The sequence below is a fragment of the Pararhizobium sp. A13 genome (genome assembly GCF_040126305.1).
In the GTDB taxonomy this organism is placed as follows: Bacteria; Pseudomonadota; Alphaproteobacteria; order Rhizobiales; family Rhizobiaceae; genus Pararhizobium.
Genome location: NZ_CP149510.1, coordinates 2540611 through 2598281 on the forward strand (window position 1 = coordinate 2540611; position 57671 = coordinate 2598281).

At 61.2% G+C, this 57671-nt stretch carries 52 protein-coding genes (2 of these 52 only partly in view); 18 read left to right on the top strand and 34 right to left on the bottom strand.

Annotation, left to right across the window (positions count from 1 at the left end):
- The 7 genes from WI754_RS12465 to lptF all read right to left on the bottom strand — a co-directional run.
- Window positions 1–380 carry the 5' portion of an isoprenylcysteine carboxylmethyltransferase family protein gene (locus WI754_RS12465; protein ID WP_349433735.1) on the bottom strand. It extends 244 nt beyond the left edge of the window, so only the first 380 of its 624 coding nucleotides appear in the window; the start codon lies at window positions 378–380; its stop codon lies beyond the left edge, outside the window.
- A 108-nt stretch (window positions 381–488) separates the two neighbouring features.
- On the bottom strand, window positions 489–1316 hold the full coding sequence (gene rsmA / locus WI754_RS12470) for a 16S rRNA (adenine(1518)-N(6)/adenine(1519)-N(6))-dimethyltransferase RsmA (protein WP_349433736.1): 828 nt from the start codon (window positions 1314–1316) through the stop codon (window positions 489–491).
- Window positions 1316–2347: a 4-hydroxythreonine-4-phosphate dehydrogenase PdxA gene (gene pdxA / locus WI754_RS12475; protein ID WP_349433737.1), complete on the bottom strand. Its 1032-nt coding sequence runs from the start codon at window positions 2345–2347 to the stop codon at window positions 1316–1318. Before pdxA ends, rsmA begins: the two co-directional genes overlap by 1 nt.
- 10 nt (window positions 2348–2357) lie before the next feature.
- Window positions 2358–3302, bottom strand: a complete 945-nt coding sequence (locus tag WI754_RS12480) for a peptidylprolyl isomerase (RefSeq protein ID WP_349433738.1) — start codon at window positions 3300–3302, stop codon at window positions 2358–2360.
- A 183-nt stretch (window positions 3303–3485) separates the two neighbouring features.
- Window positions 3486–5819 (bottom strand): LPS-assembly protein LptD, encoded by a 2334-nt coding sequence (locus WI754_RS12485; protein ID WP_349433739.1) that lies wholly within the window; start codon window positions 5817–5819, stop codon window positions 3486–3488.
- Window positions 5819–6904 carry an LPS export ABC transporter permease LptG gene (gene lptG, locus WI754_RS12490; RefSeq protein WP_349433740.1) on the bottom strand — a complete coding sequence of 362 codons (1086 nt, stop codon included), beginning with the start codon at window positions 6902–6904 and terminating at the stop codon, window positions 5819–5821. Before lptG ends, WI754_RS12485 begins: the two co-directional genes overlap by 1 nt.
- Complete coding sequence (lptF, locus tag WI754_RS12495) at window positions 6901–8076, bottom strand: LPS export ABC transporter permease LptF (protein ID WP_349433741.1); 1176 nt, start codon at window positions 8074–8076, stop codon at window positions 6901–6903. Before lptF ends, lptG begins: the two co-directional genes overlap by 4 nt.
- 317 nt (window positions 8077–8393) lie before the next feature.
- On the opposite strand from lptF, the gene WI754_RS12500 reads away from it, so the two are divergent.
- Both WI754_RS12500 and WI754_RS12505 read left to right on the top strand, forming a co-directional pair.
- Entirely contained in the window at window positions 8394–9890 is a 1497-nt protein-coding gene (locus tag WI754_RS12500; RefSeq protein WP_349433742.1) for a leucyl aminopeptidase, read from the top strand.
- A gap of 8 nt (window positions 9891–9898) precedes the next feature.
- Window positions 9899–10348, top strand: a complete 450-nt coding sequence (locus WI754_RS12505; protein WP_349433744.1) for a DNA polymerase III subunit chi — start codon at window positions 9899–9901, stop codon at window positions 10346–10348.
- A gap of 105 nt (window positions 10349–10453) precedes the next feature.
- On the opposite strand, the gene WI754_RS12510 is transcribed toward WI754_RS12505, so the two are convergent.
- The gene (locus tag WI754_RS12510; protein ID WP_349433745.1) at window positions 10454–10981 is read right to left on the bottom strand and encodes a hypothetical protein; all 528 of its coding nucleotides are present in this window, start codon (window positions 10979–10981) and stop codon (window positions 10454–10456) included.
- A 101-nt stretch (window positions 10982–11082) separates the two neighbouring features.
- On the bottom strand, window positions 11083–12009 hold the full coding sequence (locus WI754_RS12515; RefSeq protein WP_349433746.1) for a Gfo/Idh/MocA family oxidoreductase: 927 nt from the start codon (window positions 12007–12009) through the stop codon (window positions 11083–11085).
- A gap of 159 nt (window positions 12010–12168) precedes the next feature.
- Here WI754_RS12515 and WI754_RS12520 point away from each other — a divergent pair, with 159 nt between their 5' ends.
- The gene (locus WI754_RS12520) at window positions 12169–13011 is read left to right on the top strand and encodes a GNAT family N-acetyltransferase (RefSeq protein ID WP_349433747.1); all 843 of its coding nucleotides are present in this window, start codon (window positions 12169–12171) and stop codon (window positions 13009–13011) included.
- 12 nt (window positions 13012–13023) lie between these two features.
- Here the strand turns inward: WI754_RS12520 and WI754_RS12525 are convergent, their stop codons facing one another.
- The 5 genes from WI754_RS12525 to WI754_RS12545 all read right to left on the bottom strand — a co-directional run bounded on the left by WI754_RS12525 (window position 13024) and on the right by WI754_RS12545 (window position 17530).
- Window positions 13024–13176: a hypothetical protein gene (locus WI754_RS12525; protein ID WP_349433748.1), complete on the bottom strand. Its 153-nt coding sequence runs from the start codon at window positions 13174–13176 to the stop codon at window positions 13024–13026.
- 172 nt (window positions 13177–13348) lie between these two features.
- Window positions 13349–15238: an ABC-F family ATP-binding cassette domain-containing protein gene (locus WI754_RS12530; RefSeq protein WP_349433749.1), complete on the bottom strand. Its 1890-nt coding sequence runs from the start codon at window positions 15236–15238 to the stop codon at window positions 13349–13351.
- A gap of 58 nt (window positions 15239–15296) precedes the next feature.
- A complete protein-coding gene (locus WI754_RS12535; protein WP_349433750.1) occupies window positions 15297–16376 on the bottom strand; it encodes a GGDEF domain-containing protein in 1080 nt (359 codons plus the stop codon).
- A gap of 113 nt (window positions 16377–16489) precedes the next feature.
- The gene (locus tag WI754_RS12540; protein ID WP_349433751.1) at window positions 16490–16885 is read right to left on the bottom strand and encodes a Rap1a/Tai family immunity protein; all 396 of its coding nucleotides are present in this window, start codon (window positions 16883–16885) and stop codon (window positions 16490–16492) included.
- Window positions 16886–17014: 129 nt separating this feature from the next.
- Window positions 17015–17530 (bottom strand): DinB family protein, encoded by a 516-nt coding sequence (locus WI754_RS12545; protein ID WP_349433752.1) that lies wholly within the window; start codon window positions 17528–17530, stop codon window positions 17015–17017.
- 265 nt (window positions 17531–17795) lie between these two features.
- Here WI754_RS12545 and ndk point away from each other — a divergent pair, with 265 nt between their 5' ends.
- Entirely contained in the window at window positions 17796–18218 is a 423-nt protein-coding gene (ndk, locus tag WI754_RS12550; protein ID WP_037160520.1) for a nucleoside-diphosphate kinase, read from the top strand.
- 103 nt (window positions 18219–18321) lie between these two features.
- On the opposite strand, the gene WI754_RS12555 is transcribed toward ndk, so the two are convergent.
- A complete protein-coding gene (locus WI754_RS12555; protein ID WP_349437804.1) occupies window positions 18322–18885 on the bottom strand; it encodes a hypothetical protein in 564 nt (187 codons plus the stop codon).
- A 131-nt stretch (window positions 18886–19016) separates the two neighbouring features.
- On the bottom strand, window positions 19017–19577 hold the full coding sequence (locus tag WI754_RS12560) for a CGNR zinc finger domain-containing protein (protein ID WP_349433753.1): 561 nt from the start codon (window positions 19575–19577) through the stop codon (window positions 19017–19019).
- A gap of 76 nt (window positions 19578–19653) precedes the next feature.
- Here WI754_RS12560 and WI754_RS12565 point away from each other — a divergent pair, with 76 nt between their 5' ends.
- Entirely contained in the window at window positions 19654–20550 is an 897-nt protein-coding gene (locus tag WI754_RS12565) for a branched-chain amino acid ABC transporter permease (protein ID WP_349433754.1), read from the top strand.
- On the opposite strand, the gene WI754_RS12570 is transcribed toward WI754_RS12565, so the two are convergent.
- The 5 genes from WI754_RS12570 to WI754_RS12590 form a co-directional block, all read right to left on the bottom strand.
- A complete protein-coding gene (locus WI754_RS12570) occupies window positions 20551–21021 on the bottom strand; it encodes a molybdenum cofactor biosynthesis protein MoaE (RefSeq protein WP_349433755.1) in 471 nt (156 codons plus the stop codon). It abuts the gene before it with no gap.
- Between the two features lie 4 nt (window positions 21022–21025).
- Window positions 21026–21286: a molybdopterin converting factor subunit 1 gene (gene moaD / locus WI754_RS12575; protein WP_349433757.1), complete on the bottom strand. Its 261-nt coding sequence runs from the start codon at window positions 21284–21286 to the stop codon at window positions 21026–21028.
- Complete coding sequence (gene pgsA / locus WI754_RS12580; RefSeq protein ID WP_349433758.1) at window positions 21286–21879, bottom strand: CDP-diacylglycerol--glycerol-3-phosphate 3-phosphatidyltransferase; 594 nt, start codon at window positions 21877–21879, stop codon at window positions 21286–21288. Before pgsA ends, moaD begins: the two co-directional genes overlap by 1 nt.
- A gap of 212 nt (window positions 21880–22091) precedes the next feature.
- Entirely contained in the window at window positions 22092–24113 is a 2022-nt protein-coding gene (gene uvrC / locus WI754_RS12585) for an excinuclease ABC subunit UvrC (protein WP_349433759.1), read from the bottom strand.
- Window positions 24110–24874, bottom strand: a complete 765-nt coding sequence (locus tag WI754_RS12590) for an SDR family oxidoreductase (RefSeq protein WP_349433760.1) — start codon at window positions 24872–24874, stop codon at window positions 24110–24112. Before WI754_RS12590 ends, uvrC begins: the two co-directional genes overlap by 4 nt.
- Window positions 24875–25241: 367 nt before the next feature.
- Here WI754_RS12590 and WI754_RS12595 point away from each other — a divergent pair, with 367 nt between their 5' ends.
- Entirely contained in the window at window positions 25242–25880 is a 639-nt protein-coding gene (locus WI754_RS12595) for an outer membrane protein (RefSeq protein ID WP_349433761.1), read from the top strand.
- A gap of 80 nt (window positions 25881–25960) precedes the next feature.
- Here WI754_RS12595 and WI754_RS12600 read toward each other — a convergent pair whose 3' ends face one another.
- The 4 genes from WI754_RS12600 to WI754_RS12615 all read right to left on the bottom strand — a co-directional run bounded on the left by WI754_RS12600 (window position 25961) and on the right by WI754_RS12615 (window position 28665).
- Window positions 25961–26551: a glutathione S-transferase gene (locus WI754_RS12600; protein ID WP_018327393.1), complete on the bottom strand. Its 591-nt coding sequence runs from the start codon at window positions 26549–26551 to the stop codon at window positions 25961–25963.
- Between the two features lie 17 nt (window positions 26552–26568).
- Window positions 26569–27300: a ribonuclease gene (locus WI754_RS12605; protein WP_349433763.1), complete on the bottom strand. Its 732-nt coding sequence runs from the start codon at window positions 27298–27300 to the stop codon at window positions 26569–26571.
- A gap of 5 nt (window positions 27301–27305) precedes the next feature.
- Window positions 27306–27737, bottom strand: coding sequence for a hypothetical protein (locus tag WI754_RS12610; RefSeq protein WP_349433764.1), 432 nt, complete (start codon window positions 27735–27737; stop codon window positions 27306–27308).
- 61 nt (window positions 27738–27798) lie between these two features.
- A complete protein-coding gene (locus WI754_RS12615; protein ID WP_349433765.1) occupies window positions 27799–28665 on the bottom strand; it encodes a 23S rRNA (adenine(2030)-N(6))-methyltransferase RlmJ in 867 nt (288 codons plus the stop codon).
- 68 nt (window positions 28666–28733) lie between these two features.
- Between WI754_RS12615 and WI754_RS12620 the strand changes: the two genes are divergently transcribed.
- Together WI754_RS12620 and WI754_RS12625 are read left to right on the top strand one after the other, a co-directional pair.
- Window positions 28734–30866, top strand: a complete 2133-nt coding sequence (locus WI754_RS12620; protein WP_349433766.1) for a molybdopterin oxidoreductase family protein — start codon at window positions 28734–28736, stop codon at window positions 30864–30866.
- A gap of 6 nt (window positions 30867–30872) precedes the next feature.
- Window positions 30873–31472: an NUDIX domain-containing protein gene (locus WI754_RS12625; RefSeq protein WP_349433767.1), complete on the top strand. Its 600-nt coding sequence runs from the start codon at window positions 30873–30875 to the stop codon at window positions 31470–31472.
- 115 nt (window positions 31473–31587) lie between these two features.
- Here the strand turns inward: WI754_RS12625 and purN are convergent, their stop codons facing one another.
- Window positions 31588–32250: a phosphoribosylglycinamide formyltransferase gene (gene purN, locus WI754_RS12630; protein ID WP_349433768.1), complete on the bottom strand. Its 663-nt coding sequence runs from the start codon at window positions 32248–32250 to the stop codon at window positions 31588–31590.
- Entirely contained in the window at window positions 32247–33317 is a 1071-nt protein-coding gene (purM, locus tag WI754_RS12635) for a phosphoribosylformylglycinamidine cyclo-ligase (RefSeq protein ID WP_349433769.1), read from the bottom strand. The genes purN and purM overlap by 4 nt, the downstream gene beginning before the upstream one ends.
- A gap of 217 nt (window positions 33318–33534) precedes the next feature.
- Between purM and WI754_RS12640 the strand changes: the two genes are divergently transcribed.
- From WI754_RS12640 to WI754_RS12665, 6 genes are all read left to right on the top strand, one after another.
- On the top strand, window positions 33535–34671 hold the full coding sequence (locus WI754_RS12640; protein WP_349433770.1) for an AI-2E family transporter: 1137 nt from the start codon (window positions 33535–33537) through the stop codon (window positions 34669–34671).
- Between the two features lie 7 nt (window positions 34672–34678).
- Window positions 34679–35365 (top strand): DnaA regulatory inactivator HdaA, encoded by a 687-nt coding sequence (gene hdaA, locus WI754_RS12645; protein WP_349433771.1) that lies wholly within the window; start codon window positions 34679–34681, stop codon window positions 35363–35365.
- A gap of 65 nt (window positions 35366–35430) precedes the next feature.
- A complete protein-coding gene (locus tag WI754_RS12650) occupies window positions 35431–37617 on the top strand; it encodes an RNA degradosome polyphosphate kinase (protein ID WP_349433772.1) in 2187 nt (728 codons plus the stop codon).
- Window positions 37618–37629: 12 nt separating this feature from the next.
- Window positions 37630–39153, top strand: coding sequence for an exopolyphosphatase (gene ppx, locus WI754_RS12655; protein ID WP_349433773.1), 1524 nt, complete (start codon window positions 37630–37632; stop codon window positions 39151–39153).
- Between the two features lie 116 nt (window positions 39154–39269).
- Window positions 39270–40592, top strand: coding sequence for a protease (locus tag WI754_RS12660; RefSeq protein WP_349433774.1), 1323 nt, complete (start codon window positions 39270–39272; stop codon window positions 40590–40592).
- Window positions 40593–40750: 158 nt separating this feature from the next.
- On the top strand, window positions 40751–41812 hold the full coding sequence (locus WI754_RS12665; RefSeq protein WP_349433776.1) for a hypothetical protein: 1062 nt from the start codon (window positions 40751–40753) through the stop codon (window positions 41810–41812).
- 69 nt (window positions 41813–41881) lie between these two features.
- Here WI754_RS12665 and WI754_RS12670 read toward each other — a convergent pair whose 3' ends face one another.
- From WI754_RS12670 to WI754_RS12690, 5 genes are all read right to left on the bottom strand, one after another.
- Window positions 41882–43237 carry an esterase-like activity of phytase family protein gene (locus tag WI754_RS12670; protein WP_349433777.1) on the bottom strand — a complete coding sequence of 452 codons (1356 nt, stop codon included), beginning with the start codon at window positions 43235–43237 and terminating at the stop codon, window positions 41882–41884.
- Window positions 43238–43346: 109 nt separating this feature from the next.
- The gene (locus tag WI754_RS12675) at window positions 43347–44417 is read right to left on the bottom strand and encodes an adenylate/guanylate cyclase domain-containing protein (RefSeq protein ID WP_349433778.1); all 1071 of its coding nucleotides are present in this window, start codon (window positions 44415–44417) and stop codon (window positions 43347–43349) included.
- Between the two features lie 208 nt (window positions 44418–44625).
- Entirely contained in the window at window positions 44626–45771 is a 1146-nt protein-coding gene (rnd, locus tag WI754_RS12680) for a ribonuclease D (RefSeq protein WP_349433779.1), read from the bottom strand.
- A gap of 83 nt (window positions 45772–45854) precedes the next feature.
- Window positions 45855–47258 (bottom strand): multicopper oxidase family protein, encoded by a 1404-nt coding sequence (locus tag WI754_RS12685; protein WP_349433781.1) that lies wholly within the window; start codon window positions 47256–47258, stop codon window positions 45855–45857.
- A gap of 88 nt (window positions 47259–47346) precedes the next feature.
- Entirely contained in the window at window positions 47347–48585 is a 1239-nt protein-coding gene (locus tag WI754_RS12690) for an MFS transporter (RefSeq protein WP_349433783.1), read from the bottom strand.
- A 368-nt stretch (window positions 48586–48953) separates the two neighbouring features.
- Between WI754_RS12690 and aspS the strand changes: the two genes are divergently transcribed.
- From aspS to WI754_RS12705, 3 genes are all read left to right on the top strand, one after another.
- Complete coding sequence (aspS, locus tag WI754_RS12695) at window positions 48954–50744, top strand: aspartate--tRNA ligase (protein ID WP_349433784.1); 1791 nt, start codon at window positions 48954–48956, stop codon at window positions 50742–50744.
- A 161-nt stretch (window positions 50745–50905) separates the two neighbouring features.
- Window positions 50906–53107: a calcium-binding protein gene (locus tag WI754_RS12700; RefSeq protein WP_349433786.1), complete on the top strand. Its 2202-nt coding sequence runs from the start codon at window positions 50906–50908 to the stop codon at window positions 53105–53107.
- A gap of 118 nt (window positions 53108–53225) precedes the next feature.
- On the top strand, window positions 53226–53543 hold the full coding sequence (locus tag WI754_RS12705) for a DUF1236 domain-containing protein (protein WP_349433788.1): 318 nt from the start codon (window positions 53226–53228) through the stop codon (window positions 53541–53543).
- Between the two features lie 71 nt (window positions 53544–53614).
- On the opposite strand, the gene WI754_RS12710 is transcribed toward WI754_RS12705, so the two are convergent.
- Complete coding sequence (locus WI754_RS12710; protein WP_349433789.1) at window positions 53615–54808, bottom strand: hypothetical protein; 1194 nt, start codon at window positions 54806–54808, stop codon at window positions 53615–53617.
- Between the two features lie 400 nt (window positions 54809–55208).
- Between WI754_RS12710 and parC the strand changes: the two genes are divergently transcribed.
- Complete coding sequence (parC, locus tag WI754_RS12715) at window positions 55209–57485, top strand: DNA topoisomerase IV subunit A (RefSeq protein ID WP_349433791.1); 2277 nt, start codon at window positions 55209–55211, stop codon at window positions 57483–57485.
- A 15-nt stretch (window positions 57486–57500) separates the two neighbouring features.
- On the opposite strand, the gene WI754_RS12720 is transcribed toward parC, so the two are convergent.
- Window positions 57501–57671, bottom strand: the 3' portion of a protein-coding gene (locus WI754_RS12720) for an AbrB/MazE/SpoVT family DNA-binding domain-containing protein (RefSeq protein ID WP_349433792.1). 54 nt of this gene lie beyond the right edge of the window; the window shows 171 of its 225 coding nt (coding positions 55–225); its start codon lies off the right edge, out of view — the gene reads right to left on this strand; its stop codon occupies window positions 57501–57503.

A 57671-nucleotide genomic window follows, 5' to 3' on the forward strand; every position in this document is an offset into this window, starting at 1 on the left:
CGGGCGGTACCGTGAAAGATCAGGAATGCCACGCCCACGAGCGCCGTGGTGATCAGCAGAGAACCGAACATGAGGCCGATGCCGGTCACTCCGATGAGCGAGAACAAGTAGAGTGGATTGCGGCTGATGGAATAGGGACCATCGGTGATCAGTCGGCTGTTCTTGTGAGACCCGATATAGAGGATGCTCCAGAGCCGCCCGAGGATGGCGGTGAAGAGAAGAACAAGGCCGGTCACTTCCATCGGCTCGTGAATGCTGCTGCCTTCACCCCAGAGCGGCATGCTGACGAGGAAGGCCGAAAGAAAGGCCGCAGCGAGAAGCCAGAGCGCGTAGAGGCGTATTTTCTGGTTGAACGGAGCGGGTTGCGATGCCGAATACATACCGAAATTCCCTTTGGATACATCCCGTGCCTTCGACCTTGCGCGATCGACGTTGTGCGAATGATGTTGAGGGATTTTTGCGACAGATATGCGAAGCAGCGCCCGCGATTACAGGCAATTGGCGATCCGGCAGAATTCTTCCACTGACAGCGTTTCGGCGCGTCGCTGCGGATCGATGCAGGCCTTGGCGAGCAGGGCTTCGCCGCCGATCGATTTGACGCTCTGGCGCAGCATCTTCCGGCGCTGGCCGAAGGCGGCCATTGTCACCTTTTCGAGATTGGCGGCCGAGCAGGGGATAGGGTTGCCGATCGGTTCCAGATGGACCACCGACGAGGTTACCTTCGGTGGCGGCGAAAACGCCTGCGCCGGCACGTCGAAGGCCATGCGTGCATTCGTCCGCCAGCCGCAGAGAACGCCGAGTCGTCCATAGTGATTGTCGTCCGCCTCCGCCACGATCCTGAGGCCAACCTCGCGCTGGAACATTAGCGTCATCGACTGGTAGAAGGGCGGCCATGCCTTCGGCAGCAGCCAGTTGACCAGCAGTTGCGTTCCGACGTTGTAAGGCAGGTTGGAGATGATCCTGACCGGGCCATCGCCTGCGAGATCTTCGAAATCGATCTTCAGCGCGTCGCCCTCGATCACGTCCAGGCGGCCGGGATAGTGATCGGCGATCTCGGCGAGCGCGGGCAGGCAGCGGGAATCCCGTTCGACTGCAATCACCTTCTTGGCGCCGAGCGACAGGATGGCGCGGGTGAGACCGCCGGGGCCGGGGCCGACCTCGATCACCGTCACGCCGTCGAGCGACCCGGCGGTGCGGGCGATCTTCTGGGTGAGGTTGAGATCGAACAGAAAGTTCTGGCCCAATGCCTTTTTGGCATCGAGACCATGGCGTTGGATGACATCGCGTAGCGGCGGCAGGCCGTCGATCGCCGCCATCAGCCGTTCGCCCTTGCGGCGGTGTCAGCCAGTTCCTTAGCCATCTTCAGTGCGGCCAGCAGGCTGTCGGCGCGAGCGATACCCTTGCCAGCGAGGCTGAACGCCGTGCCGTGATCCGGCGAGGTGCGGATGAAGGGAAGGCCGAGCGTGACGTTGACACTGTCGTCGAAGCCGAGCGCCTTGGCCGGGATCAGCGCTTGATCGTGATACATGCAGATCGCCACGTCATAAGTTGCCCGGGCGCGATCATGGAACATGGTATCGGCGGGCAGGGGGCCGATGATATCGAGCCCCTCGGCCTTCAGCCGATCGATAACGGGGCGAATGATCGCTTCGTCCTCGAGACCCAATGCGCCGTTCTCGCCGGCATGCGGGTTGAGGCCCGCCACGGCGATGCGCGGCGAGGCAAGACCGAAACGCCGCTTCAGGTCATTCGCGGTGATCGTACATGTCCGGTAGATCAGGTCGGAAGTCAGCTGCGCCGGCACGTCCTTCAGCGGGATATGGATCGTCACCGGCACGGCCTTCAGCTTCGGCCCGGCCAGCAGCATGATCGGCAGCAGTTTTTCGCCGGTGGCGCGTTCGCCGATATCGGCAAGAAATTCGGTGTGTCCGGGGAACTTGAAGCCGGCCTCGTAGAGAACCGATTTGGCGATCGGATTGGTGACGACGGCGGACGTGGCCCCCTCCATCGTCAGCCGGACGGCGGCTTCGATGGCGCCGGTGATGGCGCTGGCATTGGCGGAATCCGGTTGGCCCGGCGTGACGAGGGTCGCACAGGCGACCGGCAGAACCGGCAGCGCGGTCTCGAAAACCGCAATTGCTCCGGTGCAATCCGTTTCGTGGATGGCGATGTCATGGCCAAGGATACGGGCGCGCTCGGCAAGTGCGGCGGGATCGCCGATCAGGATGAAGGGCGGCGTCTGCCAGCTCCGCCTGTTCGTCCAGGCGGCAAGGCTGATGTCGAGGCCGATGCCGGCCGGATCGCCCATGGTCAGGGCGAGCGGCCTGTCGCTTGCTGGTGGTGTCATGACAGAGCGATTACTTTTCGATGATCTGCGCCCGCTTGCGCAGTTCCTCGATGTACTTCTTGCTGTTGGCGTCTTCGCCCTCGGTCTTCTTGCCAATGTCCTCGGCGCGGAAGACGACTTCGGCAGCAAGATCGTCGGAAACCTGGCGCTTCTTGCAGATGCCGAGATACTCGACGCCCTTTTCCGTCACGCGCGTTCCCGTCGTGTTCCCGTCGCCGGCCTTTTCAACCAGCGGTTTCCAGGCCTCGGGGATCTCCTGCACCATCATGCGGCCGAGATTGCGGATCGACACGTCCCGCATCGTTGCAGCAAAGACCTTGGCCTGTTCGCAACCGGGATATTTCGAGCGCGACGCGTTGGCTTCCGCCTGGCGCTTGCCGATGATGGCGTTGCGCTTGGAGGTGGGTACCACGAAAATCACCTGCTGTAGGAAGTATTCCGTCGTCACCGGCTTGTTGCCGCCGTTTTCCTGCATGCGCCGGACCAGTTCCTCGTTGGAAAGACGGCCGCCGCCGCTGCCGCCATAGCGGGCGTTGACGACGCGCGGCCAGCTCATGGCGACCGCGACGTAGCTCTTGAAGTGGTCGAGGCCCACGCCGGCCTTGTCGAGAACCTGCGACAATTGCTGAATGGTCAGCTTGTTGCCGGAGGCAAAGCGGCCGACTGCCGCATCGACGTCACTCGTGCTGACGGAGGCGCCGACCCTGATGACTTCTTCGCGCTTGAGGACTTCGTCGATCAACTGCTCGCGCGCAGCGGCCTGGCCACCGCCCTGCCGCTGCAGGCGCAGGAACGCGGCACGCTTGGCGATGTCACCGGATGTGATGGGCGAACCGTTGACGACGGCGACGACCTTGCTCGCTGCCTGGACCGGCGCCGGTGCGGCGGCCAATGCCAGGCCGCAGGCGAGGATCATTGCTGAAACCGCGCGCGTGATCGAGTGTTTCCCGCCCATTTCTTATCCTTTTCGTCTTCCCCGAAGACAAAGCCTCGGAGGTGATGATCTTGTGCCGAGCGCAATCGTCCTGCGCGTTTTGTCGCAAGATGCATAATACATGCGGCCGAACAATGACAAGACCTGCCGGTCACGGCAAATCACGGTTCTGGCTGCCGCGCAACGTAAGCAGTGCTGCGCGGCTCAGTTCAGGTCGTCGAAGTCCGCGTCGCCGACGTTGATGTCGCCCAATGTGCGGAAGCTGATGCGGGCGCCGATCGACCAGTCGTTGGCGACCGTCTGATCGGTATCGCGCTCTTCCTTGTAGACCAGGGAGAAGATCGTGTCGCGGTCGTCATAGGTGATGCCGATGCCGTTGCGGGTCACGACGTTGCTGTTCAGGTCGTAGGTGACCGAGCCGAAGACCGACCAGTAGTCATGGAACTTGTATGCCGCCGCCGTCTGGATCTCGTCCTGGTCGCTGGTCGAACCGTAAAGCGGTTGCGCCTGGATGCTGGTGTAGGTCAGCGCGGTCTGCCAGAAGATGCCCTGGTAGCCGACCGTTGCATCGGCGCGTCGCAGATCGAAATTGCTCTCGTCGAAGCGGCCGCTCAGGCTTGTCGTGATGCCGGAGGGGGCATCGATGCCGACCATCGCGACATAATCGGACCGGTCTGTTTCCAGGCCGGAATCCGAACCGGCCTTGACCAGGTCGTCCGTCGCGAACGAGTTCAGGCCGCCCAGATGGAAGGACTGGCCGGCGATGGCGCGCAGCGCATAGCCATTGCCGAGCGCGCCCGTGTAACGGAAACCGAGATTGGCCCGTGTGCCGCCCTCGATGCGATCGTAGCCGGAGAACTTGTCGCGGTCGAACAACGTGGTCGCATCGAAGACGAAGCTCTGTGCGTCTTCGTTCGGCAGACCGCCGGCATATTCCTCGTCGGGGCGGACAAAGACCTGAGCGATCGGCTCGATGATGTGGCTGCTGTAGTCGGTCGTCAAAAGAAAGGGGTAGCGAACGTCGATACCGGCCGTCAGCATGCGGCGGGTGGCTGCGTCGTCATCATAAAAATTGCCCGTATAATCGGGGCCTGGATCGGTCATGTTCAATCCGAGGACGTCGCCGCGCGCCGCCAGGATCGGCGACAGCGACAGGCCGCCCGGAACGATGAAGTTGCGCTTCCATTCCACTTCCGCGGAGAGCCGGTGAGACGTGCCTTCAAGACCGCGGAACCGATTGACCACGCCGGGTACTTCAAGTTCATCCTCGCGGTTGCGCTTGACGTTGGTCAGGTTGAAATCGGCGGTCAGTTCGCCGCCAAGCACCGGCTGAGGTGCAGTGTAGGAATAGTCCAGCACCTGCGCGACGGCCTGCTTGTTTTCGGCAAGGCTGTCCGTGTCGGCATCCTGAATGTCGAAGTAGAAGGCGCGCGCGTCGAAGTAATTGCGCTTGCCGAGACCGGTCAGATAGACCTGGTTCGTATAGGTCGTTCCGTCGAAGGTCGAAAGCTCATAGGTCTTGGCGAAGTTGTTGTCGCTCTGCACCAGCACGTTCCAGCCGAACGTCCAACGCGGATTGATCTCGAATTTGGCCTTTGAGGCGACCATGCCGCGGGCTGTTTCCTGCGCATCGACGGTGCCGTCGGTGAAACTGTCGCGGTCCATCTGGCTGATGCCGGCCATGCTGAGGATATGTTCGCCGTTTTCGAAGCGCTGACGGAACTCGCCTTCGAGCAGGAAACCCTGGCGCGTCAAGCCGGTCGCAGTGACGGTCGCGTCCATGTAGGGCGAAATCGCCCAATAATAGGGAATGCCGACGCCGGCGCCGAGTTTCTGCGTGTATCTGAATTTCGGAAACAGGAAGCCGCTTTTGCGCTTCACCGTATGGTCCGGAACCTCAAGGACGGGCAGGTAAAGAATCGGCTTGCCGAACAGTTCGAACTTGGCATTCTCCATGCGAACGGTATGGGTCTTGCCGTTCTGGACGATGCGCTGCGCCTTGACGTGCCAGAGCGAGCGATGGTCCGGATTGGTCGCGCAAGGCGTGCAGGCGGTATAGACGGCATTGTTGAGGATCATCTCCTCGCCGTTGCGCCGCTCGCCGGTGACCGCGGCCAGCTTCGTGAGGTCTGTCGTCTCAAGCCGCATCGTTTCGATGAAGCCATCGGCGAAATTGTCGGTCACATCCATCTTGTCGGCGTAGATCTTGTTGCCGCCGGGTTCGATGAGTTCGATCTCGCCGGTCGCAATGATGCGCCCGGTCTTCTGGCTGTATTCGACCTGCTGGGCGACCATCTGGTAGCCGCCATAATTGATCTGCACGGCACCGCGCACGATCACGCGCTCCGCATCCTGATTGTAGACGAGCTCGTTCGCCGACAGAAGCATCTTGGCGTCTTCGGGGAGCTTCGGCTGAAGCTGATCGATATTGGTTTCTTGCGCCCAAGCGGGCGCGATCGGGGTAAACGCCTGGAACGCAACGCCGGAAAGCAGAATGGCCGTGAGCAGCCTTGTATATTTGCGGTTGCTTGCCGCCACTAGCCATCCTCCTCATGCAATAGAATCGTCGAGCCCAGCGCCATCGCTACAACAACTGGCAACCAGGCTGCAACGAACGGAGGCACAATGCCGCTGCTCCCGAATGCTTTGACAAGCACGGTGACGACATAAAGCACGAAGCCCGACAGGATTCCACCGAGAATTACCGGCCTCGATTGGTTAAACCGGCTAAATTTCAGGGAGACGCTTGCAGCGATCAAAGTCATTGCGACCAGAAGCAGCGGAAGCGAAAGCATGGAATGGAATTGGGTTTCCATGCCGTTGGTCGGCAAGCCGAAGGATTTCGCCACCTCGATCTTGCGCCGCAAGTCAAAAAACTGAATGGAATCAGCCTTTGTCAGCGTTTCCTGGACGAATTCCGGCTTCAGGTGCGTCGGCAGCTGTGCCGTCGCGACACGGCGCGGCAGTTGCCCGTTGCGCGTTTCCGTCACACCGTTAAGAAGCCAGTAACCATCTTCCAGTTTTGCCGTTGCGGCATCCTGTCTCGAAACGATCGTGCCGAGCGGATCGAAATGGAGCACCGTGACGTTGACCAGCGTCTTGCCCTCGTCCTGAACGGAGCGGGCGCCGATGATCGTATCGTCATTTCCGTAGATCTGTCGCAGCCACGGGATGGAGATCGCCGATCGGGCCGCGGATGAGCTTCCCCATTCCGCTTCCAGCGCTTCCGCCTGTTTCGTACCCCAGGCGGCGATCGGATTGAGTGTGACGACCGCCAGTATGCCGAACAGGAATGCGCCAATGACGAAGGGTTGCAAGAATTGCCAGACGGAAATGCCGGCAGCGCGTGTCACCACCAGCTCATAGCGGCGGTTGAGCGAGATCAGTGCCGCCATGCCGGAAAACAGCGCGACGAAGGGAACGGTCTGCTGCAGGATCATCGGAATACGGAACGTCGTCATCAACAGGGCGCCTGTCACCGAGTATCGCGGCAATTGTGACATCCGGTTCGAAAGCTCGCTGAAATCGATGATGAAGATCAGCGCGAAAATGCCGGCGAGGAACCAGAAGGTCGTCACCGCATAGCGCCTGAAGAAATAACGTCCGAGTGTGGTGAATATCATGCGGACTGGTTCCCGTCGGATGCGCGCGCGACCTTGGCGAGGCGCAGGCGAACCAGGATCTCGTTGAGTTTCTGCTCCCAGGTCAGCGGGATTTCAAGCCGCTTGTTGCCCACCAACTGACGGATCGACAGGTAGCCGGTCGCGAGCGGGATCAGATACATGATCGGAACGAAGGCGCGCGATTCTTCCGCGCTGTTGGCAGCGTAGAAGGTTGCCCAGCGGATGAAAAGACAGGTTAAGAGAGCGGTAATCATCGGATGCACGCGGGCTTCGCGGTGCGTCCGGGCATCACTGCTGACGACCAGCGCGATCAGGGCGAACAGCAGCGGAAACGTCCACTCGGTGAAGCGACGGTGCAGTTCCGCCGAGAACGACATCGGATTCCTCTCATAGACCGGGTCCTTCGGATCCGGATTGAGGAGGAAAAGCAGATCCCGGTCCTTCGCGCGGATTGTCGCTTCGCCCGCCATCTTGCTCAGATCCGTGAGGTCGAAGGCATAGGAATCGAACTTGATGATCGAGACATTGCTGTCCGGAAGCTTGCGATGCACCTCGCCATCCTTCATCACCAGCGCCGAGCCGTTTTCGTCCACCGCACCTTCGCGGGCGTAATAGACCAGCTCATAGGCCGGATTGCGCGAATCGGCGACGAAAATCCCGTGCAGAACGCCGCCGCTGCGGCGCGAGGCGACCTGGACATAAAGGCCGTCGGCAATCTTGCGGAAGGTGTTTTCCTGGACCACGGATGACAGCAGATCGGCATGCGCGGTGGCGATCATCTTGCGCACCGCCATGCGCGAATAGGGTTCGACGAAATTATCGACCGCAAAGGACAGGACGCTGAGCGCAATGCCGAGGTAGAGGACCGGCCGGATGATCGTCATGCGCGAGCTTCCGGCGGCATTCAGGACGGTGAGCTCCGAATCGGCGTTCATCGCCGTCAGCGTCTGTGCCACGCCGATGACCAGGGCGAAGGGCAGGATGAGCGGAATGATTGATGGCAGGATGAGCGTTGCGAGCCGCAGGAAGGCGAGGATAGACTGGCCGCTGTCCGTCACCAGGTTGACGCTGGCGAGCGCCTGCGTCGTCCAGACGATCGCCATCAGCGGCAGGAGCGTGGCAAGGAACATGCCCGTTGCCCGCCTCAGGATATAGCGCTCGATCAATTTCATGCCCGGTCCTGGCTTATCTTCCTGCCGCTCAACCGGTCTTGCGCCGGTATGCACTGGGCGGGACCCCGTGTCCCTGTTGCGCTGATCGAGCTGGTTTGCAAGTTTTTCACGACAATCAAATTGTAAAAGGGCAGGGCTAATGCACGGCAAAGAATGACAGTTAACAGCATGTAAACATACACTCGCGTCTTGCCAAGGCCATCAAAACGAAGAACGGTGTACGGACCTGTTTCCGGGCTTGCGGTTGATGGCGAATGTTTGCCACTGTAACCGCGATGTAACAATTGCGGCTGCCTGCGACCTTCTGGAGTGTCTTCATGTCGATGAAATTTGAAATCGGTTTCAGCAAATCAGCACGTTTGTCCGGTGGTCTGGCTATCCTGCTCAAGACTGTTGACGGAAAAGAGGCGGCTGGCGCTGCAGAAACCGATCCCGAGGCAATTATTGCCAAGGCTGCGCGGATCGCGAAGTTCAAGGCCAAGTCGTTGAGCACGCTCGATATCGTTGCACCGCAGGGATCGCCGGTCGATCGCATCGTGGTTCTCGGGCTCGGCGACGGCACCGGTCTTTCCGCGCATGATTGGCTGAAGGCGGGCGGTGCCGCGGCCTCGAAAATCCGCGGCGCAGAGAAAGTGACAGTTTTCCTCGATGCGCCGGGCGTGGAGGTTTCCGGCAAGGCAGGTGCCGATTTTGCGCTCGGCATGGAGATGAACGCCTACAGCTTCGATACCTACAAGACGACGAAGAAGGACGATGACGAGCAGAAAGGACCGCCAAAGCCTGTGAAAGTGACCATTGTCACCGGCGCGGTCATTGCAGCCAAGAAGGCGGCGGCCAATTCCCAGGCGATCGCCGAAGGCGTTTTCATCGCCCGCAACCTCGTCAACGAACCGGCGAACGTGCTTGGGCCGGTCGAGTTCGCGGCCAAGGCAAAGGAACTCGAAAAGCTTGGCGTCGAGGTCGAGATCCTCACCGAGCGCGAAATGAAGAAGCTCGGCATGGGCGCGCTGCTTGGCGTGGCACAAGGCTCCGTGCGTCCGCCGCGGCTTGCGGTCATGCAGTGGAAAGGTGGAAAACCGAAAGACCGACCGGTCGCCTTCGTCGGCAAGGGGGTCGTCTTCGATTCGGGCGGCATTTCGATCAAGCCCGGCGCCGGCATGGAGGACATGAAGGGCGACATGGGCGGCGCTGCCGCCGTCACCGGCGTGATGCACGTGCTGGCGACGCGCAAGGCCAAGGCGAATGTCGTCGGCATCATCGGCCTTGTGGAAAACATGCCCGATGGCAATGCCCAGCGCCCGGGCGACATCGTCACCTCGATGTCCGGCCAGACGATCGAGATCATCAACACCGATGCCGAAGGCCGGCTCGTTCTGTGCGACGCGCTGTGGTACTGCAACGACCGCTTCAAGCCGCAGTTCATGATCAATCTGGCGACGCTGACCGGCGCCGTCATGGTGGCGCTCGGCAGCCATCATGCCGGCCTGTTCACCAATGACGACAAGCTTGCAGGACAACTGACGGCCGCGGGGCTGACCACGCAGGAACGGCTGTGGCGCCTGCCGCTCGGCAAGGAATACGACAAGATGATCGACAGCAAGTTCGCCGACATGAAGAACACCGGCGGCCGCTATGCCGGCTCGATCACCGCCGCGCAGTTCCTGAAGCGTTTCGTCAAGGATACGCCCTGGGCCCATCTCGACATCGCCGGCACCGCCATGGGCTCGCCAACCGACGAGGTCAACCAATCCTGGGCCTCGGGCTTCGGCGTACGCCTGCTGGATGAGCTTGTCCGCGCGAATTACGAGGGCTGATCTCACCCGTGACGGATATCCTGTTCTACCACCTGACCGAATCCAAGCTCGAAGATGCGCTTCCGCCGCTACTCGACAAGAGCGTCGAGCGCGGCTGGCGAGTCGTCGTGCAGACGGCGGACGAGGAGCGGCGCGACATGCTCGACACACATCTGTGGACCTATCGCGACGACAGTTTTCTGCCGCATGGAACCGATGCGGCGGACTTCGCAGCGGATCAGCCGATCCTTTTGACGGCGGGTGAGGGCAATGAGAACGGCGCCACCGTCCGCTTCCTCGTCGACGGCGCCGAACCGCCGCCGGTCAGCGGCTACGAGCGCGTGGTTTTCATGTTCGACGGTTACGACCAGGCGCAGCTGGAAGGCGCGCGGGCGCACTGGAAGGCGCTGAAGGGCGAGGGGCATGCGCTGACCTACTGGCAGCAGAACCAGGACGGGCGGTGGGTGAAGAAGGCGTGAAGTATTTTACGGAATCTTTTTGCCGGAAAACAGAAGTGGAAAACAGCGCCTGCCATACTGTCATGCACGAGTTTGCCATCGATCGACAGCTTGGCGCCGCCCCATCTATAGCTCTAAATTATTGTCGGAGACTGTGACGAGTGTCCCGACAAAGGCATTTGCTCGATAGGAATCGACATTAAGATAATAATAGTCGTCGCCCGTGCGTGGAAAACCGAATTTCATAGTATGACTTGGGTATTCTGAGGCAGGATCATCGGCGTCAGTGGAGTAGCAGAGCAGCAGCGGCTTTTTTATATTATTGCTTATTAGGTAACGGCCGAAATAGTCGCATGCCGAAAAATATATCTGGATGTAATAGATCATCTCAAAGCCAAGGTCTGGAGCGTCATCTTCGAGATGAACCTTGTTCAGGAAGGTCTCAATTGAAAACGGGTCCTTGTAGGTTTCGAGAGCTAGGCCAATTTGCTTATCCGTTGCTTCTTGGGGGCCTAAAAAATATTCACCGTGGAATGTCGCGTTGCAAATCCAATCGTTCAGAGACTTGGGGATGACAGCGCTTGCGCAGCCCGGCCCTGCGCTGAGAATCGCTTTGGCCCTTTCATTCAGAACGTGTTTGATTTGCACATGCAATATACGCATCCCTTTGCGTTGCGCTCGCCCTTAGTCACAATCATCAGTTCTACGACCGGCAAAGTATGACACTTCGCTGGCCGTAGAACCCCAACTTCAAATCAATCGAAAAACGCGTCCACGAACTTCCTCCGTCCCAGCATAAACGCATCGGCCACATGCCGCAGTGGCGAGAGATCAACATCCGATTTGCCGGCCGTGATGATCTCGGCGAAGCGGGCGTAGAGCGCCGGATATTCCTGCTCCGGCTCGTCGTGAACGAGTTTGCCGTCGATCGACAGCTTGGCGCCGCCTTCGGCGAGCGTCATGGTGCCAGCGTCGGTTTCGGCAATGATGTCCCAGCTCTGGTGGCCGGTCTGGCGCCAGTCGAATTCGGCGGAGACGGGCAGGTTGTTGGCGTCGGTAAAGGCGATCGAGGCGGCGATCGGAGCATCGCGGTTTTCCGGGAATTCGAGCGTCGCTGCGGTGATGAACAGCGGGTTCGGCAGGATGTGCGTGACGATCGACAGCGCATTGATGCCCGGATCGAAGACGCCGAGGCCGCCGGCCTGCCAGATCCAGTCCTGGTTCGGATGCCAGTGGCGCACGTCTTCCTTCCAGATCACCTGGACGCTGTTGATCTTCGTCGAGGCGAGGAAGGACTTGGCGGCTTCGACGCCCGGCGCATAGCGCGAATGCCAGCTCGCAAACAGCGACAGGCCCTTGGCGGCGGCCAACGCTTCGAGATCGGCCACCTCGCTCAGCGTCGCGCCCGGTGGCTTTTCGAGAAACACGTGTTTTCCAGCTTCGAGCGCCACGCGCGCCGCCTGATAGCGGAACTGCGGCGGCATGCAGAGCGAAACCGCGTCGATTGCCGGCACGGCGTCGAGCATCGCCTCGATCGACTTGAAATTGTCGATGCCGTCGACGACGCCATGGCGGCTGGCGGCGGCGATCAGCTTGTAGTCTGCATTCTTGGCGATGGCGGGGAGATGCTGGTCGCGGACGATCTTGCCGACGCCGACGATCGAGATGTTGATGGGGCTCATGGTGTTTCGCTCGATTTGTATGACTTTATGGACGGCTTTGTAGCAGAAAGCGAAAAGCGGGCAAGCGTTGCCGTGGCGTAGATATTCGTTGCTGCCGGTGGTGGACAATAGCAAAGCCGCCCTATTTGGATAAGGCTGCAATTCCAAACAGGAGCCGCCATGCCCCCGATCATTCGAAAAGCCAGCCGCGCCGATCTGGATATTCTCATCGACTGGGCCGCACGGGAAGGGTGGAATCCCGGTCTCGACGATGCAGCCGCTTTCTGGGCGGCGGACCCGGAAGGCTTTTGGATCGCCGAGGAAGACGGCGTCGTCGCAGCAGCGCTTTCCTTGGTCCGCTATGATGCGGCCTATGCCTTTCTCGGTTTCTACATGGCGCACCCGGACTATCGCGGCCAGGGCATCGGCTTTGCCCTCTGGCAGAGGGCGATATCGGAAGCGGGAAACCGCACGATCGGGCTCGATGGCGTGGTGGCGCAGCAGGACAACTACCGCAAATCCGGTTTCGTCTATGCGCATGCCAATTTCCGCTACGGCGGCGAGGTTCAATGCGTCGAGCCTCCGGGCACGGAACTGGTTTCCGTCTCCCCGGTGCATGTGCCGATGCTGGTTGACTATGATGCACGGTTCTGCCCGGCCCGGCGGGATGCCTTCCTGCGCGAATGGCTGAAGCCGCTTTCGACGCGCGAGAGCTTTGCGCTGATCAGAAACGCCGAGGTTCTGGGCTACGGTACCATTCGCGCCTGCCGTGAGGGCCACAAGATCGGGCCGCTGTTTGCCGACGCGGAAACCGGCGCGGACCTCATCTTCCGTAAACTGGTGACGAGCGTCGGCGGTGGCCAGATCTATCTCGATATCCCCGAGCCGAACGCCGCTGCACGAGCGCTGTGCGATCGCTACAATCTGAAACCGGTGTTCGAGACGGCGCGGATGTATCGCGGCCCAGTGCCGGACCTGCCGCTCGGACAGATCTACGGCATCACCACGTTCGAGCTTGGATAACGACAGCGGGTATCAGGCCCAGGGGAACAGATTGTGCTGTCCGCCGATGATCAGGACGCTGGCAAAGACGCTGATCACCAGCAGCACGACGAGCACCCAGAACAGCCGGCCGGACGCCGGAGCGTCATCTACGAAAACCGGCTCCTTGTTGCGCAACGCGTTCATCGCGTGCCGGGGATTTCCCCATTTGACGCGCCGGAACCGGAAGGCATTTTGGGTTTCGTGTTTCATGAAGAGCGAATATAAGGCCCGATTTTAAACGAGACTTTAAACGCTCTGTTAAAAGTTTAGGCTTTGCTTGTGGATGGGCGCGTTTCCCGAATGAGAGACGGCGGGATCACCCCGCCATCGCCTCTTCGTACTCGGTCGACAGGTCCATCCATTGTTCTTCCGCCTTGGCGAGCTTGGCCATGATCTCGGCGCGCTCCTTCACCTTGGCCGCAGCCTTGGCAGGGAATTTTTCGTAGATCTCCTGGTCTTCAAGTTCCTTGTCGAGGGCGTGAATCTGTTTGTGCAGTTTGCCGGTGAAGGATTCGATATCGTTGATCTTTTTCTTGAGCGGCGCGAAGGCTGCCCGTTTGTCGGCATTGGCCTTGCGCTGCTCTGCCTTGGAGCGGTTGTCATCTGAGCCGTTGCCCTTGTCCTTGTTCCCCTTGCCGCGCGAACTCTGGACGATGGTGTTGCGGTAGTCCTCGAGGTCGCCATCGTAATTGGTGACGGTGCCGTCCTTGACCAGCCAGAGGCGGTCAACGGTCGCCTCGATCAGGTGGCGATCGTGCGAGATCAGGATGACCGCGCCCTCATACTCGTTCAGAGCCTCGATCAGCGCGTTGCGGCTGTCGATGTCGAGATGGTTGGTCGGCTCGTCGAGGATGAGCAGGTTCGGCGCCTCGAAGGCGGCAAGGCCCATCAGAAGGCGGGCCTTCTCGCCGCCGGAAAGATCCTTGGCGGCGGTTTCCATCTTTTCGGTCGCAAGCCCCATCTGGGCGACGCGGGCGCGCACCTTGGCTTCGGGCGCGTCCAGCATCAGCGGCCGAACGTGCTGGACGGCCGTCTCGGCCGGCCTGAGGTCGTCGAGTTGATGCTGGGCGAAGAAGCCGATCTTCAGATTGGGTGCCACGCGGATATCGCCGCTTTCGGCGGAAAGCCGGCCGGAGATGAATTTCGCGAAGGTCGACTTGCCGTTGCCGTTCGAGCCGAGCAGTGCGATGCGGTCGTCATTGTCGATGCGCAGGTTGAGGCCCTTGAGGATCGGTTTGCCCGGCGTATAGCCGACGGCGCCGCCGGTGATCGCGACGATCGGCGAGGCCGGCTGCTTCTCGGGCTTGGGAAAGCGGATCGGCTGGACGTGGTCCTCGATGACGGCCGAAACCGTGCCCATGCGTTCCAGCGCCTTGACGCGGCTCTGCGCCTGGCGGGCCTTCGAGGCCTTGGCCTTGAAGCGATCGATGAAGGACTGCAGATGTTTGCGCGCCGCGTCGTTCTTGGCCTTTGCCTTGGTCTGCAGTTCGATCGCTTCGGCGCGCTGGCGCTCGAACTGATCGTAGGTGCCGCGATAGAAGGTCAGTTTCTTCTGATCGAGATGGACGATCGAATTGACCGCCATGTTCAGCATGTCACGGTCATGGCTGATGATGATGACCGTGTGCGGATAGCGGCGGACATAATCCTCGAGCCAGAGCGTGCCCTCGAGATCGAGATAGTTGGTCGGCTCGTCGAGGAGCAGCAGGTCGGGCTCGGAGAACAGGACTGCCGCGAGCGCGACGCGCATGCGCCAGCCGCCGGAAAAGCTCGATGCCGGCCGCAACTGTGCTTCCGCGTCGAAACCGAGGCCGGACAGGATGCTGGCGGCCCGTGCCTCGGCCGAATGGGAATCGATGTCCGTCAGGCGCGTGTGGATTTCGGCGATCCGGTGCGGATCGGACGCGGTTTCGGCCTCCGTGAGCAGCGCCTCGCGTTCCTTGTCGGCCTTGAGCACGATCTCGATCAGCGGCTCTTCGGTGCCCGGCGCTTCCTGCGCCACCTGGCCGATGCGGGTGTTCTTCGGTATCGAAACGAAGCCGCTCTCGCTTTCCATGTCGCCGGTGATGATCCGAAACAGCGTCGACTTGCCGGCGCCATTCTTGCCGACGAGGCCAGCCTTCGTGCCCGCCGGAAGCGCCACGCTCGTATGATCGATGAGGAGACGCCCGGCGATGCGGGCGGAGAGGTCGTTGATCGTAATCATGGCGGCGTTTTGGCCGAAGTCTTGGCCGAAGGCAAGAGTTCGCCGCAGCGCAATAGGCTCAAGCGGCGTGCGGCGAGTAGGTTTTCTTCCCGCGGCCGCCGATCGCGGCCGAAAAGACGAGAACGCCGGGCTTGCCACAGGCACGCACGGCGCCAAGCGCAAGCTCGGCCTGGGTGAACAGATCAGCGCCGCTGGATGCGGTCAACGCCATGGCGATGCCGGTGGAGAGGGACAGCGTTTCCGACGTGAACGTGCGGTTCGGCAGCGCGATCTGCACGACCTCGACGGAGGCGCGGATGCGCTGCGCGATCGCCTCGGCATTGTCGGCGCTGACGTCATGGAACACGAAGGCGAATTCGTCCGCGCCGATGCGGGCGACAAAGTCGTTCTTCTTGACCGATTTGCGGAACACCGGCGCCAGTTTCTTCAAGGCCTTCTCGGCAGTGGCCGCACCGTGGCTCTCACCGAGGTCGCGCAGCCCCTCGACAGTCACCAGCGCCAGAGCCGCGGGGCCGCTGGCGTTGCCGTCGTCATACAACGCCGCGAGCTTGGCGGAAAAGGCGACCCTGTTGGCAAGGCCGGTCACCGGGTCGCGGGTCGAAGCCTTGCGCATGGCCTCGATATCGCTGCCGATGCCGCCGAGTTGGGCGACCGTTTCGCCCATCGAGATGGCGAAAGCCCGCTCCTCCCGCTCGAAGGTGGTGACGGCATCGCGCAATCTGCCGGCGTCATTGGCGAAATCCGACATTCCGGCGACGGGATCGGTTTCGAGGCGGCCGATGAAATGGCGCAGCAGCGCGGCAAAGGCTTCCTTCTTGGCGATGCTGTTTTTCAGCCCGTGATTGAGGGCCGAAATGGCCCGGGCGGTGTCGGCGCGGATCGTATCCGTGGCGACCGCGGCAAAGCCGGGGAGGTGATATTTGACGCCGATCTCTTCGATCCGGCTCTGGGACGGGTGAGAACCAAGTGCAGCGACATCCCGTGTGAGCGCTTGATTCTGGCCGGACAGGGCTTCGAAAAACAGCTCGTAATTGCGCGGAAACGGGGCAACGCCGAGCTTCGACATGGTCTGCGCGACCTTCAGCAGCACGGCGGCATTTTGCGCAAGATGGCCGTCCTGCCGGGATTTGTCCGCCATTTCCTCAATCCTCACCGTCGTTTGTGCCGGTTGCACCGCACGCTCATAACACGTTGAGATTAAAAGACCGTCAAAGCAGACGTGAACGAGCCAACTGATGCCGGCATCCGGGGCTACCGCAGGGTACAGGGCCATTTCGCCTGCATGGCGAGTTGCACCAGCATGTCGGCGCTGCGGCCGCGTTCTTTCGGATTGGCGGCGACAAAGGCGCAGACGATCTTCACCTGCTCTTCAAGCGTGATCGTATCGGGGTCGCAGACATTGGCGCGGATCTTTTCGGTGACGGGGACCTTGCTTTTCGGCCGGTTGTTTTCGGCGTCGACCACATCGGACATTTCCGCGTGATGGAGGTCGCGCGACCAGCGGTCGAGCACGCCGGCGATATAGCCGAAGGCGACCGGGTGCTTCTGCTGGCAGAAGGTGTGCAGATCATCCGCATCCATGAACTGGGCCTGCGCAGCAGAATGAAGCATCAAACAGGCCGCAAATCCGAGCATCGGTGTTTTCATGTCGCCTTCTCCCCGACAGCAGAATAGGGTATTTCACAATGCCGAACAAACGGGGCCTGGCGATAGGATGGGAAGCAGCCCAAGTGGGCATTTCCGGTGGCTGGCGCGTGACGGTTGCGTGCGACAGCCTCACTTTGCGTAGTCTTCCCCCTCCGGTGTTCTCAGAAAATAAACCAGATCCAGCACAAGGCTCGGCTGCCCCAGTGCGGTCAGCGTCATGTGGCAATGGCCGCGATGGTGGGTCTGGTGGTTGAAGAAATGGGCGAGCACCGGCGCGAGGCGCTGAGTGACCGGCTCGGGGATGGTGATCGGCGTGTAGGTGAAGCGGCTGGTGAGGTCTGCTTCAGCAAGGCCATTGATCCAGGCGACGATGCGCTCGTCTTCCACCGCGCGGGCTGCTGACAGGGAGCCGAGATCGTCGAACAGGATGGCGTCGAGGGAGGTCGGCGCTTCGCCCGTGCCGGTGAAGCGCTTCATCCAGATGCGGTCGGCGGCGAGGACGTGGTTGAGCGTCCTGTGCAGCGAACCGAAGAAGGCGCCCTTGTCCTCGCGGTATTGCGCATCCGTCAGCGCGCCCGCCGCCTGGTAGAGCAGGCGGTTTGCCCACCGGTTGTATTTGGCGAACATACGGTAGTGATCGAGCATTGCGGTCTCCTTCAAGGTGCCGGGAGCTTAATCCAGAACGGCATTGTGGTGGGTGATGCGACCCATGAAATTTACTGATTTGACTGTTCACCGTTTCCGCGTTCGATGTCGACCCGACAATGGCTGGTTCGTGTGCTGTCTTGATCTCCATGACGGTCTCGGGCGCTCGTGACAGGGCCATGAAACTTCGCCGCTCCCCCTTGTTTTGCGCGGGATTGGCGGTTATTGAACCGCCGACTCACGGAAAACCAAGGGAATTGAGACAATGGCGATTGAACGCACCTTTTCGATGATCAAGCCGGACGCCACCAAGCGCAACCTGACGGGCGCCATCACCAAGATGTTTGAAGACGCAGGCCTGCGTATCGTCGCCTCCAAGCGCGTGTGGATGAGCAAGCGCGAAGCCGAAGGCTTCTACGCCGTTCACAAGGAACGCCCCTTCTTCGGCGAACTGGTTGAAACCATGACCTCCGGCCCAACCATCGTTCAGGTTCTCGAAGGCGAGAACGCCATCCTCAAGAACCGCGAAATCATGGGCGCCACCAACCCGGCCAATGCCGACGAGGGCACCATCCGCAAGGTCCACGCTTTGTCGATCGGCGAGAACTCGGTTCATGGCTCGGACGCTCCGGAAACTGCTGCTGAGGAAATCAAGTACTGGTTCTCCGACACCGAAATCGTCGGCTGATTCAATCTCTGAGGGTCTCGGCCCGAACGATTTGAAAAGACTCATTTAAAGTCGGGGCGGCAACGCTCCGGCTTTTTTATTTTGGGGTCGTGGGCCGGCCAGCCTATGATCGGCACTTCGCCGTTTCGAAGTGTTCAGGCGTCTTGCCGTCCTTGAAAACCTCCGGGTTCTTGTCATAGGCGGGGCCGACGACCAGCGCCTTGGCGGGCAGTATGTCCTGATCGAGGTTCGAAATCACTTCCGTCTTCAATGTTTGCAGAATGGTGCCGTCCGGCCCCTTGACCTCGATGGTCACGGCATAGGGCCGCTGCTTTTTCACGCAGGTCACATCCGGGCTTTCAAGAACCACCTTGTCGAGCTTGGCAAAGAGCTTGCGGTCGAGCGTCAGCGGCGCGCCACCGGCAGGGTTTTCGAATGTAGCTACAACCGTACTCCCCTCCGGAACGGGTTCCGTCTTGGTCAGCGTGATCATGTAGGTGGCGTAGGCGAGGCGGTAGTTGAAGATGAACATCTTGCCGGTGAGTTCGAGCGGATCTGGCCCTGTCTCGCGCTGGCAGCCGGCAAGGGCAGCCGCGCCAGCCAGAAGAAGAGCGGCAAGCGTCAGGCGCTTAGTGTGCCGCAGTACTCGCGCGCTTTGAGAATACCCCCCTCTGTCACTTCGTGACATCTCCCCCTCAAGGGGGGAGATCGGGAGCGAGAGGCCGGCCGCGCGGCAATCTCCCCCCTTGAGGGCGAGATGCCCGGCAGGGCAGAGGGGGGTGAGAGGGCCACTGTCGTGGACTGTGTCGGCCTGCAGGCTCATGGGGTCAACTCCTTCTTCTGGCGCTGATAGTGCCGGCTCGCCTTCACGCGGTTGCCGCAAACGGTCATGTCGCACCAGGTGCGGCTGCGGTTGCGGCTGCGGTCGAGGAACAGCCATTGGCAATTGGGGCAGATTTTCAGGCGCTGCGGCTCTGCGAAGGTGGCAAGCATCAGCGCCGAGCGCGCCGCGGCGGCGTCGAGCGGGGTGCGGGCTGCCTTGATCGGATGGCGCCGGATGAGGGTGGATGCCGCGTCGAGCAGATCGGCCAGGTGCCCGGAGGAGGAATGCCCCAGCGCTTCGGCGCGAAAATGCCGGTCAGTTGCTTCCCTGAGATTGAGAAACGCCGGCCGGTTTTCCGGCGCGACCGGCTGCAACGGCCCGAACAGGTCCTTGTCGGCGCAGAAACGCGTCGCGGCCGTGGCAAAGCCGTCAAGAGCCACGGGGTCGGCATAGCGGTCGATGCGGCGCTCGGCATCGAAGCGCAGCACGACCGAATTGGCGACATCGAAAGCAAGTGCGCCGCCGGAAAAACGATGCGGGGTCCAGGTAAACGTCACGCAACATCCTAACTGGTAAAACGGATTTTACTAGTTATAATGATTTCCACTGATGTTGTCATCAACCGGATTTCCCATGGCCTATTTTCTGCAGCAGCTTGCCAGTGCCCTGCCGATCGCCGCCCTCTATGCGCTGCTTGCCTTCGGCTATTCGATCTCCTTCTCGGTCACCAAAAGGGCCGATCTGACCTATGGCGCGCTGTTCGGCTTTGCCGGCCAGATCTTCCTGTTGTTTTCCGATTTCGCCTGGAACCGTCTCTGGCTGGTCCTTCCGGCTGCGCTTGCGATTGGCGCGATCGCGGCGCTGGTCTATGCCTTGGGCGCAGGCTTCGTCGTCGGCCGCTCGGTCATGCGCGGGCTGGCGATGACGTCGGCCAACACCGTGGTCGTTGCCTCTCTGGGCGTGGCTTTGGTGCTGATGGAGCTGTCGCGGATCGCGGCGGAGACGCGCAGCCTGTGGCTGCCGCCGTTTCTCAACACGCCGCTCACGCTGTGGGCCGATCCGCAATTCCCGGTGACCCTGACGATGATCCAGCTGCTGAACACGGCGCTGATGCTGGCCATGGTCGGGGCGGGGCATGCGTTTCTGGCACGGTCCGCCTGGGGCCGCTCCTGGCGGGCGGTGTCCGACGATGCAGGCGCAGCGGCACTCTGCGGCGTCGATGGGAAGCGTATCTTCGTCGCTGCCTACGGATTGTCGGCGCTGCTGGCGGCGATCGCCGGCATTCTCGCCACGTCCTATTATGGCAACATGGATTTTGGCGCGGGCCTGGTTTTCGGCGTCAAGGTGCTGTTCATCGCCGCGATCGGCGGCCAGACGGCGCCGCTATTGGCGGCGGCCGGCGCCGCCGCGATGGGCCTGAGCGAAACGCTGTGGAGCGCCTACGGCCCGATGCTCTGGCGGGATTTTGCGATCTTCTCGTTTCTGGTGCTGCTTCTGGTGCTGACGAGAAAGGAGCAGTTCCAGCCGTAGTCAGTCCTTCGACCAGCGGTCCCGTGCGCTGTCGTCCTCGTCCTTGGCGCTGACCCAGCCGCGCTCAATGCCATCGCCTGCGTGCTCCTTCTTCCAGAAGGGCGCGGACGTCTTCAGATAATCCATGATGAAATTGGCGCCGTCGAAAGCCGCCTGCCGGTGCGGCGAGGCGGTGACGACGAGCACGATGTTTTCGCCGGGCAGGATCTTTCCGTAGCGGTGGATGGCGCTGACGGCTTGCAGCCCGAACCGGCTGACCGCTTCCGTGCAGATGCGGGTGATCTGCGCTTCCGCCATGCCCGGATAGTGCTCCAGTTCAAGGGCGCTGAGCGTGCCGGCGTCGTCACGGCAGAGGCCGGAGAAGGTGACGATGGCGCCGATATCGCGGCGGCCTTGCGAAAGCGCCCGGACCTCGGCGGCAAGGTCGAAATCCTGCCGCTGGACGCGGACGGTGACAGGCACGCCGCGCACGGCCTCAGCCTCCGGTCATCGGCGGAAACAGCGCGATTTCCCGCGCGCCGGCGATCGGCTCGTTATGGTCGACATGTTCCTGGTTGATGGCGACGCGGATGACATTCTCGTGCTCCAGCGCCGTCTCGTATTCCTCGCCCAGCGTCTTCAAGTGTGCCAGCAGGTCGCCGGCCGTGACGACGCTTTCGGGAAGCTCCAGCGTCTCCTCGGCTTTGCCGATCCGCTCACGCACCCAGGCGAAATAGACGAGATCAACGCTTGCCATCAGTCGACCATATGCTTGAGGCCGGCGCGGAAATAGTCATAGCCGGTATAGATGGTAAGAATCGCTGCGACCCAGAGCAGGCCGATGCCCATCTCCGTCGTATAGGGAAGCACCTTGTCGCCCGCCGGGCCTGCAAGCAGGAAGGCAATGGCGAACATCTGTACGGTGGTTTTCCACTTGGCGATGCGCGTGACCGGCACGCTGACTTTGAGTGCGGCCAGGTATTCTCGCAGACCAGACACCAGGATTTCACGGCACAGGATAATGATCGCGGCCCAGAGCGACCAGCCGGCGATGGTTTTTTCGGTGTCCGCCGCCATCAGCAGCAGCGCCGTCGAAATGAGAAGCTTGTCGGCGATCGGATCCAGCATGCGGCCGATATTTGAGGTCTGGTTCCAGATCCGCGCCAAATAACCGTCGAGAAAATCGGTGATCGACGCGACGACGAAAATGCCAAGCGCCGCCCAGCGGGCAAAGTCGGAACTCTGCAGTTTGCCTTCGATGAAAAAGCACAGAACGATCAGCGGAACAGCCAGAATGCGTCCATAGGTCAGGAGATTGGGGATGCTGTAGGTGGTCGGCGTGGAGGACATGGATTCGGGTTCTCTGCGAGTTCTTGGGCGACAGATGAACGGCTTTGTGACAGCCGCGTCAACCGTTCTTTGATAGATCATCCGCAATTGTGGCGGAATTCATCTGAACGGGCGGTGAACCGGATTGAGCGCAGGACACCTCCGGCGCGATGGGGTGTCCTGATGCGAATAACTGCGCTGATCGACCCGACCTGAGCCGCGTCCCAGAGACGCTATTTCGCCCCATCCTCATGGAAGTGGTCATAGACGAGCCGCGCCACCGCTTCGGAAATACCTTCCACAGCCACGAGATCGTTGATGCCGGCGCGGGAAACCGCCTTGGCGGTGCCGAAATGCTGGAGGAGCGCGCGCTTGCGCGTCGGCCCGATGCCGGCGATCTCGTCCAGCGGGTTCTTGACCATTTCCTTCTTCCGCCGCGCCCGGTGCGAGCCGATGGCGAAGCGGTGCGCCTCGTCGCGCATGCGCTGGATGAAATAAAGCACCGGGTCGCGCGGCGGCAGCGTGAAGCCGTCGCGGCCGGGCGGAAAGAAGCGCTCGCGTCCGGCATCGCGATCGACGCCCTTGGCGACGCCGATGGCGGTGAGACAATCCTCGATGTCGAGTTCCTTCAGGATCGCCCGCACAGCCGTCATCTGTCCCTGACCACCATCGATCAGGATGACATCGGGCCAGGCAGGGAAACCGGCGTCCTCGACGGGTTCAGCGCTGCGATCGGGCTTTCCCTCTTCCTTCAGCAGGCGCGAGAACCGCCGGGTCATCACTTCCTTCATCATGCCGAAGTCGTCGCCGGGCGTGATGTCGGTCGATTTGATGTTGAACTTGCGGTACTGGCCTTTGACGAAACCTTCCGGCCCCGCCACCACCATGCCGCCAACGGCATTGGTGCCCATGATGTGGGAGTTGTCGTAGATCTCGATGCGGCGCGGCGCACGCTCCAGCTTGAAGGTCTCGGCAAAGCCTTCGAGCAGACGCGACTGCGACGATGTTTCGGCGAGCTTGCGGCCATGCGCCTCGCGGGCGTTGGCGACCGCGTGCTCGACCAGATCCTTCTTCTCGCCGCGCTGCGGCACGAGGATTAAAACCTTGTAGCCGGATTTCTCCGTCAGCGCTTCGCCCAGCAGTTCCTGTTCCGCCACCGGCTCGCAGAGGAGGATCTGCCGCGGACAGGGCTTGTCGTCGTAGAACTGGGCGAGGAAGGCGCTCAGCACCTCGGCTGCGGGCAGGGTCGGATCGGCCTTCGGAAAATAGGCGCGGTTGCCCCAGTTCTGGCCGGTGCGGAAGAAGAACACCTGGATGCAGGAAATGCCACCCTCGTGGTGGATGGCAAAGACATCCGCTTCCTCGACGCCGGAAGGGTTGATGCCCTGATGGCTCTGGACATGCGACAGCGCTGCCAGCCGGTCCCGATAAAGGGCGGCCCGCTCGAAATCGAGATTTTCCGAGGCCTCGTTCATGGCAGCGGCAATGGTCGACTTGACGGCCTGGCTCTTGCCGGAGAGGAAGTCCTTCGCTTCGCTCACCAGTTCGCCGTAGTCGGCATCGCTGATCTCGCGGGTGCAGGGGGCGGCGCAGCGCTTGATCTGGTGCAGCAGGCAGGGCCGGGTGCGGGTCTCGAAAACGCTGTCGGTACAGGTGCGCAGCAGGAAGGCGCGCTGCAGCGAATTGATCGTGCGGCCGACGGCGCCGGCCGAGGCGAAGGGACCGAAATAATCGCCCTTGCGGCTGCGGGCACCGCGATGCTTGTAGAGCGCCGGGGCTCGGCTATCGCCGGTCACCAGAATATAGGGAAAGGACTTGTCGTCGCGCAAAAGCACATTGAAGCGCGGCCGCAAACGCTTGATAAGGTTGGCTTCCAGCAGCAGCGCCTCGATCTCGGTGCGCGTCGTCACGAATTCCATATGCGCGGTCTCGCGCACCATCTTGGCGAGGCGGTTGGAATGGACGCGGCCCTGCGCGTAGTTGCTGACGCGCTTCTTCAGGCTGCGCGCCTTGCCGACATAGAGCACGTCGCCCGCCTCGTTGAACATGCGGTAGACGCCGGGGCTGTTGGGCAGGCGCTTGACGAAGGCCTGGATCAGCTCGGCGCCGCGCAGTCCGTCGGGGATCGCGCTGGTTTCCGCCCAATCCAGGATCGGCGCCGGCGCGGGACTGTCCGCTGCGTCGATGAGGTCGTCTTCGTCGCCGGCATTTTCATCGTAGAGAATGCCGCCATCGGTGGGCACGCGCCCGGTCATTCCACAATCTCCAAAATATCCGGCGTCTGCCAGGCCAGATGCTGGCCGCCGTCCAGCGCGATCATCTGTCCCGTCATCGAGGGCGTGTCGAACAGAAAGCGGATCGTCCTGCCGAATTCCCCCAGTTGCGGCCCGGTCTTGAGGATCACGGCGTCCACCTGCGTCTGGAAGTCCGCCTGGTTCTGCCGCTCGTTCGGCAGGGTCGGGCCGGGGCCGATGGCGTTGACCCGGATGTTGGGCGCCAGGGCCTGCGCCATCGTCTTGGTTGCCGTCAGCAGCGCCGATTTCGATAACATATAGGAATAAAATCGCGGATTTGGAGACCAGACCCGCTGGTCGACGATGTTGACGATCAGGCCCGAATTGGTCGCCGGCAGTTGCGCCGCGAAATCGCGCGCAAGCAGGGACGGAGCCTTCACATGCAGGGCGAAATGCCGGTCCCAGATCGTCTCGTTGAATTCCTCGAGACTGTCCTTCTTGAACAGCGAGGCATTGTTGATGAGCAGCCCGATCGGACCGAGCGCGCCGACGGCTTTTGCCATGACGGTGGCGACGGAAGCGGTATCGGTAAGGTCCGCGGCAATTGCCGCCGCATTGCCGCCTTGGGCGCGAAGGTGGGCTGCGAGCTTTTCGGCCTCCGCCAACGATGTGTTGGCATGAATGGCGACGGCAAAGCCGTGGGCTGCCAGATCCTCGACGATCGCCTTGCCGATGCGCTTGGCGCCGCCGGTGACCAGCGCTGTTTTCAAAGGCGTCCTCAAGGGCGGATCCTGCCGTACGATTCGTGTCTATGCATTTCGCAAGGATATAGGAGCAGGATGCAGATTGCGAAACCGGCCCACTCATTCGTTTCGGAAAAATTAACGCGAAAGCGCTAAATTGAATTGTTTTCAACAGGTATAGTATATATTCAATTAATATTATTGTGTGGTTAATAATTTCCCTGTGGCTACAAAGCAACATCGAATTTTGGCCATGCTCGCGCCACTAAAATTTCACAATTTGGCTCTTGTGAATCCGCATTTCGTCGTCAATTTCTCCGTCAACCGGGCGGGTTAATTGCAATTTTTCCGATGTATCAGTTTAGGACCGCGAGGGTCCGGAGCATCGGTTCGAAAGGAGACTTTAATGCGTACTCTCATCACCACCCTCATGGCATCTGCCGTGTCCCTCATCGCCTTCTCCGCCGTTCAGGCGGCAGATGCGATCGACGAAGTTCCGGCCGCCCCGGCTGCCGAATACACCGAGCCGGCTGTGAAGAACTGGTCCGGCGCCTATGTCGGTGGTACGGCCAACTGGGCCCGCGGCGAATATGACGCGACGGGCGGCCGCGGTGCCTCCGGCTTCGGCGGTGGTCTCTATGGCGGCTACAACATGCAGAGCGGCCAGGTCGTTTACGGCGGTGAAGCCGATATCAACTACGGCGACAACGACACCCGCAGCCCCACCCGCAAGATGGAACAGGGCGTCAACGGCTCGGTCCGTGCCCGCGTCGGTTACGACCTGAACCCGGTTCTCGTCTACGGTACGGCCGGTGTCGCCGCATCCAACGTCAAGGCGACGCAGGACGGCGGTTCCGACAAGAAGACGCTGCTCGGCTGGACGGCTGGTGCCGGTGCGGAAGCCTTGGTGACCGACAACGTCACGGCGCGCGTCGAATATCGCTACAGCGACTACGGTTCGAAGGACTTCAGCCTGCCGGGCGGCAAGGTTTCGTCGGGTTACGACGAACACAGCGTTCGCGTCGGTATGGGCGTCAAGTTCTGATACCGAAGTTCATGCATGACAAAAAAGGCCGGAGCGATCCGGCCTTTTTTGCGTTTCACGTCTAGCCGCTATCAGCCGGCTCAAGCCTTGAACTGGGCATAGTCCGGGAAGAATTTCTCGAATTTCTGCGGCCAGTTCTTCAGCTTCGGGCGGCCCTTCTGCCATTCGCCGGCAAAGCGCAGTTCGATATAGCGCAGCATCGCGGCAAGCGCGAAATGGCCGGCATGGAGCTTGGCGCCGGTCTTCGGCAGGTTGGCGTTAAGGTAGTCGAGGCCGCGCACGACCTTTTCCCACTGCTTGTCGATCCACGGCTGGTGGACCTTTTCCGGCGGATGGAAGCGCTTTTCGTAGACGATGGCGAGCAGGCTGTCGCAGATGCCGTCGCACAGCGCCTCCAGCATTTCCACCTCGGTGCGCTTTTCGGCATTGCGCGGATAGAGCTTGCCCTTGGTCTCGCGGTCGATGAAATGCATGATCGCCCGGCTGTCGTAGATCGCCTTGCCATCGGGCGTGATCAGCGTCGGGATCTTGCCGAGCGGGTTGTTGGAGATCAGTTCGGGCGGATTGGCGTTGGTGTCGGTCAGCACGCTTTCGGCTTTGATGCCGGCGTAGCGCGCGCCCATGCGCACCTTGTTGGAATAGGGGGAGGCGGGGGAGTAGAGAATTTTCATCGTGTTCTTTCTTTTGTTCAGGGAATTGCCGGCAGGCTGAGGTTTTTCATCTTGCAGCCGGCGCGATCGATGGCGTTGCAGGCACGAAAGCTGAGGTCCTTGTTGAAGCAGATGCGCACCTCGTCGACGCGTCCGGCGGCGCAGGTGACCGCGAGCGCGTCGTTGCGCAAGCCGGGATTGGCGGCGGTCAGCGATGCTTCAATCTCGGCGGCGTTTGTGCGCTGGCGGGTTTTCACCGATTGCAGCGCCGACGGTATCGTCACCTTCTCGCGGGCGGCGCGCAGAACCGTGAAATAGTCTTTCTGGCTGAGCCCCGAGCAGGAACCATGCTTGCGCCATTCATGGCCGATCAGCCCCATCGACGGCATGATGTCGAACAGGGTGCGTCCCAGCGTCTCCGGCACCCGGTCGGATTCGCGCGTCCGGCAGAATTCCTGATACCCCTGTTCGTTCTGCGGCCAGAGCCCGTGCACGATGAAGCCGTGATCGTTTTCCGCCGCGCATTGCTGTGACCGGCCGGAAGGGTCGTTTTCAAGGCACCAGCTCGGCGACCAGGAGAGCGACAGCACATAGTAGTCAAATCCGCTGCCGAGCGGGACGGGTTGGGCTTTGGCCTGCGCAGTGGCGATGGGGGTGGTTGTGGCGGGGCCGGTTGCCACCGCTTCCTTCTGCTGTTCGCTTTCCCCGCTGCAGGCCGAAAGCAGAAGCGCGGCAAACAGCGGCAGGAGGCGGCGCCGGAAATCGGTCACACGGCTTATCGCAGAGAGGCGCACTGCGCACCGTAGACATACCAGGGATCAAGGCCGCCGACGCAGAACTCGATATTGGAGCCGATGCCGGCAAAACCGAAGCCGCGCTCGATCAGATACCAGAGCGCGCGCGTCTCGCCATCGGTCGTGATGGCGGTGGCGCGGCAATATTCGCGCTCGACCGGATGGGTTTCGTCGCGCAGTTCGAGGCGGTTCAGGTGCATGTCGCGGATTTCGGCGATGGCGATGTCCGTCTTCAGATAGTGGTGAGCGCGATAGCCGAAATCGGAGGTGATGAAGCCGAGGATTGCCCTGCTTCGGCAGGCGCCTTCGGTGTAGCTCACGCCGCCCAGCGGGTCGCTTGCCGCAGCCGGGATTGCGCCGGGCAGAAGGATTGCCAGGGAGAAAAGGAGGCATGCGGCGCGCGTTCTGGTCATGATCGTCTCCCGAAAACTCCCCCGAGATTGCGTCTTCGGGGGGCTGGCCGTCAAGTCACGTTCAATCCCGCTCCGGCACTTCCTCGCCGCGCAGCCAGAAAACGCGGGCTGAGGCGTGCCGATCCTGCTTCAACCGGTCCTTGAGGAACGGCAGGAGGACATCGAGCTCATCCTTCAGCGTATAGGGCGGGTTGACGACGATCAGCCCCGAGCCCGAAAGGCCGGTCGTATCACGATCGCTGCGCACCGACAGCTCAGTGCACAGCATCTTCGGGATTTCCAGAGCTTTCAGCGCTTCGTGAAAGGCGGCAATCGGTGCACCCTGTTTCAGCGGATACCACAGGCAGAAGGTGCCGCCGGAAAACCGGCGCCAGGCCTTGGCGAGACCATCCGCCAGCCGCTCGAACTCTCCGGCCACCTCGAAGGGCGGATCGACCAGTACCAGCCCGCGCTTTTCCTTCGGCGGCAGATGGGCGCCGAGCGCCAGCCAGCCGTCGAGCTGCGTGATGCGGCTCTGGAAATCGCCGTCGAACAGCCGGTGCAGCGTTTCGTAATCGTCGGGATGCAGTTCCATTGCCGACAGCCGGTCCTGCGGCCGCATCAGCATGCGGGTGAGTTTCGGCGAGCCGGGATAGAGCTTGAGGCCGCCGTCCGGATTGAGGTCGCGCACGGCCGTCAGATAGGGTTGAAGCAGGGTCTTTGCCTTCGCCGGGATGTCCGCATCGAGAATGCGGCCGATGCCGTCCTGCCATTCGCCGGTCTTCTGGGCTTCCTCGCTCGACAGATCATAAAGGCCGATGCCCGCATGGGTGTCGAGCACGCGGAAGGCCTTGTCCTTCTGCGTCATGTAGACGATCAGCCGGGCGAGCACGGCGTGCTTCAGGACGTCGGCAAAATTGCCTGCGTGGTAGATGTGACGGTAATTCATTCGCGTCCCTGATCGTGCCGATGAAATGTTGGAATGCATGGCGGTTGGGACTTTGAGACCCTCCCGCGATGCAATATAGAAAAGCCATGAACGTTGCGACCCCCATCAAGCCAGAAAAAGCCACCGCTCATTCGGTCTGTCCGCATGACTGTCCCTCCGCCTGCGCGCTCGAAATCGATCTGACGGAGGAGGGAAGGATCGGCCGGGTTCGCGGCGCGAGCGCCAATACTTATACGGCCGGCGTCATCTGCGCCAAGGTCGCGCGTTATTCCGAACGCATCTACCATCCGGGCCGCCTGATGGTGCCGCAGCGGCGCAAGGGCGCAAAGGGCGAGGGACGCTGGCAGGACGTCAGTTGGGACGACGCGCTCGACGAAATCGCCGATGCTTTCGTCAAGGCCGAACAGCAATATGGCTCCGAGGCTGTCTGGCCCTATTTCTATGCAGGTACGATGGGCCAGGTTCAGCGCGATTCGATCGAGCGCCTGCGCCATGCCAAGCGCTATTCCGGCTTCTTCGGATCGATCTGCACCAACCTCGCCTGGACCGGCCTGACGATGGCCACGGGTTCGCTCAGAGGCCCCGATCCGCGCGAGATGGCGAAATCCGACTGCGTGGTCATCTGGGGCACCAATGCGGTGTCGACGCAGGTCAATGTGATGACCCATGCAGTCAAGGCGCGCAAGGAACGCGGCGCCAAGATCGTCGTCATCGACATCTACGACAATCCGACGATCAAGCAGGCCGACATGGGGCTGGTGCTGAGGCCCGGCACCGATGCAGCTCTCGCCTGCGCCGTCATGCACATCGCCTTCCGCGACGGCTATGCGGATCGGGCCTATCTCGCAGACTATGCCGACGATCCGGCCGGACTTGAACATCATCTGAAGACCAGAACGCCGGAATGGGCGTCTGCCATCACCGGCCTGCCGGTGGAGGAGATCGAGGCCTTCGGCAAGCTCCTCGGCACGACCCCGAAAACCTATTTCCGCCTCGGCTACGGCTTTACCCGCCAGCGCAACGGCGCCGTCGCCATCCACGCGGCCGCCTCGGTGGCGACTGTGCTCGGTTCCTGGAAGCACGAGGGCGGCGGCGCGTTCCACTCCAACAACGATATCTTCAAGTTCGACAAGCGCGAGTTGATGGGCTCGGCGATGCTGGATCCGGATATCCGGATGCTCGATCAATCGCAGATCGGCCGCGTCTTGACCGGTGATGCCGAGGCATTGCGCCATCGCGGGCCGGTGACGGCGATGCTGATCCAGAACACCAATCCGGTGAATGTTGCCCCCGAGCAGCGTCTGGTAAAGCGGGGTTTTTTGCGCGACGATCTTTTCGTCGCCGTGCACGAGCAGTTCATGACCGACACGGCCAAGCTCGCCGATATCGTCCTGCCCGCGACCATGTTCCTCGAGCATGACGATCTCTATCGCGGCGGCGGTCACCAGCATATCCTGCTCGGCCCCAAGGTGGTCGAGCCGCCATCGACGGTGCGCACCAATCTCTTCGTCATCGAGGAACTGGCGAAGCGCCTCAGCGTTGCCGACAGGCCCGGCTTTGGCCTCAGCGAGCGCGCGCATATCGACCATATCCTGGTGAACTACGACATCGGCTATGAGAGCCTGAAACGCGACAAATGGCTGGATGTCCAGCCCGATTTCGAGACGGCGCATTTCATCAAGGGGTTCGGCCATCCCGACGGCAAATTCCGCTTCAAGGCCGACTGGACCGGAACGCCGGCGCCGAACCGGCCGCCGAAGGCGCTGGGGCTCCTGGGCCCGCATGCGAAACTGCCGGTATTTCCCGATCATGTCGACCTGATCGAGGTCGCGGACGAGAAACATCCGTTCCGGCTGGCAACGTCGCCGGCGCGCTCCTTCCTGAACTCGACCTTCGCCGAGACGCCGTCTTCGATCCAGAAGGAAGGCCGCCCCGAAGCGATGATCCACGCGGACGATGCGGCGGCACTGGGCATTGCCGACGGCGATATCGTCCGGATCGGCAACGAGCGCGGCGAAATCCGCCTGCATGCCAGGCTCGGCGGCGGTGCGCGGCGGGGTGTGGTGATCGCCGAAGGGCTCTGGCCGAACGATGCGCATCTGGACGGGGAGGGCATCAACGTGCTCACCGGTGCCGATGCGGCAGCGCCCTATGGCGGCGCCGCCTTCCACGACAATCACGTATGGCTGCGCAAGGATTGACCGCGAATGACGAAATTCCGCGACGCGAAGATCGAAATTTTGAAAGACGAGACGCTTTCGAAAAACTGGTACCACCTGCGCAACGTCACCTTCAACTATACCGGCTCCAATGGGGTCACGAAGAAGCTGAAGCGCGAGGTCTATGATCGCGGCAACGGCGCGACGATCCTGCTCTACGATCCAAAACGCGACAGCGTCATCCTCGTGCGGCAGTTCCGCATGCCCGCGCATCTGAACGGCCATTCCGGCTGGCTGCTGGAAATGCCGGCTGGGCTGCTCGACGGCGATCATCCGGTCGAGGCGATCAAGCGGGAGGCGATGGAGGAAACCGGCTATCTGGTGCACGACGTGCGGCCGCTCTTCCAGGCCTTCATGTCACCCGGTGCGGTGACCGAGACGATCCATTTCTTCGCGGCGATCATCGACGTGTCGGTGCGAGCCGAAGACGGCGGCGGCGCTGCGCACGAGGACGAGGATATCGAGGTTCTCGAGGTTCCGCTCAAGGATGCCATGGCGATGATCGAGAGCGGCGAGATCTGCGACGGCAAGACCATCATGCTCTTGCAATGGGCGACACTGAACCGGGAAAAGCTGGCTGCGGAGTGAGCTATGCGGAGAAGAGCGGCACCGCTTCTGCGACCGCCGCTTGCCGCAGCTTTTTGTCGCGTGGTTGATCTCCGCTGGTATGCGGACGCGTTTTAACGAAAGACATTGCACTTGGTCAAATGGTTGACCAAGGCACGTCAGTTGTCACTCCCTCAGCTCCGATTACCCGCCCGTCGGTCATGCTTGCCTTGCCCTCGGCTATCAACCTCAGCGCCACCGGATATGTCCGATGCTCCTCGACCAAAACCCGCGCTGCAAGGGCCTCCGCGGTGTCACCGGGAAGCACGGGTACCTTGGCCTGAAGGATGACCGGCCCCTCGTCCATGCCTTCGGTGACGAAGTGCACGGTGCAGCCCGCTTCTTCCATGCCAGCGTCGATGGCGCGCTGATGGGTGTGAAGACCCGGAAAGAGCGGCAAAAGGGACGGGTGGATATTGATGATCCGGCCTTCGTAGCGATTGATGAAGGCCGCGCTCAGCAGGCGCATGTAACCGGCGAGGCAGATGATATCAGGCGAAAGGCTTTCCAGCGCGGACAGGATCGCCGCTTCATGCGCGTCCTTGCTGTCATAATCCTTGCGGACGAAGGAAAAGGTCGGAATGCCGAGCGCCGCCGCCTTGGCGAGCCCGCCGGCCTCGGCCTTGTCCGAAATCACACCAACGATTTCAGCCGGAAAATCCGGTTCCGAGGCAGCTTTCGCCAGCGCCAGCATGTTGGAGCCGCCGCCGGAAATGAACACAACGACCCTTTTGCGGATCGCCTTCAGCGTCTCCGTCATAGGGCGAGCGTGCCCTTGTAGATCGTGCCGGCGGCGCCTTCCTCGCGGGCGACCATGTGGCCGAGCGCAAAGACGGTCTCGCCTTCAGCTTTCAGAACCGAAGCCACCTTTTCCGCATTCTCTGCAGCGACGACGACGATCATGCCGACGCCGCAGTTGAAGGTGCGTAGCATCTCGTTGGCGGCAACGCCACCGGTCTTGGCAAGCCAGGAGAACACGGCCGGCGCCTCGATGGCGGTAAGATCGATTTCTGCGGCCAGGTGCTTCGGCAGCACGCGCGGAATGTTTTCCGGAAAGCCGCCGCCGGTGATATGGGCAAGCGCCTTCAGCGCACCGGTTTCGCGGATCGCCTTCAGGAGCGGCTTCACATAGATGCGCGTCGGGGTCATCAGCACGTCGGCCAATGTGCCTTCGCCGAAGGGGGCGGGTGCGTCCCAGGCAAGGCCCGAGAGCGAAACGATCTTGCGCACCAGCGAATAACCGTTCGAATGCACACCGGAGGAGGCGAGACCGAGGATGACGTCGCCCTCGGCGATATCGCCTGCCGGAAGCAGTTGCCCGCGTTCGGCCGCACCGACTGCGAAGCCGGCGAGGTCATAGTCGCCGCCGGAATACATGCCCGGCATTTCGGCTGTTTCGCCGCCGATCAGCGCGCAGCCCGCCTCGCGGCAGCCGGCGGCAATGCCGCCGACGATCGAGGCACCCTGGTCCGGATCAAGCTTGCCGGTGGCGAAGTAGTCGAGGAAGAACAAGGGTTCCGCGCCCTGTACGACGAGATCGTTGACGCACATGGCAACAAGATCGATGCCGACGGTGTCGTGCTTGTTGGCATCGATGGCGATCTTCAGCTTGGTGCCGACGCCATCATTGGCGGCAACGAGGACCGGATCGGTGAAGCCGGCCGCCTTCAGGTCGAACAGGCCGCCGAAACCACCGATTTCGCCGTCGGCGCCGGGACGCCGCGTCGAGCGCACATGCGGCTTGATCTTTTCCACCAAAAGGTTTCCGGCATCGATGTCCACACCCGCATCGCTATAGGTCAGACCGTTCTTTCCTGGCTCGCTCATGGCTTGATCTCCGCCGGCTCGTCGTTTTGGCACTGCGATTGGCATGATGACTTGGGAAGTGCAAGCATATTGCCCTGGATATTCCGCTTTTTCACCGTTTTGCCCGGTTGTTGTGGCCGTTTGCAGCCATAGGCTTGACCACGGTCGGTGGCACATCCTATCTCCAAAGGCGGAAGCGGCGTGATGCCGTTCGGGCGCGGGGCATCGGAACAGCGGCATGGTCAACAAATTGAGCAGCAGCGGACTGCAGCGCCAGATCATCTTCTGGTTGCTTTTCCTCGCCGCCTTCATCGCCTTCCTGATGGTGTTCTCGACCATCCTCCTGCCGTTCATCGCCGGCATGGCGCTCGCCTATTTCCTCGATCCGGTCGCCGACCGGCTGGAAAGGTTGGGCTTGAGCCGCCTGATGGCGACGATCGTCATCCTGTTCGGCTTCATCGTCGTCTTCGCGCTGTCGCTCGTCGTCATCATTCCGATCGTCTTCACCCAGGCAGCGGACTTCATCCAGAAGATGCCGGGCTATATCTCCTTGCTGCAGGAATTCCTGACCAGCCCGCATGCCTCGTGGCTGCCCGATTGGGTGGCCGGGCAGATGGATACGATCAAGCAGAACTCCGCCAAGCTGCTCGAACAGGGGGCGAGCTTCCTCGGCACGCTGTTCCAGCAATTGTGGAATTCGGGCATGGCGTTGCTCAACATCATTTCGCTGTTCGTCGTCACTCCCGTAGTCGCCTTCTATCTGCTGCTCGACTGGGACCGGATGGTGGAAAAGGTCGACAGCTGGATCCCCCGCGACCATGCTACCACCGTTCGCCAGATCGCCCGCGACATGAACCTGACGATTGCCGGTTTCGTGCGCGGGCAGGGGTCGCTCTGCATCATTCTTGGCCTGTTCTACGGCATTGCGCTGTCGTTCGCCGGGCTGAACTTCGGCCTGCTGATCGGCCTGTTTGCCGGCATGATCAGCTTTGTTCCCTATGTCGGCTCGCTGGTTGGCCTCGTGCTTGCCGTCGGCGTGGCGCTGGTCCAGTTCTGGCCCAACTATCTTCACATCGGTATTGTCGCTGCGATCTTCTTCCTCGGGCAATTTCTCGAAGGCAACATTCTTCAGCCGCGGCTGGTCGGCAAAAGCGTCGGGCTGCATCCGGTCTGGCTGATGTTCGCGCTTCTGGCGTTCGGCGCTCTCTTCGGTTTCGTCGGCCTGCTGGTGGCGGTGCCATCGGCTGCCGCAATCGGCGTGCTTGTCCGCTTCGGCATCGGGCGCTACCTTGATAGCACGCTCTATCATGGCCACAGGACCGGCAAGAAGGCCGAGCCGGAACCCGACATCCCAGAGTACAAGCTTCCAGAGTAACAGGCGTATGGTCCGCAAGTTCGAACAGCTGCCGCTCGTTTTCGAGCACGAGCCTCAGACGGGTCGTGACGACCTTCTCGTGTCCGAACGGCTGAAGGCGGCGGTGTCGATCATCGACAGCTGGCCGCGCTGGCCCTCGCCCGTTGTCATTCTTGCCGGGCCTGTAGGCTCGGGAAAATCGCATCTCGCGGCCATCTGGCGGGAAAACAGCGCGGCCGTAGCCATCCATCCGACGGCCGGCAGCGATGCCGCCGATATTGCCGCGACGAACCCGGTCCTCTTCGAGGATGCCGACCGGCGCGGTTTTGATGACCGGGCGCTGTTTCATGTCATCAACAGCGCGCGCGAGAACGGCACCGGCCTCTTGATCACCAGCCGGTTGTGGCCCATGTCCTGGCCGGTCGAACTGGCCGATCTTCGGTCGCGCCTGAAGGCGGCGACCGTGGTCGAGATCGGCGAGCCGGATGATGACCTGCTGGCCCAGGTTCTGGTCAAGCTCTTGGCCGATCGCCAGCTCAGCGTCGATGACCGGCTGATCGGCTATATCGTGGCGCGGATGGAGCGCTCGCTCGAATCGGCCCAGACGATCGTCGAGCGGCTCGATCATCTGGCGCTTGCACGCGGCACGCGCATCAACCGGGCGCTTGCCTTGGAAGTGCTCAACACCCTTGGAAAGACACGCGAAATTGATTGACTGTCATAGTTAGGTCGTCAAACTGCGCTAGCTGCATCATGAAAAACGAGAGGGCGGGTTCGGCCATGGATACTGTAACATCTGCGACAATCGCCAATGAGCCTGCGGCGTATGAAATCGATCTTCTGACCAGCCCTGAACGCTTCATCAACCGCGAATTCTCCTGGCTTCAGTTCAACCGCCGGGTTCTCGAGGAGACGCTGAATACGGCGCATCCGTTGCTTGAGCGCGTGCGTTTCCTGTCGATTTCCGCCGCCAACCTCGACGAATTCTTCATGGTGCGCGTCGCTGGTCTCGAAGGCCAGGTTCGCCAGGGCGTGATGGTGCGCAGCCCCGATGGCAAGACGCCTGTCGAGCAGCTGGAAGACATCCTCAAGGAAATCGACAACCTGCAGATGGAGCAGCAGGCCTCGCTGGCCGTCCTGCAGCAGTATCTTGCCAAGGAAGACATTCTGATTGTCCGGCCGGTGTCGCTGTCCGTACAGGACCGTGCGTGGCTGGCGAATGAATTCGAGCAATCAATCTTTCCGGTGCTGACGCCACTGTCGATCGACCCGGCGCACCCGTTCCCGTTCATTCCGAACCTCGGCTTCACCATGGGGCTGCAACTTGCCAGCAAGCGAGGCCGCGAGCCGATGACGGCGCTTCTGCGCTTGCCGGTCGCGCTCGACCGGTTCATCCGCTTGCCGGATGCCAAGTCGGTGATCCGCTATATCACGCTGGAGGATGCCGTCAGCCTGTTCATCGAACGGTTGTTCCCCGGCTATGAGGTCAAGGGTTCGGGCACATTCCGCATCATTCGAGACAGCGATATCGAAGTCGAGGAAGAGGCCGAAGATCTCGTCCGCTTCTTCGAGACGGCGCTGAAGCGCCGCCGCCGCGGATCGGTGATCCGTATCGAGATTGATTCGGAAATGCCGCTGGAGCTGCGCCATTTCGTCGTCGGCGAACTCGGCGTCGCGGAAAACCGCGTCGCCGTGCTGCCCGGCCTTCTGGCACTCAACACCCTGTCCGAGATCACCAAGGCGCCGCGCGACGATCTGCGCTTCGAGCCGTACAATGCGCGATTTCCCGAACGTGTCCGCGAACACGCCGGAGACTGCCTCGCCGCCATCCGCGAAAAAGACATGGTCGTCCACCACCCCTACGAGAGCTTCGACGTGGTGGTCCAGTTTCTGCTCCAGGCTGCGCGCGATCCTGACGTTCTGGCGATAAAGCAGACGCTCTATCGGACCTCGAACGACAGCCCAATCGTGCGTGCGCTAATCGACGCTGCCGAAGCCGGCAAGTCGGTGACGGCGCTGGTCGAGTTGAAGGCGCGCTTCGACGAGGAAGCCAATATCCGCTGGGCGCGCGACCTCGAACGCGCCGGCGTGCAGGTGGTGTTCGGCTTCATCGAACTGAAGACGCATGCGAAGATGTCGATGGTGGTGCGCCGTGAGGAAGGCAAGCTTAGAACCTACTGCCACCTCGGCACCGGCAACTATCATCCGGTCACGGCGAAGATCTATACGGACCTGTCCTTCTTTACCTGCAATCCGAAGATTGCCCATGACATGGCCAATATCTTCAACTTCATCACCGGCTACGGCGAGCCCGAGGCCGGCATGAAGCTGGCGATTTCGCCGCATACGCTGCGTCCGCGCATCCTGCAGCATATCGGCGAGGAAATCGCCCATGCCGAGGCCGGCCGGCCGGCGTCGATCTGGATGAAGATGAATTCGCTGGTCGATCCGGAAATCATCGATGCGCTCTACAAGGCCAGCCGCGCCGGCGTCGAAATCGATTTGGTCGTGCGCGGCATCTGCTGTTTGCGGCCGCAGGTGCCTGGCCTGTCCGATAATATCCGCGTCAAATCGATCGTCGGCCGTTTCCTTGAACATTCGCGCATCTTCTGCTTCGGCAACGGTCACGGGCTTCCCTCCGAGCACGCGCTCGTCTATATCGGGTCGGCGGACTTGATGCCGCGCAATCTGGATCGGCGGGTGGAGACCCTTGTGCCTCTCATCAACCGGACTGTGCATGAACAGGTGCTGTCGCAGATCATGCTGGGCAATCTCATCGATAACCAGCAGAGCTACGAGATCCTTCCGGACGGAACGTCGCGGCGCATGGAAGTCGCCCGCGATTCCGAGCCCTTCAATGCACAGGTCTACTTCATGACCAATCCCAGCCTGTCGGGGCGGGGCGAGGCCTTGAAATCCAGCACTCCGAAAGTCATTGCCGGCTGGGACAGCGGCCGCAGAAGATAAAACTGGAATTGCATGGTAGAATCTGAAGCCCAGGGGCGTTTGCCTGGAATTGCCCCGGTGTCCGTCGTGGATATTGGGTCGAACTCTGTTCGACTTGTCATCTATGAGGGGCTGAGCCGGTCTCCAGCCGTGCTGTTCAACGAAAAGGTCATGTGCGGCCTCGGCAAGGGCATCGATGCGACCGGTCGCATGGATGCCGAGAGTGTCGAGCGGGGGCTGATGGCGCTGCACCGGTTCAAGGCCTTGTCCACGCAGGCGCGCGCTTCCACGGTCTTCGTGCTTGCGACGGCGGCTGCCCGCGATGCATCGAACGGCCCGGATTTCATCCGCCGGGCGGAGATCATCCTCGGCCAGAAAATCCGCGTGCTGACCGGCGAGGAGGAAGCCTATTTCTCGGCGCTCGGCATCATCAGCGGCTATCACGACCCCGACGGCGTCGTCGGCGACCTCGGCGGCGGTTCGCTGGAACTCGTGGATGTCGTCGGCACCAAGGTCGGCAAGGGCATTACCCTGCCGCTCGGCGGTATCCGGCTGTCGGAACATGCCGAAGGATCGATCGTCAAGGCGCGCAGCCATGTGCGGCGCTACATGAAGGGTGCGCAGGTGCTGCAGAACGTTGCCGGTCGCACCTTCTACGCCGTCGGCGGTACCTGGCGCTCGATCGCCAAGCTTCATATGGAGACGCGCAACTATCCGCTGCACATGATGCAGGGTTATGAAATTTCCTTCGACGAGGCGATGGCTTTCCTGCCCGAGGTGATCGAGCCAAAGGACGTGAAGGCGCCGGCCTATGCGACCATCTCGAAGAGCCGCCGCGCACTCCTGCCCTTCGGTGCCGTTGCCATGCAGGAAGCAATCGCGCAGATGAAGCCGGCGCGCATCTCGTTTTCGGCGCTCGGCGTTCGCGAGGGGTACCTGTTTTCGCTGCTGTCGGAAACCGTGCGCAGTCATGATCCGCTGCTGACGGCGGCCGGCGAAATTGCCATCCTGCGTGCCCGCTCGCCCGAGCATGCGCGCGAACTGGCCGATTGGAGCGGCAAGATGGTGCCGCATTTCGGCATCACCGAAACCGAGGAGGAGGGGCGCTACCGTCAGGCGGCCTGCCTGCTCGCCGATATCAGCTGGCGCGCCCATCCGGATTATCGCGGCCTGCAGGCGCTCAACATCATCGCCCACAGCACGTTCTCCGGCATCACCCATGCCGGCCGCGCCTATATCGCGCTTGCCAACTATTATCGCTTCGAGGGCTTCGCCGACAACGGCGCCACCGAACCGCTGGCGGCCATCGCCACGCCGCGCATGCTGGAACTTGCCAAGCTTCTGGGCGGCCTGCTCAGGGTCGTCTACCTGTTCTCCGCCTCGATGCCGGGCATCGTCCGCAATCTTGATATCCGCCGCTCCCGGACCCCGGACCTCGATCTCGAATTCGTGGTGCCCTCCACTTATTCGGAATTCACCGGCGAGCGCCTCGACGGCCGGCTGCAGCAGCTTGCAAGGCTTACGGGCAAGCGGATCGCGTTCCGGTTCGAAGGTTGATTCTGCAAAAAAATCTAATAGTTACTGGGATTGCGGATTGCGCAGGTCCTCACGGCGATATATTTGAATGCAACCTATAATTTTAGCTTATTTTATGAATTGTTGCAGGGGAAGTGATGGCGAAGATTGCCTACCGAAACACCAGTCACGGCGTCGATATGCTCGCACCCAACGTCGCCGGCTTGTCGGAATATGCACAAGCGTCCTGGTTGACGACCGAGATCAAAGTCTTTCATGATTCAAGCAATTATACATTGTTTGGAGGCACCGGGCTGAAGGTCTCTTCGACCTCAGGCCAGATCACCGATATCACCGCCGGCATCGTCAACACGATTAAGCTCGTGATCGGCGGGACGACCGTTTCGTCAGTGACGGGTTTGAATGTGTCGGCGGCCAAGCTTGGTGACGCGATTTTCGCCGAGAATGACGCGGCATTCATGTCGCTGATCCTTTCGGGCAACGACACCGTCTACGGCACGAAGTATGACGACGACCTTGTTGGCGGCAACGGAAACGATACCCTGTATGGCAACGGCGGATATGACAAGCTTCATGGTGGCGCCGGCGCCGACAAACTCCTAGGCGGCTTCGGAGTTGATACCGCCTACTATCATCTGGCGAGAAAAGGCGTGGTCGCAAGTCTTGCCGATAGTTCGGTCAATACCAACGACGCCCGCGGAGACACCTATGTCTCCATCGAGAATCTGGCCGGATCGCGCTATGGCGACAAGCTCTATGGCAATAGCAACGACAATTTTCTATGGGGCCAGGAAGGCAACGATTTTCTGGATGGGGGAAGCGGCAAAGATAATTTGTCGGGCGGTGCTGGCGCCGACACGCTGCGCGGCGGGGCCGATTACGACTTCGCCAAGTATTCTGATGCCGCCCGCGGCGTCACCGCCAGCCTTGCCAATGCCTCCATCAATACCAACGACGCCCGCGGCGACACGTATATTTCCATCGAAGGCCTGAAGGGCTCCGACTTTGCCGATAGCCTTTACGGCAACAGCGAGTCAAATGCGCTTTGGGGATTTGACGGAATCGACATTATCAATGGCTCTGGTGGCGACGACGTGATTGTGGGTGAAGCCGGCGCGGACGACCTAACCGGGGGGGCGGGCAAAGACATATTCGTCTTCAATTGGGTTTCCGATTCGACGGTTTCGGCGTCAGGCTGCGATACGATCTTCGACTTTTCCGGCGCCAGCGGCGACAGAATCGATCTCAGACTCGCCGATGCCAATAAGTTCCTTTGGGATAGCGAGACATTCAGCTTCATCGGGACGGCTGCGTTCAGCGGCAAGGCTGGAGAACTGCGCTTCGACAAGATGGCGTCCGACACCTATATCTACGCGGACCTCGATGGCGACAGCACAGCCGATTTCGCCATTCATCTCGATGATGCGGTGAGCCTGAGCAAGGGCTCTTTCTTCCTCTGACCATCCGCTGCCGCGCCACGGTGCTGTACTGCGGCTGCATCCTTCTGAAACGGTTCGCCGGAAATCCACGTCGCGCTTCATTGCAAAACGGATGACCGGATATATAGTTCGCCCGGCCGAGCGGCGGGTATGCCGGTCTATTGAAACGGGATGTCAGAATGGCGGTATTGACCTACAGAAATCCTGGCGACGGGGTCGATATGTCCCTTACCGACGGTATCGGCAGCCTCTTCGACTACTCCAATTTTACCTCGAGTTCGACCGCGATCGTTTTCTACGACGATTTCGAGAACTACGCGTATTTCGATGGCTGGAACCTGTCCGTGGAAACGAGCCACGGCAGTTTTAAAGATATTACCGGCGGTACGCTCACGGGCCTCACGCTCGTTGACGATAACGTCGTTTTCCTCCGGGTCACCGACGCCAACATATCGGCGGCCAGGATAGCCGATGCGGTCCAGACGAATGATGGTGCGAGTTTCCTCTCGCTGCTGCTCGCAGGCAACGATACCGTCAACGGGACACGTTACGCGGACGGATTGCTCGGGCTGGCGGGAAACGACACGCTGAACGGCAATGGCGGCAACGATGTTCTTGCAGGAGGCGCCGGGGCGGATCGGCTGGTAGGCGGCATCGGCGTGGATACCGCAACGTACCAGCTGGCAACAACCGGGGTGACGGCGAGCCTCGCGAATCCGTCGATCAACACGGGCGAGGCCAAGGGCGATACCTATTCGTCCATCGAAGCTCTGACCGGCACGCCCTACGCCGACAGGCTGTACGGGAATGCGGCCGGCAACAGAATTGTCGGTGGCTTCGGCAATGACGTGATGGCAGGCGGTTCAGGCGCGGATAGGCTGATCGGTCAGGTCGGCGCTGACGACCTTTTCGGCGGGGCGGGGGCTGATACGTTCCGTTTCAAGGAGCTTTGGGAATCCACTTTGGCATCCGCTGGCCGCGATACGATTTTCGACTTTTCCGGTAGCCTCGGCGACAGGATCGACCTGAGTGTCATCGACGCGCGCTACGGCACCCCGGAAAATGAGGCCTTCACCTTCATCGGCACCGCCGCCTTCAACGGCAAGGCCGGTGAGCTGCGCTACGAGAAGAAGGCCTCCGACACCTATATCTATGCGGACGTCAACGGCGACGGGAAAGCCGACTTCTCCATCCAGCTCGATGATGCGGTGACGCTGGCCAAGGGCTATTTCGTGCTCTGACCACCCGCTGCCGCATGAATCGAGCGGCCCCGTAATTCACGTTACGGGGCCTTTGTCGTTCCGTGCCGATTACTTGGCGTTCAGGAATTCGCCGACTTCGAGCAGGACGAATTCATTGTCGTCGGCCTTGTCGAGCGAGCGGCCGGCCGAGAAGGGCAGGTTGTTGTCGTTGCCGACGATGATGTGGGTGTCGTCGATGCGATCGACATTCTCGGTGGTGACGAACGGCATGTCGTAAAAGCCTTCGCCGCCGCCCTGGCGCTTCCTGTTGTCGGGATCGGCGATCTTCAGGAGATCGATATAGCCGATCTTGCGCACCGCCTTGCCGGCGTTTTCATCGGTCATCTCGATCTTGTAGATGCGCTTCACCTTGGAGCCGACGGCGAAGCAATCCGGCTTCGGTTCCTTCGGGTTGGCGCAGGCCTTGTCGACCGTGCCGGCACCGTTGTCGCGCTCGATCACGAGAGCCGTCTTGTCGTCCAGCAGGTTGAAGTCGCCGATCGCTTCGCCGCCTTCGGCGAGCGGATAGAGCCAGCTGCGGCCGGTCCAGACTTTCGACGCGACATCGAGTTCGACGATGCGCAGAGCCGGGCGGCCTTCGACCCGCTCGACGTTCTCTCCGTCGGTCCAGATGGGACCTTCAAGCAGGCCGTAGAGCTTGGCTCCGTCCTTGGACAGGGCAAGGCCTTCATAACCGCCGGAACGCTTGATGTTGAACGCCGGCATCGGCTTCGACGGGTCGGCCTGGACGGCGAGCGTCGGATTGTCGGGCGACATCACCGGCTTGCCGTCGACCGTCGTCGCAACGACCTCTGTGAGCTTGCCTTCAAGATCGAACTTCAGGACGTAGGGACCGAACTCCTCGCCGACCCAGAAGCCGTCGGCAACCGGCTGGATCGATTCGACGTCGAAATCGGCGCCGGTCAGGTAGCGCTTGGCAGCGCCTTCCATGACGATCGGGAAGGGCGCCTTCTTGTCCGGATCAGTGAGGAACACTGTCTTCAGCGCCTCGACCTTGCCGGCGTCCCAGTCGATCCTGATGTTGTGCAGCATCAGCATCGTGTCTGAGGAGTTCAGCTTGCTGCCGAAGCCGTTGTCCGACAGGCTCCAGAAGGTGCCGTCCGGCATCGTCTTGATACCGGAGAAACCCTGCATCGGCTGACCGTCGAACGGCAGCGAAAGGCCGGTCAAACGCACGCCGTCCTTGCCCGGCACGGTGCCGAGCGCCTCGGTGCGCTTGCGGTCCGGCGTCGTGAACTTGCCGGAGGTCTTCAGATAATCGGCCGCATCGGCGGGGGCGGCGATGATGGTGTTGGCCGGCAGCACGGCATGGGCCGAGAGCCTGGCCGGGAAGACCGTGTCTTCGGCAAGGGCGGCGGTGGTCAAAAGGCCGAGTGCCACGGAAGCGAAAAGAGCGTGTTTCATCATGTCCCCCTATGAGCGGTTTGAATAAGGGGTTTCGCTTAGCAGGAGTTTGATGTCGGCGAATTGACGCCTGGATGAAGCTTTGGTGACGGCGGCTATGGCCGGCCGGTCATTCGGCGGGGATCCGCAGATCGAACGTTTCGGCGACGGCCGCGACCTTGGCCCGTGATTTCAGCGCCATGACCCCGAGCGTTTGGCCGCGTCCCTTGACGGCATGGACGCCGAGATCGTCGATCGCGATCGTTTGCGGAAGCTTGATCCGTTCGGCGAGCTCGGCCGAGATCAGCACCGGCCTGTTCAGCGTCTTGCACAGCGATTCCAGCCGCGCCGTGGTGTTCACGGTGTCGCCAAAATAGGCGATCTTGTGGTGGTGCACGCCGATTTCTGCGGTGATAATCGATCCGCCATGGAGAGCGGCCCGCAGCCGCGGCACCTGGCCGAACCGCTTGCGCCAGGCCTCCGCATCAGCTTCGATTTCGTCAAGGATATCGAAGATGCAGCGAACGCAGCGCGCATGTTTCACGCCTTTTTCCAATGGCCAGGTAACGATCGCGGCATCGCCGACATAGTCGTCGATCGCGCCCTTGTGACGCCGGACCGGTTCCGCGAAGGTAGCAAAGAGGGCTTTCAGAAACTGCTGCGCGCGCAGGTCGCCATGCTTTTCGGCAAAGGATGTCGAATCGGCGAGATCGATGAACAGGAAGACGCGTTCCTCTTTCACCGGCGTGCGATAGCGGCTGATCAGCATGCTGGTGAAGACATCGTGGCCGAGCAGATCGCGGACGCGCAGAATGAAGACGATCAGGGCGCAGACGGCGAGCGCGTAGAGAAACACGTTGAAAGGCATCATGACGATATCGGCCAGCGACTTCGGCTCGATGAGCCCCAGCCACCACATCAACAGCGCCGCCACCGCATAGCCGGCGCTCATCAGAACTTCGTAGATCACAAGCGCTGAAACGATGAAGACGGGCGTTGGAAGCCGCTCGATCCGCCGGCTCAGCGGACGAAACAGCAGTCGGCGTTCGAAGGCGATAATCGGCACGCCCATGAAGGCAGCGAAGACCGCGCCGATGATCACGGGTTCGCCGGGATAGACCACAAGGCCGTAGAGCACGCCGCTCAACGCCATGCCGAGCGTGATCATCAGCCAGTTCTCTGTGGGAGATATTTCTCTCATGACACCCGGTTCACCGTGGCAATGGACGGCATTGTTCCACTTGTAGGCGTGGGGTCAAGCGATTTCGCGTGACCGTATTGTCGCAGCTGCGTTCATGCGCAGTTCGGTCCCAATGTGCCAAGGTCGTCGGCAGCGCACTTCCTGCCGACAGGAAGCTTGTCGACAAGATCATCAAGGGTGCCAGGATGCACCCTTGATGCCGGATGGCTCAAAGCTCGACGGCCTCGATCTTGCGGTCGACGAAACGCAGCGCGACTTCGCCGTTGATCAGCTTGAGCGCAGTGTCGCCGAACAGCTCGCGGCGCCAGCCCTTCAGGGCGCCGACATCGGCCTTCGGGCCTTCCGAGGCGATGCGTTCGAGATCGTCGGAATTGGCGATGATCTTGGCAGCGACGCCCTGTTTTTCCGCGATCAGCTTGAGCAGCACCTTGAGCATTTCGCTGGCGGCGGCAGCACCCTCCGGCGACTGGTTCTGACGCGGCAGCTTCGGCATCTCGGACTTCGGCAGTTCGAGCGCCGCGTTGACGGCCTCGATGATCGCCGTGCCGGCTGCCGAGCGCTCCCAACCCTTGGGGATGGTGCGCAGGCGCGACAGCGCTTCGGCGTCCTTCGGCTGCTGCTGGGCGATCTCGTAGAGGCCGTCATCCTTGAGGATACGGCCGCGCGGGACGTTGCGGTTGCGCGCCTCGCGCTCGCGCCAGGCGGCGACCTTCTGCAGAACGGCCAGTTCCTGTGGCTTCTTCAGCCGCATCTTCAGCCGCTGCCAGGCGTCGTCCGGGTGGATGTCATAGGTTTCCTTGGCCTCGAGGATCGCCATTTCCTCGGTCAGCCACAGCGAGCGGCCTTCGCGTTCGAGCTCTTCCTTCAGATGCAGGTAGACCTCGCGCAGATGGGTGACGTCGGCCAGCGCATAGTCGAGCTGCTTGTCCGAAAGCGGCCGCCGGCTCCAGTCGGTGAAGCGCGAGGACTTGTCGATATGGACGCCCTTGATGCGGCTGACGAGCTGGTCGTAGGAAACGCTGTCGCCGAAGCCGCAGACCATGGCGGCAACCTGCGTATCGAAGATCGGATGCGGGATCAGCTTGCCGAGATTGTAGATGATTTCGATGTCCTGGCGCGCGGCATGGAAGACCTTGATCACGCTGGTATTGGCCATCAGTTCGAAGAATGGCGCAAGATCGATGTCCTTTGCCATCGGGTCGACGATGACGGCCATGTCCGGTCCGGCCATCTGGATCAGGCACAGTTGCGGCCAGAAGGTCGTTTCGCGGAGAAATTCCGTGTCGATTGTCAGGTACTGCCCCTGCGCCAGCGTTTCGCAGGCGGCGGCAAGTTCGGCGGTTGTCTCGATCATCAAACTTCAATCACTATGGCGGAAATGCGGCTATAAACTCATCCGATGTATCGCTTCGCGCCATGCGTCACAATGGAAAAAGCTCAGGCGATACGGAAATATCCCGACATTCCAGTCTTCTGATGCTCGATGATATGGCAATGCAACAGCCAGTCGCCAAGGTTGTCGGCGACGAGGCCGAGTTCGGCCTGCTCGTCCGGAAGCAACAGGATGGTGTCGGTTGGCGGCGGCAGCACCGTGCGCTTGTTGGAACTGAGGATGCGGAAGCTGAGGCCATGCAGGTGGATCGGGTGCGCGTGCGGCGTGCGGTTGCGCACCTGCAGCACATAGCTCCTGCCGAACTTCAGTTCCGAAAGCGGCGCCACCGGATCGGGCGTATCGCCCGGCCACGGCACCTTGTTGACCGCCCAGAAGGTATAGCCGAGCGTGCCGCAGATGCTTGGGGCAGGCGCATGCTCGGCCGTCGCGGTGAAATCAAGCGGAATGCGTTCGGCGACGGAAAGATCGGCCTCCAGCACCGGGTTGGCCGGCAGCGGTTTCACGTCGCGGATATCGCGCTTCAGCGACGTCCCGGTTGCCCGCAATGTTGCGATGGTCCACGGAGAAGAGCCGCGGAAATTGCCGAGCCGGACCACCGTGCCCTCTGTGTCCGGCATGCGCAGGATCAGGTCGACGCGCTGGCCGGGGCCGAAATCCAGCCGGTCGAGCGGGAAGGGCTCCTCGACCGGATTGCCATCGAGCGCGATGACGAGCGTCGGCGCGCCTTCTATCCCAAGCGTGTAGATCCGCGTGACATCGGTCGCCGCCAGCCGGACGCGCACGAGGCCACCGGACGGCGCGTCGTAGACGGGCTCCTGCTGCCAGTTGGCTGTGCGGATCGTGCCATAGGTGCCGCCGCGCGCCGCGTCGCGTGGCTTGAAGGGCGCGATGAAGGCGCCGCCGGCACCCAGCCGCCAGTCGCGCAGGTTGAGCACGATTTCCGCATCGAAGACCGGATCGTCGGCGTTCTCGACGACGATGACGCCGGTCAGCCCGTGGCCCATCTGGGTCAGCGTGTTGCAGTGCGGATGATACCAGAAGATACCGGCATCCGGCGGCGTAAAGGCATAATCGAAGCCGTCGCCGGGATAGACATAGGCTTGCGTCATCTCCGGCACGCCGTCCATGGCGTTGGCGATGCGCAGGCCGTGCCAGTGGATCGTCGTCGGCTCGTCAATGCCGTTCACGAGCCGAGCGGCAAACGGCTCGCCCTTTTTCATCCGGATCACCGGCGGCATGCCCGTCGCTGCGGCATCGCTTGTCCCATAGGTCATCACCTTTGGCGTGATGCCATCGTTGGCGAGCTTCGCATCGGTGAACTGGGCCTTGAGCAGAAGCGGCGAGGGGGCCGCGGCACTGCGTCCGGCCGCGAGGCCGGCGCCGAGCGAGAAGGAGGCGGCTGCGGCGGCCGATCCCTTCAGAAGCGTGCGGCGGCTGATGGCTGACATAAGGAATGGTTCCGGCAGTTGAGATGCTTGCGCTTCTTAAACTTGACGGCATCCTTCAGCAATTGGAAAGCGACGGTACCGTGAACGGTTACACGTCCTTCTTTTCCCCGGGTGCTGCCGCCAGCTTGTTGAAGAAGGAGGAGGTGCGCAACAGGTTGCGGAAGCGCATCGAACGCTCGCCCGCCGGCACCGCGCCACGCGCCGTCATGCGCTGCAGCGTGTAGAGCATGAAGGCGGCAAGCACTGCGGCCGTATAGATGAACAATGCCTGCGGTCCGAAGATATCCAGCATGAAGGAGGCAAACAGCGGGCCGACAACGGCGCCGCACGACCAGAAGAACAGCATGCCCGCAGATACCAGTGCATGCTGGCCTTCGGCGGCATGGTCGTTGGCATGGGCCGAACAGAGCGAATAGAGCGGCATGGCGAAAGCGCCGAAGACGAAGATGCCGATGAAGTTCAGCCACTCGTCGCTGCCGGCGAAGAAGGCGAGGTAGAGACCGGCGATGAGCGAGCCGAAGGTGGCGAAGAGAATGATCAGCCGCCGGTCCAGCCGGTCGGAATAGAGCCCGAGCGGATATTGCAGCACGACGCCGCCGATGATGCCGACGCTCATGAACGTGGCGATCGCGGTGATCGACAGGCCGATACCCTCGGCATAGATCGGTCCGAGCGAGCGGAAGGTCGAGTTCGTCAGTCCGACGACGATGCAGCCGATCGTGGCGAGCGGCGAGATGTTCCATAGCGCCTTGATGTCGAACTTGATCGCCGCCGGTGCGCCGGGGCTGGAGCGGTCGGCAAAGGAGATCGGTACGAGCGACAGCGTCAGCGCCATCGAGACGATGGCAAAAAGCTGGAAGCCTTCGATGCCGACGGTCGGGATCAGATATTGCGCCGCCGTGACCGAGCCGAGGTCGACCAGGCGGTAGATCGACAGCGTCCGCGCCCGGTTGGAATTCGTCACCCGCGCGTTCAACCAGCTTTCGACGGTCGCGAACAGGCTGGCGAAACAGATGCCGGCAACCAGCCGCATCAGGAACCAGAACCATGGATCGATCAGCAGAACCATGGCGATCGACGCCGCCGAGGCGATTGCCGCCATGGCCGAAAACGTGCGGATATGGCCGATCGAGCGCAGGATGCGCGTCACGTAGATGCAGCCGATGGCAAAGCCGATATTGTAGCCCGTGCCGACGAGGCCGATCAGCGAGGTCGAAAAGCCCTCCTGCAAGGCTCGCAATGAAATATACGTTCCCTGCAGCCCGTTGCCGCCGATCAGAATGCCTGCGGTGACGAGGAGGGGGATGAGCGGACGTATATGCGACATGGAAGGGAAAAATCCGGATTTCGGCGGCGACTCAAAGCAGATCGGCTCGGCCACAGAGTGTTTTAGCCGCGGATCGGCCCAGAAAACAGCGGGAATTTCGCCTTTTTCTGCCGTTTCCTGCTGAATTGATCGTGAAAACAAGCACGCGCTGCCGTCGCCGGTATCGCACGGACGACGCCGTCTAGAGATAACGCCTGCTGGCCGTTCCCGGGGCGGCGCGATGTCGCCGCAAAGCTTGCCTGCGGTCTTGCCAACAAAGCTCCGGCCTTGACAAATCGGCCTCACCATGCGCTTTTCCGCCCGATTTTGACGCTGCCGCAGCGCGCTTTGGCGTGGCCGCGCGGCACCCTTGGTTCCAGGATAATATGATGCACCCTTACCGCAGCCACACTTGTGCCGCTCTCAGCAAATCCGATGTCGGCCAGACCGGCCGCCTGTCCGGCTGGGTTCACCGCGTCCGCGACCATGGCGGCCTGCTGTTCGTCGACCTTCGCGATCACTACGGCATGACACAGATCGTCGTCGATCCCGACAGCCCGGCCTTCAAGGCGGCAGAAACCGTGCGCGGCGAGTGGGTCATCCGCGTCGACGGCCTCGTCAAGGCCCGTTCGGACGAGACCGTCAACAAGCACATGGCGACCGGCGAGATCGAGCTTTACGCGCAGGAGATCGAAGTGCTCTCCGCCGCCAAGGAGTTGCCGCTGCCGGTGTTCGGCGAGCCGGACTATCCCGAAGACGTGCGCCTGAAATACCGCTTCCTCGACCTGCGCCGCGAAACGCTGCACCGGAACATCGTCAAGCGCACCCAGATCATCGCCGACATGCGCCGCCGCATGTCCGAGATCGGTTTTGCCGAATATTCGACGCCGATCCTGACGGCATCCTCGCCGGAAGGCGCGCGCGACTTCCTCGTTCCTTCCCGCATCCATGAAGGCAAGTTCTTCGCTCTGCCGCAGGCGCCGCAGCAGTACAAGCAGCTGCTGATGGTTGCCGGCTTCGACCGCTACTTCCAGATCGCGCCCTGCTTCCGCGACGAAGACCCGCGCGCCGACCGCCTGCCGGGCGAATTCTACCAGCTCGACCTCGAAATGAGCTTCGTCACCCAGGAAGACGTCTGGAACACGATGGAACCGGTCCTGCGCGGCGTCTTCGAGCAGTTCGCCGAAGGTAAGCCGGTGACGCAGCAGTTCCGCCGCATTCCCCACGAGACGGCGATCCGCACCTACGGCTCGGACAAGCCGGACCTCAGAAACCCGATCGAGATGCAGGCCGTGACCGAGCATTTCGCCGGCTCCGGCTTCAAGGTCTTCGCCAACATGATTGCGTCGAACCCGAAGGTCGAGGTCTGGGCGATCCCGGCCAAGACCGGCGGCTCCAGAGCTTTCTGCGACCGCATGAACGCCTGGGCACAGTCGACCGGCCAGCCGGGCCTCGGCTATATCTTCTGGCGCAAGGAAGGCGAGAAGCTCGAAGGCGCAGGTCCGCTCGCCAAGAACATCGGCGAGGAGCGCACCGATGCGATCCGCACGCAGCTCGGCCTCGATGACGGCGACGCCTGCTTCTTCGTCGCCGGCGACCCGGCCAAGTTCTACAAGTTCGCAGGCGAAGCCCGCACCCGCGCCGGCGAGGAACTGGACCTCGTCGACCGCGACCGCTTCGAGCTGTGCTGGATCATCGACTTCCCGTTCTACGAATGGCTGGAAGACGAAAAGAAGATCGACTTCGCCCACAACCCCTTCTCGATGCCGCAGGGTGGTCTCGAAGCATTGAACACGCAGGATCCGCTGTCGCTCAAGGCCTACCAGTACGACCTCGTCTGCAACGGCTTCGAGATCGCCTCTGGCTCGATCCGTAACCAGCTGCCGGAAGTCATGGTCAAGGCCTTTGAACTGACCGGCAAGTCGGCCGAGGAGGTCGAGGAGCAGTTCGGCGGTCTCTACCGCGCCTTCCAGTACGGTGCCCCGCCGCATGGCGGCATGGCAGCCGGCATCGACCGCGTCATCATGCTGCTCGTCGGTGCCAAGAACCTGCGCGAAGTGACGCTGTTCCCGATGAACCAGCAGGCCCAGGATCTCCTGATGGGCGCCCCGAGCCCGGCAACGCCGGCGCAGCTGCGCGAACTCGCGCTGCGGGTCATCCCGACGGCGAAGAAGGACTGAGGTCTCCCGTCAATTTGTGAGCTTGGAACCCGGCAATCCTGATTGCCGGGTTTTTGCGTTTAGGCTGACAAGAAAAGCTGAATTCGCAACTTATGGTAATGACTTTGGTTTGGCATTTGGGTAAGGCAGGAGCATAAACGCTTATTTCGAAAGGTTATTATATGTCTTTTGGGGCCGGTAAAATAACGACGGTCAATACTTCCGACCTGCACTATTCCGTGTATGACACCGCGATGACCCTGCTCGATGATGGCGGTTGGATTGTCAGCTGGGATGCGGAGAAAACCGGCGATAGTGGTATCGGTTCGTTCATTCAACGATATAACGCGGCGGGTCAGAAGACCGGTGGCGAGGTTTTTGTTGCCAGCGTTCCATTCCCTTCGGAAGAGTATTCCCCGACCTATGCCGGTTCCGACGTCGTGGGTCTTTCCAGCGGGGGCTGGGTTGTCGCCTGGGCGACGGAGAACTCTGCGGCCGGTGGGACGGGCAATGAGGTTTATCTTCAGCAGTACAGTGCCAGCGGTGCGGCGATCGGAACGGCGGCCCTTGTCAATACGACGACGGCCGGCCACCAATTCGACCCTGAGATCACCAGTTTGACGAATGGTGGCTGGGTCGTGAGCTGGACATCTTCCGCACAGGACGGTGACGGCTATGGGGTCTTTTACCAGCAATACGATGCTCTCGGTGTCAAAGTGGGGGCAGAAAGCCAAGTGAACAGCTCTTCCGGCGGCGATCAGAGAGACCCGGCCGTGACCGCCCTTTCTGGCGGGCGTTGGCTTGCAACGTGGACAACCTACGATCCCGACACAAAGAAGGGGGGCGTCAATCAGCAGCTTTTCGATGCAGCGGGCCAGAAGGTAGGAGCGGAGACCCAGGTCAATACGAAGAGCAATGGGTACTTTTCGGATTCATCCGTTACGACCCTGTCCAACGGTGGTTGGGTCGTGACTTGGCATTGGACAAATAGTGGTCACAACGAAATTTATCAGAAGGTCTATGACGCGTCGGGCACGGCAATTTCTTTGTCGGATATCAGTGTGGGGCAGACCAAGGGATATGGTGGCGCGTCGGACCCCGTTGTCGCCGCACTGTCGAGCGGTGGTTGGGTCGTAGCCTGGAACTATTTCGGCGTAAACGACTCGGACGGCATTTACATTCAGGTTTACGACAAAAGCGGCAAGGTCATCGGCACACGACAAATGGTCAGCGCCGACGGCGACCAGGTGGATACTCCGGCGATAACCGCCTTGGAAAATGACGGCTTCGTCGTGTCGTGGGGAAACGTGGGCAATGGCACGCTCACCATTGAGCAACGGCAGTTTTCCGGAAAAAACGCGGCACCGTCTGGTACCAACACCGTGCTGTCGCTCAAGGAAGACGCGAAGCACGTGTTTGTTGCGAAGGATTTCGGGTTCGTCGATAAGGATGGCGATAGTCTTGCCGGGGTGGTCATTTCTGCGATTTCCTCTCACGGCTCGCTGAAGCTTGACGGAAAACTCGTATCTGCCGGTCAGGTGGTTAAAGCCGCGGACTTTGCCAAGCTCAGTTGGACGCCGGATGCGAACATCAATGGCGACTCTGTAACGGCTTTCAGCTTCAAGGTGATGGACAGCGGCGACACATTTCACGGTGGAGTCAACATCGACCCGACACCCAATTGGGTACGGTTCGACATTGCTCCGGTGGTTGACAACATCAAGGGTACGCCCAGCGACAACAAGCTTTTTGGCACCAGCGATGACGACATTCTGACCGGATATGCGGGAAATGATCTTCTGAACGGAAAAGGCGGAGCTGATCAGATGTTCGGCGGCGTGGGTAATGACACCTATATCGTCGACAATATCAAGGACATCGTGAATGAATCAGATTTTGGAGGCGGCTTCGATACTATCAACGCATCGGTAAGTTATGTCGCCGAGTGGGAAATTGAGTGCCTAATCTTGACTGGAAGTGCGGATATCGACGGCACGAGTGATGGTAAATTCATTTTTGGAAATGCCGGCAACAACCGCCTGACAGGAGGCTACGGCGCGCTTTTCGGGGGAGCCGGCAATGACATATTGGATGGCCTCGATGGCCGCGATGTATTGACCGGCGGAGCCGGAAGGGATGTTTTCGTGCGCCTATACAAGGACACAACATCCGATACGATTACCGACTTTGACGCGGTTGGGTTTGACCACGATCTGCTGAACCTGCAGGGATTTAAGCTGACAACCTCCTTTGCAACGTTCAAGGCAAAACATGTGAAGCAGTACGGCGATGACGTCCATGTGGAGAACGACCACGGCAAGGCATTGTTCATACTGGAAAATGTTAGCATTGCCGACATCGGCAGATCTGATTTCCTGTTTTGACGTTCAAACAATAGATTGGCCTGCTTGAACCCGGCACATGTGTGCCGGGTCAGACTGAAAATTGGAACTTTCTCCGAGCGGGGCTGTTGTTACAACCACAGAAGCAAGGAGAAAGAGCATGCGCAAGACAGTTCTGGCCGCCTCCGCGGTCTTCATGGCGCTCACGGGGCCGGCCTTTGCACAGGCCGTTGTCGTTGACCCCGGCATGACCAATTCGACCACCGTCGAGCTTCCGGGCGAGGTTCGCACCTACGTCTTGCAGCGTCAGGTTCCGTCGGTGGCCTATGAGGGTGCCATCGTTGTCGGACAGCCTTTGCCGGACACGGTCCAGCTTCATCTGGTCGATGGGCACCCCGATTATGCCTATTCCGTCGTTAACGAGCGGCGTGTGATCGTCAATCCGCAAAACCGCACGATCATTCAGGTTCTGGAATAGAGTGGATACAAAAAGAAGCCCCGGCCGTTCAAAGAAACGGCCGGGGCTTTTGATTGTCCGGTTGCCGGATATCAGTCGTTCGCCGTCACCTTGACGCCAAGTACGCTCGGTACCGTGTTCGGAGCGCCCATGGCGGCGCCGATGATCATCGGGAAAGGCACAGGGTTGGCCGGCTCGGCACTGATTGTCAGGCTCTTCGGCGCATCGAGATAGCTGTTGACCGCGGTCGAGACCTGGTTCTGCAGTTCCGGTACGTTGAGCTGCGCCATCATCAACGGCACCATGCCCTTCAGCGACTGGGCCAGCTGGTCGCCGGAAACGCCCTGCTGTCCACCGATGTAATCGAGGACGCGCTTGGTGATCGTCGCGTCGTCGAAGCGGATGGAGGCACTGTTGAAGGTCAACTGCTGGACGAGGCCCATCATCGCAAGGCCCATCGCCTGGTTCGCTTCTTCCTTGTTAGGATTGGCGGCCGCGGCTTTTGTCGCCTCCTGCATGGACTTCACGAAGTCCAGCGTATAGCCGGAAATATCGAAGGCGAGCGCAAGCCGGCCGACATTGGCGAAGTCGAAGGCGTATTCCTCAAGCGAAACATTGCCGGTGGCGATTTCCCAGCTGCCTTTCATCGTCATTTCGCCGTCAAGCGTCTTCAGGCCGAGCTTTTCGATCGCATCCTTGGCCTTGGCGTCTTCGACCTCGGAGAGATCGGCCTTGATGCCGGAAAGCGTCGCGTCGAAATCGAAGCCGGCGTCGCTCTCCTGCTTCGTCAGATTGGCTTCGGATTCCTCCATCGAGAAAACCTGCTTGCCCTTGACCGTGACCGTGACCGGGCCGGTGCCGGCGGTTTCGTAAAGAACGATATCGTTGATCGTGCCGCCTGCCGGATTACCGGGAATGGTCAATCCGCCCATCGTGATGTCCTTGGCGGTTATCGCGGCTTCGTCTTCCTTGATGTCGACATCCGGCAGCGTGACCGTCTCGGCATAATAGCCGCCGCCGTCTGTTTCCTCGACGCCTTCGAGCGTGACTTCGCCGACCTTGAAATCCTTGCCCGGGGCTGCAGTCGATTTGACGGTGACGCCCGTCAGCGTCACCGTCGTGCCGTCGACGGCAACATTTTCATAGGCGATGGAACCACCGCTGAGCGCGTAGGCGGCATTCAGCTTGGTGACGAGATCCGCGCCGTCGAGCGCGAAGGCCGGACCGGAAAGGCCGATGAAAGCGGAACTGGCCAGCATCAGACGGAGGTTGCGGGTAGGCATCATGAGGTGGGTCCTTTGTTGGAAAGGTTTAATTTGGAAGGCATTCCTAGTACGGATTAAGGCCGAAATATATTCAAATCCGTTTACAGAGTCATGTCGTGGCAGCGTTGCTGTTTTCATCGAAAACCGGCCTTCGAGGGCAACCACGATTGTTTGACGACGAGATTCACGGCGGGCAAGAACGGCAAATTTCGACAGGCTACGCATAAGGGGCCCTTGTATGGAATCGTTTTGAAGGCAGCGATCGGCGAATAGCACGTCTGCAACCATATGTGGTAGCGGGGCCTTGATGTATTTTCGACATCCCACACAGCCGTTGACGAGATCGCTGCGGCAGTGGTTCTCCACAGCGCAATGCCCTGCAATCCTTGCCGTTCAGGGCCTGTTGGGGTAGCAAGAAAGCATGGGACAAAGCCTTTTGCCGCCGTCGGGCGGAGACGATCATATTCTGCCTGTTGACCTCAAGGCGGCGCTGGAAGAGCGCTACCTTGCCTATGCGCTGTCGACGATCATGCACCGCGCGCTGCCGGATGTTCGCGACGGCCTGAAGCCGGTGCATCGCCGCATCGTTCATGCGATGAGCGAAATGGGGCTGCGCTCCAATTCGTCCTTCAAGAAATGCGCCCGTATCGTCGGCGACGTCATCGGTAAGTTCCACCCGCATGGCGACCAGTCGGTCTATGATGCCCTGGTGCGCCTGGCGCAGGATTTCTCCCAGCGTTATCCGATCGTCGACGGGCAGGGCAACTTCGGCAATATCGACGGCGACAGCGCCGCCGCCTATCGTTACACCGAAGCGCGCATGACCGATGTCGCGAGCCTGCTTCTCGAAGGCATCGATCAGGACGCGGTCGATTTCCGCCCGACCTACAACGAGGAAGACCAGGAGCCGGTCGTCTTGCCCGGCGCCTTCCCGAACCTTCTGGCCAATGGCGCCTCCGGCATCGCCGTCGGCATGGCAACGTCCATTCCGCCGCACAACGCGCATGAACTCTGCGATGCGGCGCTGCACCTGATCAAGAACCCGGATGCGACCATCGAAGACCTGATGTTCGATCCGAACAATCCCGAACGGGGCGGGATCGAAGGCCCCGACCTTCCGACCGGCGGCATCATCATCGACAGCCGCGAGAGCATCATCGAAGCCTACAAGACCGGCCGCGGCGGTTTCCGCGTCCGTGCAAAATGGGAAGTCGAGGATACCGGCCGCGGCGGCTATCAGATCATCGTCACCGAAATCCCCTTCCAGGTGCAGAAGTCGCGGCTGATCGAGAAGATCGCCGAGCTTCTTTTGGCCCGCAAGCTACCGCTCCTCGAAGACGTGCGTGATGAATCGGCCGAGGATGTCCGGCTCGTGCTGGTGCCGAAGAGCCGTTCGGTCGACCCGACGATCCTGATGGAATCGCTGTTCAAGCTGTCTGAGCTCGAAAACCGCATTCCGCTCAATATGAACGTCCTGTCGATGGGGCGCGTGCCCAAGGTGATGGCGCTGAACGAGGTTCTGCTCGAATGGCTGGACCATCGCCGCGAGGTCTTGCTGCGCCGCTCGCGCTTCCGGCTCGCCGCCATCGACCGCCGTCTCGAAATTTTGGGCGGCTATCTCATCGCCTATCTCAATCTCGATGAAGTCATTCGCATCATCCGGGAGGAGGACGAGCCGAAGCCCGCGCTGATCGAGCGCTTCACGCTCACCGACCTGCAGGCCGAATCGATCCTCAACATGCGGCTGCGCTCCTTGCGTAAGCTCGAGGAATTCGAAATCCGCACCGAGTTCGATGCCCTGTCGAAGGAGAAGGCGGAAATCGAGGCGCTGCTCGCCTCCGACGACAAGCAGTGGCAGACCGTCGCTTGGGAAATCGGCGAGGTGAAGAAGAAATTCGCCAAGGCCACCGAGATCGGCCGCCGCCGCACGCTGTTCTCGAACGCTCCGGAAGCCGATCTGGAGGCGATCCAGCAGGCGATGATCGAGAAGGAACCGATCACCGTCGTCATCTCGGAAAAGGGCTGGATTCGCGCGCTGAAGGGCCACATCTCCGACGTCTCGACGCTGCAGTTCAAGGAGGGCGACGGGCTGAAGCTGTCGTTCACGGCCTCCACCACGGACCGCATCCTCGTCGTCACCACCGGAGGCAAGGCCTATACGCTGGGTGGCGACAAGCTGCCGGGCGGACGCGGCCATGGCGAGCCGCTGCGCATCATCGTCGATATGGAAAACGACCAGGACGTCCTGACCGCCTTTGTCCACGACCCGGCCCGCAAGCTGCTGGTCTCGTCGGCGGCCGGCAACGGCTTCGTCGTGCCGGAGGTCGACATGGTCGCCAACACCCGCAAGGGCAAGCAGATCATGAACGTCGCCATGCCGGACGAGTCCAAGCTCGTCATCCCGGTGAAAGGCGATCACGTCGCAATCGTCGGCGAGAACCGCAAGATGCTGGTCTTCCCGTTGGCGCAGATCCCGGAAATGGGCCGCGGCAAGGGCGTGCGCCTGCAGCGTTACAAGGACGGCGGCGTCTCCGACATCCGCTGCTTCGCCATCGCTGACGGCCTCACCTGGGCCGACAGTGCCGGCCGCAGCTTCGTCAAGACTAAGGACGAACTCATCGAATGGCTGGGCGACCGGGCGTCTGCGGGCAGGACGGTGCCGAAGGGTTTCCCGCGGAGTGGGAAGTTTACGGGGTGATCGGGGACTGCGACGTTAGGAGTCGGCGAGGCGGCTCAGCGCAACTTTGTACTTTTCCATTGCGTATCGCGCAGCTTCAAGCTGGCGTTCAAAGTCGGGGTCAACAGCGCGCAGACGTATGACGTCGTCTGTAGCCGAGAGTTCAAGTTGATCGCCAGCTTTCCACCGAAGCTTTTTCAGCAGTGT

Excerpts from the sequence above, each read along its gene's own strand:
- rsmA (WP_349433736.1), bottom strand. The coding sequence starts at position 1,316 with ATGGCGGCGATCGACGGCCTGCCGCCGCTACGCGATGTCATCCAACGC.
- pdxA (WP_349433737.1), bottom strand. The coding sequence starts at position 2,347 with ATGACACCACCAGCAAGCGACAGGCCGCTCGCCCTGACCATGGGCGAT.
- WI754_RS12480 (WP_349433738.1), bottom strand. The coding sequence starts at position 3,302 with ATGGGCGGGAAACACTCGATCACGCGCGCGGTTTCAGCAATGATCCTC.
- lptG (WP_349433740.1), bottom strand. The coding sequence starts at position 6,904 with ATGATATTCACCACACTCGGACGTTATTTCTTCAGGCGCTATGCGGTG.
- lptF (WP_349433741.1), bottom strand. The coding sequence starts at position 8,076 with ATGAAATTGATCGAGCGCTATATCCTGAGGCGGGCAACGGGCATGTTC.
- WI754_RS12500 (WP_349433742.1), top strand. The coding sequence starts at position 8,394 with ATGTCGATGAAATTTGAAATCGGTTTCAGCAAATCAGCACGTTTGTCC.
- WI754_RS12515 (WP_349433746.1), bottom strand. The coding sequence starts at position 12,009 with ATGAGCCCCATCAACATCTCGATCGTCGGCGTCGGCAAGATCGTCCGC.
- WI754_RS12520 (WP_349433747.1), top strand. The coding sequence starts at position 12,169 with ATGCCCCCGATCATTCGAAAAGCCAGCCGCGCCGATCTGGATATTCTC.
- WI754_RS12525 (WP_349433748.1), bottom strand. The coding sequence starts at position 13,176 with ATGAACGCGTTGCGCAACAAGGAGCCGGTTTTCGTAGATGACGCTCCG.
- WI754_RS12530 (WP_349433749.1), bottom strand. The coding sequence starts at position 15,238 with ATGATTACGATCAACGACCTCTCCGCCCGCATCGCCGGGCGTCTCCTC.
- WI754_RS12535 (WP_349433750.1), bottom strand. The coding sequence starts at position 16,376 with ATGGCGGACAAATCCCGGCAGGACGGCCATCTTGCGCAAAATGCCGCC.
- WI754_RS12540 (WP_349433751.1), bottom strand. The coding sequence starts at position 16,885 with ATGAAAACACCGATGCTCGGATTTGCGGCCTGTTTGATGCTTCATTCT.
- WI754_RS12545 (WP_349433752.1), bottom strand. The coding sequence starts at position 17,530 with ATGCTCGATCACTACCGTATGTTCGCCAAATACAACCGGTGGGCAAAC.
- ndk (WP_037160520.1), top strand. The coding sequence starts at position 17,796 with ATGGCGATTGAACGCACCTTTTCGATGATCAAGCCGGACGCCACCAAG.
- WI754_RS12555 (WP_349437804.1), bottom strand. The coding sequence starts at position 18,885 with ATGTCACGAAGTGACAGAGGGGGGTATTCTCAAAGCGCGCGAGTACTG.
- WI754_RS12565 (WP_349433754.1), top strand. The coding sequence starts at position 19,654 with ATGGCCTATTTTCTGCAGCAGCTTGCCAGTGCCCTGCCGATCGCCGCC.
- moaD (WP_349433757.1), bottom strand. The coding sequence starts at position 21,286 with ATGGCAAGCGTTGATCTCGTCTATTTCGCCTGGGTGCGTGAGCGGATC.
- pgsA (WP_349433758.1), bottom strand. The coding sequence starts at position 21,879 with ATGTCCTCCACGCCGACCACCTACAGCATCCCCAATCTCCTGACCTAT.
- uvrC (WP_349433759.1), bottom strand. The coding sequence starts at position 24,113 with ATGACCGGGCGCGTGCCCACCGATGGCGGCATTCTCTACGATGAAAAT.
- WI754_RS12595 (WP_349433761.1), top strand. The coding sequence starts at position 25,242 with ATGCGTACTCTCATCACCACCCTCATGGCATCTGCCGTGTCCCTCATC.
- WI754_RS12600 (WP_018327393.1), bottom strand. The coding sequence starts at position 26,551 with ATGAAAATTCTCTACTCCCCCGCCTCCCCCTATTCCAACAAGGTGCGC.
- WI754_RS12610 (WP_349433764.1), bottom strand. The coding sequence starts at position 27,737 with ATGACCAGAACGCGCGCCGCATGCCTCCTTTTCTCCCTGGCAATCCTT.
- WI754_RS12615 (WP_349433765.1), bottom strand. The coding sequence starts at position 28,665 with ATGAATTACCGTCACATCTACCACGCAGGCAATTTTGCCGACGTCCTG.
- WI754_RS12620 (WP_349433766.1), top strand. The coding sequence starts at position 28,734 with ATGCAATATAGAAAAGCCATGAACGTTGCGACCCCCATCAAGCCAGAA.
- WI754_RS12625 (WP_349433767.1), top strand. The coding sequence starts at position 30,873 with ATGACGAAATTCCGCGACGCGAAGATCGAAATTTTGAAAGACGAGACG.
- purN (WP_349433768.1), bottom strand. The coding sequence starts at position 32,250 with ATGACGGAGACGCTGAAGGCGATCCGCAAAAGGGTCGTTGTGTTCATT.
- purM (WP_349433769.1), bottom strand. The coding sequence starts at position 33,317 with ATGAGCGAGCCAGGAAAGAACGGTCTGACCTATAGCGATGCGGGTGTG.
- WI754_RS12640 (WP_349433770.1), top strand. The coding sequence starts at position 33,535 with ATGGTCAACAAATTGAGCAGCAGCGGACTGCAGCGCCAGATCATCTTC.
- hdaA (WP_349433771.1), top strand. The coding sequence starts at position 34,679 with ATGGTCCGCAAGTTCGAACAGCTGCCGCTCGTTTTCGAGCACGAGCCT.
- WI754_RS12650 (WP_349433772.1), top strand. The coding sequence starts at position 35,431 with ATGGATACTGTAACATCTGCGACAATCGCCAATGAGCCTGCGGCGTAT.
- ppx (WP_349433773.1), top strand. The coding sequence starts at position 37,630 with ATGGTAGAATCTGAAGCCCAGGGGCGTTTGCCTGGAATTGCCCCGGTG.
- WI754_RS12660 (WP_349433774.1), top strand. The coding sequence starts at position 39,270 with ATGGCGAAGATTGCCTACCGAAACACCAGTCACGGCGTCGATATGCTC.
- WI754_RS12665 (WP_349433776.1), top strand. The coding sequence starts at position 40,751 with ATGGCGGTATTGACCTACAGAAATCCTGGCGACGGGGTCGATATGTCC.
- WI754_RS12670 (WP_349433777.1), bottom strand. The coding sequence starts at position 43,237 with ATGAAACACGCTCTTTTCGCTTCCGTGGCACTCGGCCTTTTGACCACC.
- WI754_RS12675 (WP_349433778.1), bottom strand. The coding sequence starts at position 44,417 with ATGAGAGAAATATCTCCCACAGAGAACTGGCTGATGATCACGCTCGGC.
- rnd (WP_349433779.1), bottom strand. The coding sequence starts at position 45,771 with ATGATCGAGACAACCGCCGAACTTGCCGCCGCCTGCGAAACGCTGGCG.
- WI754_RS12685 (WP_349433781.1), bottom strand. The coding sequence starts at position 47,258 with ATGTCAGCCATCAGCCGCCGCACGCTTCTGAAGGGATCGGCCGCCGCA.
- WI754_RS12690 (WP_349433783.1), bottom strand. The coding sequence starts at position 48,585 with ATGTCGCATATACGTCCGCTCATCCCCCTCCTCGTCACCGCAGGCATT.
- aspS (WP_349433784.1), top strand. The coding sequence starts at position 48,954 with ATGCACCCTTACCGCAGCCACACTTGTGCCGCTCTCAGCAAATCCGAT.
- WI754_RS12700 (WP_349433786.1), top strand. The coding sequence starts at position 50,906 with ATGTCTTTTGGGGCCGGTAAAATAACGACGGTCAATACTTCCGACCTG.
- WI754_RS12705 (WP_349433788.1), top strand. The coding sequence starts at position 53,226 with ATGCGCAAGACAGTTCTGGCCGCCTCCGCGGTCTTCATGGCGCTCACG.
- WI754_RS12710 (WP_349433789.1), bottom strand. The coding sequence starts at position 54,808 with ATGATGCCTACCCGCAACCTCCGTCTGATGCTGGCCAGTTCCGCTTTC.
- parC (WP_349433791.1), top strand. The coding sequence starts at position 55,209 with ATGGGACAAAGCCTTTTGCCGCCGTCGGGCGGAGACGATCATATTCTG.